The sequence below is a fragment of the Nostoc sp. DedSLP03 genome (assembly GCF_034530815.1).
GTDB lineage: Bacteria > Cyanobacteriota > Cyanobacteriia > Cyanobacteriales > Nostocaceae > Nostoc.
Genome location: NZ_JAVRCK010000072.1, coordinates 1 through 45,456 on the forward strand (window position 1 = coordinate 1; position 45,456 = coordinate 45,456).

50 protein-coding genes, 1 tRNA gene and 4 pseudogenes are annotated in these 45,456 nt (G+C 39.5%); 23 read left to right on the plus strand and 32 right to left on the minus strand.

Annotation, left to right across the window (positions count from 1 at the left end):
* Window positions 1–64: 64 nt before the first annotated feature.
* Both RM368_RS27435 and RM368_RS27440 read right to left on the minus strand, forming a co-directional pair.
* A pseudogene (locus RM368_RS27435) lies at window positions 65–250 on the minus strand (CRISPR-associated endoribonuclease Cas6); the annotation flags it as partial.
* Window positions 240–860, minus strand: coding sequence for a 2OG-Fe(II) oxygenase (locus tag RM368_RS27440; RefSeq protein ID WP_322697024.1), 621 nt, complete (start codon window positions 858–860; stop codon window positions 240–242). The pseudogene RM368_RS27435 and the gene RM368_RS27440, both read right to left, overlap by 11 nt.
* Before the next feature lie 105 nt (window positions 861–965).
* On the opposite strand from RM368_RS27440, the gene RM368_RS27445 reads away from it, so the two are divergent.
* On the plus strand, window positions 966–1,376 hold the full coding sequence (locus tag RM368_RS27445) for a hypothetical protein (protein ID WP_322696978.1): 411 nt from the start codon (window positions 966–968) through the stop codon (window positions 1,374–1,376).
* Here the strand turns inward: RM368_RS27445 and cas5d are convergent.
* The 4 genes and pseudogenes from cas5d to cas3 all read right to left on the minus strand — a co-directional run.
* Window positions 1,377–1,709 (minus strand): annotated as a pseudogene (gene cas5d / locus RM368_RS27450) (type I-D CRISPR-associated protein Cas5/Csc1); the annotation flags it as partial.
* Window positions 1,702–1,899: pseudogene (locus RM368_RS27455) on the minus strand (DUF5615 family PIN-like protein); the annotation flags it as partial. The pseudogenes RM368_RS27455 and cas5d, both read right to left, overlap by 8 nt.
* Window positions 1,896–2,156: a DUF433 domain-containing protein gene (locus RM368_RS27460; protein ID WP_181932505.1), complete on the minus strand. Its 261-nt coding sequence runs from the start codon at window positions 2,154–2,156 to the stop codon at window positions 1,896–1,898. The gene RM368_RS27460 and the pseudogene RM368_RS27455, both read right to left, overlap by 4 nt.
* A gap of 28 nt (window positions 2,157–2,184) precedes the next feature.
* On the minus strand, window positions 2,185–3,546 hold the full coding sequence (cas3, locus tag RM368_RS27465; RefSeq protein WP_322696979.1) for a type I-D CRISPR-associated helicase Cas3': 1,362 nt from the start codon (window positions 3,544–3,546) through the stop codon (window positions 2,185–2,187).
* 318 nt (window positions 3,547–3,864) lie between these two features.
* Between cas3 and RM368_RS27470 the strand changes: the two genes are divergently transcribed.
* Complete coding sequence (locus RM368_RS27470) at window positions 3,865–4,731, plus strand: WYL domain-containing protein (protein ID WP_322696980.1); 867 nt, start codon at window positions 3,865–3,867, stop codon at window positions 4,729–4,731.
* Window positions 4,732–4,944: 213 nt separating this feature from the next.
* Complete coding sequence (locus RM368_RS27475; protein WP_322696981.1) at window positions 4,945–6,228, plus strand: glycosyltransferase family 2 protein; 1,284 nt, start codon at window positions 4,945–4,947, stop codon at window positions 6,226–6,228.
* A 185-nt stretch (window positions 6,229–6,413) separates the two neighbouring features.
* Here the strand turns inward: RM368_RS27475 and glmM are convergent, their stop codons facing one another.
* Window positions 6,414–7,886 carry a phosphoglucosamine mutase gene (gene glmM / locus RM368_RS27480; RefSeq protein WP_322696982.1) on the minus strand — a complete coding sequence of 491 codons (1,473 nt, stop codon included), beginning with the start codon at window positions 7,884–7,886 and terminating at the stop codon, window positions 6,414–6,416.
* A gap of 569 nt (window positions 7,887–8,455) precedes the next feature.
* Here glmM and RM368_RS27485 point away from each other — a divergent pair.
* A complete protein-coding gene (locus tag RM368_RS27485; RefSeq protein WP_322667120.1) occupies window positions 8,456–9,172 on the plus strand; it encodes a heme oxygenase (biliverdin-producing) in 717 nt (238 codons plus the stop codon).
* On the opposite strand, the gene RM368_RS27490 is transcribed toward RM368_RS27485, so the two are convergent.
* A complete protein-coding gene (locus tag RM368_RS27490; RefSeq protein WP_322696983.1) occupies window positions 9,159–9,443 on the minus strand; it encodes a hypothetical protein in 285 nt (94 codons plus the stop codon). The genes RM368_RS27485 and RM368_RS27490 overlap by 14 nt on opposite strands.
* Before the next feature lie 505 nt (window positions 9,444–9,948).
* Here RM368_RS27490 and sfnG point away from each other — a divergent pair.
* The 4 genes from sfnG to RM368_RS27510 all read left to right on the plus strand — a co-directional run bounded on the left by sfnG (window position 9,949) and on the right by RM368_RS27510 (window position 14,737).
* Window positions 9,949–11,046 carry a dimethylsulfone monooxygenase SfnG gene (gene sfnG, locus RM368_RS27495; protein ID WP_322696984.1) on the plus strand — a complete coding sequence of 366 codons (1,098 nt, stop codon included), beginning with the start codon at window positions 9,949–9,951 and terminating at the stop codon, window positions 11,044–11,046.
* Window positions 11,047–11,193: 147 nt separating this feature from the next.
* The gene (locus tag RM368_RS27500) at window positions 11,194–12,402 is read left to right on the plus strand and encodes an SfnB family sulfur acquisition oxidoreductase (RefSeq protein ID WP_322696985.1); all 1,209 of its coding nucleotides are present in this window, start codon (window positions 11,194–11,196) and stop codon (window positions 12,400–12,402) included.
* A gap of 515 nt (window positions 12,403–12,917) precedes the next feature.
* Window positions 12,918–13,958, plus strand: coding sequence for a cobalamin biosynthesis protein CobW (gene cobW, locus RM368_RS27505; RefSeq protein ID WP_322696986.1), 1,041 nt, complete (start codon window positions 12,918–12,920; stop codon window positions 13,956–13,958).
* A gap of 296 nt (window positions 13,959–14,254) precedes the next feature.
* Entirely contained in the window at window positions 14,255–14,737 is a 483-nt protein-coding gene (locus RM368_RS27510; protein ID WP_322696987.1) for an ABA4-like family protein, read from the plus strand.
* Between the two features lie 85 nt (window positions 14,738–14,822).
* Here RM368_RS27510 and RM368_RS27515 read toward each other — a convergent pair whose 3' ends face one another.
* The 3 genes from RM368_RS27515 to RM368_RS27525 form a co-directional block, all read right to left on the minus strand.
* Window positions 14,823–15,038, minus strand: coding sequence for an acetyltransferase (locus tag RM368_RS27515; RefSeq protein WP_322696988.1), 216 nt, complete (start codon window positions 15,036–15,038; stop codon window positions 14,823–14,825).
* A 278-nt stretch (window positions 15,039–15,316) separates the two neighbouring features.
* Window positions 15,317–15,625 (minus strand): DUF3181 family protein, encoded by a 309-nt coding sequence (locus RM368_RS27520; RefSeq protein ID WP_322696989.1) that lies wholly within the window; start codon window positions 15,623–15,625, stop codon window positions 15,317–15,319.
* A gap of 118 nt (window positions 15,626–15,743) precedes the next feature.
* Window positions 15,744–16,001, minus strand: a complete 258-nt coding sequence (locus tag RM368_RS27525; RefSeq protein WP_322696990.1) for a hypothetical protein — start codon at window positions 15,999–16,001, stop codon at window positions 15,744–15,746.
* A 124-nt stretch (window positions 16,002–16,125) separates the two neighbouring features.
* On the opposite strand from RM368_RS27525, the gene RM368_RS27530 reads away from it, so the two are divergent.
* A complete protein-coding gene (locus RM368_RS27530; protein ID WP_322696991.1) occupies window positions 16,126–16,818 on the plus strand; it encodes a Uma2 family endonuclease in 693 nt (230 codons plus the stop codon).
* A 165-nt stretch (window positions 16,819–16,983) separates the two neighbouring features.
* Here RM368_RS27530 and moaC read toward each other — a convergent pair whose 3' ends face one another.
* Window positions 16,984–17,487 (minus strand): cyclic pyranopterin monophosphate synthase MoaC, encoded by a 504-nt coding sequence (moaC, locus tag RM368_RS27535; protein ID WP_322697025.1) that lies wholly within the window; start codon window positions 17,485–17,487, stop codon window positions 16,984–16,986.
* 37 nt (window positions 17,488–17,524) lie between these two features.
* Between moaC and RM368_RS27540 the strand changes: the two genes are divergently transcribed.
* Window positions 17,525–17,598: transfer RNA gene (locus RM368_RS27540), tRNA-Arg, on the plus strand.
* Window positions 17,599–17,637: 39 nt separating this feature from the next.
* Here RM368_RS27540 and RM368_RS27545 read toward each other — a convergent pair.
* Together RM368_RS27545 and RM368_RS27550 are read right to left on the minus strand one after the other, a co-directional pair.
* Entirely contained in the window at window positions 17,638–18,849 is a 1,212-nt protein-coding gene (locus RM368_RS27545) for an MFS transporter (RefSeq protein ID WP_322696992.1), read from the minus strand.
* 496 nt (window positions 18,850–19,345) lie between these two features.
* Window positions 19,346–19,786 (minus strand): hypothetical protein, encoded by a 441-nt coding sequence (locus RM368_RS27550; RefSeq protein ID WP_322696993.1) that lies wholly within the window; start codon window positions 19,784–19,786, stop codon window positions 19,346–19,348.
* 62 nt (window positions 19,787–19,848) lie between these two features.
* Between RM368_RS27550 and RM368_RS27555 the strand changes: the two genes are divergently transcribed.
* On the plus strand, window positions 19,849–20,043 hold the full coding sequence (locus tag RM368_RS27555; protein WP_322696994.1) for a hypothetical protein: 195 nt from the start codon (window positions 19,849–19,851) through the stop codon (window positions 20,041–20,043).
* Window positions 20,044–20,217: 174 nt separating this feature from the next.
* Here RM368_RS27555 and RM368_RS27560 read toward each other — a convergent pair whose 3' ends face one another.
* A complete protein-coding gene (locus RM368_RS27560) occupies window positions 20,218–21,117 on the minus strand; it encodes a hypothetical protein (protein WP_322696995.1) in 900 nt (299 codons plus the stop codon).
* Between the two features lie 290 nt (window positions 21,118–21,407).
* Here RM368_RS27560 and RM368_RS27565 point away from each other — a divergent pair, with 290 nt between their 5' ends.
* A complete protein-coding gene (locus RM368_RS27565) occupies window positions 21,408–22,304 on the plus strand; it encodes a GTPase family protein (RefSeq protein ID WP_322696996.1) in 897 nt (298 codons plus the stop codon).
* Between the two features lie 356 nt (window positions 22,305–22,660).
* Here RM368_RS27565 and RM368_RS27570 read toward each other — a convergent pair whose 3' ends face one another.
* The 11 genes from RM368_RS27570 to RM368_RS27620 form a co-directional block, all read right to left on the minus strand.
* Window positions 22,661–22,933 (minus strand): hypothetical protein, encoded by a 273-nt coding sequence (locus RM368_RS27570; RefSeq protein WP_322696997.1) that lies wholly within the window; start codon window positions 22,931–22,933, stop codon window positions 22,661–22,663.
* The gene (locus RM368_RS27575; RefSeq protein WP_322696998.1) at window positions 22,926–23,147 is read right to left on the minus strand and encodes a hypothetical protein; all 222 of its coding nucleotides are present in this window, start codon (window positions 23,145–23,147) and stop codon (window positions 22,926–22,928) included. The genes RM368_RS27570 and RM368_RS27575 overlap by 8 nt, the downstream gene beginning before the upstream one ends.
* The gene (locus tag RM368_RS27580; RefSeq protein WP_322696999.1) at window positions 23,129–24,355 is read right to left on the minus strand and encodes a hypothetical protein; all 1,227 of its coding nucleotides are present in this window, start codon (window positions 24,353–24,355) and stop codon (window positions 23,129–23,131) included. The genes RM368_RS27575 and RM368_RS27580 overlap by 19 nt, the downstream gene beginning before the upstream one ends.
* A gap of 59 nt (window positions 24,356–24,414) precedes the next feature.
* Window positions 24,415–25,149, minus strand: a complete 735-nt coding sequence (locus RM368_RS27585; RefSeq protein WP_322697000.1) for a hypothetical protein — start codon at window positions 25,147–25,149, stop codon at window positions 24,415–24,417.
* Window positions 25,146–25,583, minus strand: a complete 438-nt coding sequence (locus RM368_RS27590; RefSeq protein WP_322697001.1) for a DUF4326 domain-containing protein — start codon at window positions 25,581–25,583, stop codon at window positions 25,146–25,148. Before RM368_RS27590 ends, RM368_RS27585 begins: the two co-directional genes overlap by 4 nt.
* A complete protein-coding gene (locus RM368_RS27595) occupies window positions 25,552–26,097 on the minus strand; it encodes a hypothetical protein (RefSeq protein WP_322697002.1) in 546 nt (181 codons plus the stop codon). Before RM368_RS27595 ends, RM368_RS27590 begins: the two co-directional genes overlap by 32 nt.
* Window positions 26,027–26,320, minus strand: a complete 294-nt coding sequence (locus RM368_RS27600) for a hypothetical protein (protein WP_322697003.1) — start codon at window positions 26,318–26,320, stop codon at window positions 26,027–26,029. Before RM368_RS27600 ends, RM368_RS27595 begins: the two co-directional genes overlap by 71 nt.
* 60 nt (window positions 26,321–26,380) lie before the next feature.
* A complete protein-coding gene (locus RM368_RS27605) occupies window positions 26,381–26,653 on the minus strand; it encodes a hypothetical protein (RefSeq protein ID WP_322697004.1) in 273 nt (90 codons plus the stop codon).
* Between the two features lie 251 nt (window positions 26,654–26,904).
* Complete coding sequence (locus RM368_RS27610) at window positions 26,905–27,378, minus strand: hypothetical protein (RefSeq protein WP_322697005.1); 474 nt, start codon at window positions 27,376–27,378, stop codon at window positions 26,905–26,907.
* A 23-nt stretch (window positions 27,379–27,401) separates the two neighbouring features.
* On the minus strand, window positions 27,402–28,001 hold the full coding sequence (locus RM368_RS27615; RefSeq protein WP_322697006.1) for a hypothetical protein: 600 nt from the start codon (window positions 27,999–28,001) through the stop codon (window positions 27,402–27,404).
* Window positions 28,002–28,066: 65 nt separating this feature from the next.
* Entirely contained in the window at window positions 28,067–28,405 is a 339-nt protein-coding gene (locus RM368_RS27620; RefSeq protein WP_322697007.1) for a hypothetical protein, read from the minus strand.
* A gap of 110 nt (window positions 28,406–28,515) precedes the next feature.
* Between RM368_RS27620 and RM368_RS27625 the strand changes: the two genes are divergently transcribed.
* From RM368_RS27625 to RM368_RS27660, 8 genes are all read left to right on the plus strand, one after another.
* Entirely contained in the window at window positions 28,516–29,328 is an 813-nt protein-coding gene (locus RM368_RS27625; RefSeq protein ID WP_322697008.1) for a hypothetical protein, read from the plus strand.
* On the plus strand, window positions 29,328–31,211 hold the full coding sequence (locus tag RM368_RS27630; protein ID WP_322697009.1) for a hypothetical protein: 1,884 nt from the start codon (window positions 29,328–29,330) through the stop codon (window positions 31,209–31,211). The genes RM368_RS27625 and RM368_RS27630 overlap by 1 nt, the downstream gene beginning before the upstream one ends.
* 2 nt (window positions 31,212–31,213) lie before the next feature.
* Complete coding sequence (locus tag RM368_RS27635) at window positions 31,214–32,782, plus strand: hypothetical protein (RefSeq protein ID WP_322697010.1); 1,569 nt, start codon at window positions 31,214–31,216, stop codon at window positions 32,780–32,782.
* Window positions 32,760–32,972, plus strand: a complete 213-nt coding sequence (locus RM368_RS27640; RefSeq protein ID WP_322697011.1) for a hypothetical protein — start codon at window positions 32,760–32,762, stop codon at window positions 32,970–32,972. The genes RM368_RS27635 and RM368_RS27640 overlap by 23 nt, the downstream gene beginning before the upstream one ends.
* Window positions 32,973–33,167: 195 nt before the next feature.
* The gene (locus RM368_RS27645; protein ID WP_322697012.1) at window positions 33,168–33,932 is read left to right on the plus strand and encodes a hypothetical protein; all 765 of its coding nucleotides are present in this window, start codon (window positions 33,168–33,170) and stop codon (window positions 33,930–33,932) included.
* A 15-nt stretch (window positions 33,933–33,947) separates the two neighbouring features.
* Window positions 33,948–34,406, plus strand: a complete 459-nt coding sequence (locus RM368_RS27650; protein ID WP_322697013.1) for a hypothetical protein — start codon at window positions 33,948–33,950, stop codon at window positions 34,404–34,406.
* Between the two features lie 232 nt (window positions 34,407–34,638).
* Complete coding sequence (locus RM368_RS27655; protein WP_322697014.1) at window positions 34,639–35,217, plus strand: hypothetical protein; 579 nt, start codon at window positions 34,639–34,641, stop codon at window positions 35,215–35,217.
* A gap of 3 nt (window positions 35,218–35,220) precedes the next feature.
* Window positions 35,221–37,023, plus strand: a complete 1,803-nt coding sequence (locus RM368_RS27660) for a hypothetical protein (protein ID WP_322697015.1) — start codon at window positions 35,221–35,223, stop codon at window positions 37,021–37,023.
* Window positions 37,024–37,404: 381 nt separating this feature from the next.
* Here RM368_RS27660 and RM368_RS27665 read toward each other — a convergent pair whose 3' ends face one another.
* From RM368_RS27665 to RM368_RS27675, 3 genes are all read right to left on the minus strand, one after another.
* The gene (locus RM368_RS27665) at window positions 37,405–38,844 is read right to left on the minus strand and encodes a tyrosine-type recombinase/integrase (protein WP_322697016.1); all 1,440 of its coding nucleotides are present in this window, start codon (window positions 38,842–38,844) and stop codon (window positions 37,405–37,407) included.
* Window positions 38,845–39,262: 418 nt separating this feature from the next.
* Window positions 39,263–40,276: a glycosyltransferase family 2 protein gene (locus RM368_RS27670; protein ID WP_322697017.1), complete on the minus strand. Its 1,014-nt coding sequence runs from the start codon at window positions 40,274–40,276 to the stop codon at window positions 39,263–39,265.
* A gap of 14 nt (window positions 40,277–40,290) precedes the next feature.
* Window positions 40,291–41,019 (minus strand): C40 family peptidase, encoded by a 729-nt coding sequence (locus RM368_RS27675; RefSeq protein ID WP_322697018.1) that lies wholly within the window; start codon window positions 41,017–41,019, stop codon window positions 40,291–40,293.
* 9 nt (window positions 41,020–41,028) lie between these two features.
* Here RM368_RS27675 and RM368_RS27680 point away from each other — a divergent pair, with 9 nt between their 5' ends.
* Together RM368_RS27680 and RM368_RS38870 are read left to right on the plus strand one after the other, a co-directional pair.
* A complete protein-coding gene (locus RM368_RS27680; RefSeq protein WP_322697019.1) occupies window positions 41,029–41,961 on the plus strand; it encodes a serine hydrolase in 933 nt (310 codons plus the stop codon).
* A gap of 52 nt (window positions 41,962–42,013) precedes the next feature.
* Window positions 42,014–42,079 (plus strand): annotated as a pseudogene (locus RM368_RS38870) (transposase-like zinc-binding domain-containing protein); the annotation flags it as partial.
* A 29-nt stretch (window positions 42,080–42,108) separates the two neighbouring features.
* Here RM368_RS38870 and RM368_RS27685 read toward each other — a convergent pair.
* From RM368_RS27685 to RM368_RS27695, 3 genes are read right to left on the minus strand one after another with little or no spacing between them, the layout of a single operon-like run.
* On the minus strand, window positions 42,109–43,065 hold the full coding sequence (locus tag RM368_RS27685; protein ID WP_322697020.1) for a hypothetical protein: 957 nt from the start codon (window positions 43,063–43,065) through the stop codon (window positions 42,109–42,111).
* Entirely contained in the window at window positions 43,052–43,486 is a 435-nt protein-coding gene (locus RM368_RS27690; RefSeq protein WP_322697021.1) for a hypothetical protein, read from the minus strand. Before RM368_RS27690 ends, RM368_RS27685 begins: the two co-directional genes overlap by 14 nt.
* A gap of 11 nt (window positions 43,487–43,497) precedes the next feature.
* Window positions 43,498–44,331, minus strand: coding sequence for a hypothetical protein (locus RM368_RS27695; protein WP_322697022.1), 834 nt, complete (start codon window positions 44,329–44,331; stop codon window positions 43,498–43,500).
* A gap of 460 nt (window positions 44,332–44,791) precedes the next feature.
* Here RM368_RS27695 and RM368_RS27700 point away from each other — a divergent pair, with 460 nt between their 5' ends.
* Window positions 44,792–44,941, plus strand: a complete 150-nt coding sequence (locus RM368_RS27700) for a phage integrase N-terminal SAM-like domain-containing protein (RefSeq protein WP_322697023.1) — start codon at window positions 44,792–44,794, stop codon at window positions 44,939–44,941.
* Window positions 44,942–45,456: the final 515 nt, after the last annotated feature.

Sequence of the window (45,456 nt, forward strand, 5' to 3'; positions counted from 1 at the left end):
GGCTGCTGATTTTATCACCCAGTCAGTTTAAAAGATGTTGGTAATGACAAGCCTTCAAAAGGGGGGAGTTAGTTTGCAGGGGAGAAAGGGTAAAGGCTTTATCTGCGGTGGAATCGTGCAAGCGATCGCCTAATTCTTTATCTACAGAACTAACAAGGGTTAAAAATAGAGCGTGCAGATGTCTACCTGTGAGATACTGTGGTGGAATGGGCGATTGAGGTAGCAAATTCAACACTAAACTATGAGGCATACTTTCTTTTTTTAGTTGTAGACTGAGTGCTTCTTGACTCTACAGTAAACTCAGGGATTTCCTGGAGTTCAGCATCACTCAAACTATACTGCTCACAAACGAGACTTAAGCGATTTCCTGGGGTTTTGACAGCGTTAACCGAATGAGTTAAATCACCTTGAAAATAAACTAAAGTATTGAATTGGGGCTTAACTTGCCCAAGTTGGCGTTTGTGCGATCGCAATACCAGTTCTCCCCCTTCCATATCCGCAGGTACGCGCACATAGAGAACACTAACAACCGCAGGCGGTTCAATGGTTTTGGAGTAGGAACGCAGGGAGCGATCGATATGCGGATCGACGCGGGAGCCTTCTTTGAGTTGTAAAGGATTGAGGTAAAAAGCATTACAACTTGGTTGGAGAGCCAAATCGAGGTAAGGCTTGAAGTAGGGAAACTGCTGTTCTACTTTTGCTAATCCAGAACGCTGAAATACTACAGAAAATCCTTTCGTGGCGACAAAATCGCGGTTGAGGTTGTTGATAGCAAAGTAAGGACAAGCTTGGATTTCTCCCCACAAGTTGTTGAGGTAATCGCTGGGGAAGGCGTTGGTTTGTTGTTGATAGTGTTTCACGGGTGGGGAGCGATCGCTGAATGTGGTATCTAAAATTTTAAACACTATCGAGTAATGATAGTAGTATTCTTTTAAGTGAGAAAAACTACGTATGGATAAAGACCAATGAGAATTGATAATTACAATGCAGCAAAGGCACTAACTGAAAAACTGAAAGAGAACTTACCAATTAAAGCACGAGCAGGTAAGGAGTTTTTGAAGACATTAAAGCAAAAAGGAGTAAACGCCGATCCAGACAGAGAATTTGAAATTGATTTCGTTGGCTATTCAGGAGATGAAGGCGGGATTATGTGCGGACTAAAAGAGCCAAATAATCCCGATAGTACAGAAAAATATGTTTCTTCTATTACTCATCTAAAGATTGATCCTAATCATCCTCTAGCTGCTGAAGTGCAAGCTTACCAACGCCAGCGAATACGTAAGTTAATGTTGCAAGATTCCAGAGATTTTAAAGCAGAGTTAATGACAATAGAACCTCGAAAAACTAAAAAGCATAGTAAAGGTTTTGGGAAGTGATTAATTCCGAAAACGATATTCCATCCGAACTGGAATTTTTAAGCTTTGAATGCCATCAAATTGATAGTATTGACCTCGCATTTGGACATTCTGAATTAAGCTAACTGGAGGCATATTCACAACGTCATAGCTCATCACTTGATTAGTGAACATTACATCTAATGGATTTAATGGATGTGTACAAGTGAATATACCTTCAGCAATTTTAGGTTTTGGTAATTGTTCTACTATCACTTCAGCCTTGCTCATCCATTTACCCAAGCGAATCCACTTTGTTAGTTTGAGTTCTTTTTGCGAAATGACAAAAAACTCAAATCGGCTTTCTGGGATTATATTTCAGACGATTTCCAAAGCCGCGATCGCAAGTGACTAAACATCTACCCTCACGGCGACAAACCCCAATAACTTCGGGATCGGGTGCAGAACTTAAGCCTTGTCCTGGTACTGTTGCAACATCGTGTCCTGCTAATTGCAATAAAGTTACAACGCGCAAGTCGATATTTTCATCTAGCTTTAATTTCACGCACTTGCTTCCTTTTTTTTTGTCAAAGGAAGTTCCACAAAAACATCCCGCGCCATCTCTGCACCGTAGGCGATACAAGCCAGTATATCTTCTCTTTCTATGCTTGGATAAGCTTCAAGAACTTCTTCAATTGTTGTACCACCAGCTAAATAATCCAAAATTAGAGAAACCCAAATACGATGTCCGCGAATGCACGGTTTACCAAAACAAATATTCGGGTCGATAGAAATGCGAGAAAGCAAATCATTGTTAGTCATGTAGCTTCACCTCTAATAGCCTCTAGTTCTAACATATCCATCCTTCATCGTCTTTTGGCTTCCAATGCCAAGTTAAGGTTTCCAACAACAGCGCATCTTGTCCAAAAATAATGGTGTAGTGAGGCTTTCTATCCTCTGGTTCATCTGTGATAGGGTAAGCTTGAAAATGCATAGGTAATCCGAGAGTGGCGCGTAAAAAGTTGCGATCGCGATCTGAAATGAAGCACACTAGTTTACGTCTACTCACAGCATCACTAATTTGGTTGATACCGTAACCGTGTCGTTGCGAAATCTCTAAACCTTGTAGTTCGTGTTGTTTATCTGGTAGAACTTGCACCTTACCAGATTTAGCTAATTCTCTCAGATTCCCTGGATAATAGAAGTGCCAATCTTCTCGTACATCCCGATAGCCTTTGAACTTTAAATAACACAAAGCTTTATCAAAGCGAGTAGTAATTACTCCAGCTTTATCGGCTTTTTCCATAAAGCTATTTTTATCCCATAACTCGAAAATAAAGTTATTGAGAATGCCAGGAAGATTATACATTTTAAATCTTTCTGTTTCTGGCTCATCTGGATTTGTTAAGTCATAAATTGCACAATCTAACTGACTACTTCCCCGAAAACTTCTAGCCTCATCAATAATTTTTGTTTTTCCTTCACTCTGACAGCGATAAAACTGTGCATTCATCTGTTTAATGCTAATTCCTAAAGCATTTTGAACACTAATACCAAATTTCTTAGCTACCTCTGGATATTTCTCTTTCATGTGATGGTTTCCTTGCAGCTTTGAATAGATATAAGCTGACTGTATACCACCCCATCGCTGAGGATATCGCTCGAACTGATTTTTAAATGTCCAAAATTTATCAATGGTATTTTTAAAACTAATGCGGTCATAAGTTTCACCATCTTCTAAAGGATGGGATTTATCTGCAAATAGCCTTGCAACAAGAAAGTTAGGTACTAAAGCGTAAGCTTGATAAATTTCAAAACCTTTATGTCTGCCAAGTCTACCAAATCGTTGAATAAAGTTCCCCGCATCAAAAATAGCTGCTGTTAATCGTCTTATTTGCGGATCTTTCTGAGGTTTAAAAATATCTTTGTATCCTTGAACCTGTTTTTCTTGATCTCTTGCTAACTCGTTTGTTGGATACATTGCTAAAGTCGGCGTCCTACTTGTCATAGCCTGTAAATAAGCAGCCAAGCTTTTACCATCTCCAGTCATTGCAGTGTTGAAAATTACCTCAATACTTGGATTGCGTAATGCCTCCAGAGTTGCCACTTGATGCCAAGATAGTGACCAATTATTAGGTAATTTCACGTCATCAGGTGTAGGAACGGTTTTAGAATAAACAGGTTTGAGATTTATGCTGTAATTTTCAGACATATCCTTTAAGTTGCTACGTCAATGCTTGATTTATCGGAACTTTTATGCAAAAAGAATGACAGATTTAGTAAATCTAATCAATTTCTGCCACCAATGGTGGCAGTTTTATATATGTGCTAAATAGCACCCACAAATTTCTGCAACCATTGGTTGCAGTTTTTTAGATGGGTATAAAAACTCTCCAGGCTATTTCTCGCACCAATGGTGCGAGTTTTTCACTTTACTTAAAAACTGTCCGTAACTCGTTGTTATTCCCTATAATGCCATGCAAAATAGAAGTTGCCAAGATATATCCGTATAAAAGTGTCCGTATAAAATATGAGTCGAAAAGGTCAATCTATTACACTGTCGATATCAGAACGTGATAAAGCGGAGCTAGAAGCGATCGCCTTAGAATTCGGTATGATGTGGGGCGATCGCCCGAATATCTCTAAACTGATAGAAGCGATCGCTCAACGTAAGTTACTCATCGGTAACAATAACGATTGGAAAGAACCACGCATCAGGGCATTACATCGCTGTATCAATGCGTTGACAGACATCGGGCAAATTGAACAAGCCCAAATCATTGCAAACTTACTTCTCGAACGCAGCGAATTATCATTACCGTTGCGAGGCGAAATCGAACGTTTCTTAGAGAATTTACCCCCACCTTGGCGCTTAGAAATAGATCGCTACATCTTACGCGAACAACCATTTCAGCTTTCTTATCAAGATGCAGCAGAGCGTGTGTTTAATTTTACCGTTCGTTATGCCAAAGTTACACCCCATGAAAAGCGGCAATATCTTGATTGCTGGTGTGAAGAGACAGAAGGAAATTTTGATGTACCAGAACTGGTTCACAACTGGAGTTTGCGATTAGACAGGATTACTGAAGCTGCTGTCATGCCAATTTCTGGTGAATGGCGATTTAATTTGGCTGAGATAGAAGTGGAAATGCATCTATTTGCAGGTTTGGCTTTTGCTTATCAAGCTAAACCAGAAGACAATATTAATGAGTGGATACCAGATAAAGCACGAGTCCGGCGAGTTGTTAGGCGAGTATCTAGTACATTTTGGTTTATACGGGAAGTTATGCAGTATGCGCCAGATTGTGTAGTGATATTACCAGAGAATGTGCGCGATCGCCTTAAACAAAAACTCCTCACCCTCTGCCAGTTATACGATATCGAAACCAGGAGTTAAGTCTTGTGGGATAGGCATCTTGCCTGGCTGGTTGTCAAAGTGTCGAAACACTGCCTCCAGCCTTTCTTTGTAAAAATTCTTTCTGTTGAATAACCCATTGGGGCGGATTCTAGCAGTTGTAGCAGGAGTGAGCGGTTTCCTTTTGGGAGCAGTGACGATGCTATTATTACGTCGCAGGACTAAGCCGCGAACCGAAAGGACATAGTAAATAAAGTGGGAATAAGTACCTATCAACCCAGTAAAAATATTAGCTTTCATCGCCGTCTCAAAGCAACCCTAGTAGTTTTATTAGTCTGGGGTGGCGTGAGTTTGCTGCACTGGCTACCACCAACACAATGGTTGATGCTGGGATTAACGGCAATCCTGACTGTGCAAACGTTACGGATGCTGTTAGCCAAACCAGGGGCGGCGGTGATAGAGAGTGAAATTTATTTACCGCCAGTCTCGATTTTAGTTCCGGCTAAAAATGAAAGTCCAGTCTTGGCTAATCTAGTTTACTGCTTATGCCAATTAAATTATCCCAGCGACTCCCTAGATATCTGGGTTGTTGATGACGGTAGTACCGACGAAACCCCCCAGGTTTTGAAAGAATTACAAACTCAATTTCCAGCTTTACAAGTTCATCGACGGGAATCAAAAGGTGGTAAATCCGGCGCATTGAATGCGGTGTTTCCCTTTACCCAAGGAGAGATTATCTTAGTCTGTGATGCGGATGCTCAGTTAAAAGCCAATTTTCTCCAGCAAACAGTACCTCTGTTTCATCAGCAAGCGATCGGTGCAGTGCAAGTGCGAAAAGCGATTTCTAATGCTAATACCAATTTCTTAACTTGTTGTCAGCAGATGGAAATGAATTGTGATTGCTTTCTACAAACCCATCGCATTGCTATTGGTGGAATGTCTGAACTGCGCGGTAATGGAATGTTAGTTTGTCGGGAATTGTTAGAAAAGTGTCAAGGTTGGAATGAGAACACTGTCACCGATGATTTGGATCTTTGTTTCAAACTCTATTTAGCAGGTACGGAAATTGAGTTTGTTACAGTTCCATCAATTCAGGAAGAAGGTGTAACTACTTGGGAAAAACTTTGGAATCAACGCTGTCGTTGGGCTGAAGGTGGCTATCAGCGTTATCTAGATTATTTTCCGCAAATTCTGACTTTAGGTTGGGCAAAAGAAATTGATTTAATATTATTTTTTATATTGCAATTTCTTCTACCAATTGGACTAATACCCGACTTACTTTGGACAATTTTTTATAGCCATCATCCAGTTCTGTTTCCCCTCCAGACACTACTTAGCATCATTTTGACAATTGCCTTTATTGCTGGACTTTACCAATTTCAAAATTTACGAGGATGGTCTTTGATTTGGGCAACAATTCAAGGGTCATTATACATGCTGCATTGGATTCCTGTGATGATTGTGGCCACTTCAAAGATGTGTGTGCAGCACGAGCGATCGCTCTGGGTAAAAACTGAACATCGGGGAGGAGTTCATTGAAGGAAAATTATTTAGTAAAAAAAGGTTAAAGGGAAAGGATTTTGAGTTTATTTACCCTTTTCCCCGACAAATGCCAAGAAGTCTAATCAAAATGTCACAGCTTCTAGACATAATCAAGGGTGGTTAATTCGTAGAAGCTGCGATCAAACTTGGCGCTTTTTTGATGAGATGAGATATTAGCTAATTTAATCCATCAGATGCTGCTGTACTTGGGAAACTAGTTCATTTGTCCAGTAGTTGGCGAGTTCGGCATTGGCTGCTTCCACCATTACTCTGATCACTGGTTCTGTGCCAGAGGCGCGAACCAAAATTCTGCCGGAATCGCCCATTGCAGCTTCAGCAAGAGCGATCGCTTGTTGCACAGGTTGGCAATCTTGCCATCCCAAACGGCGATCGCGATCGACAACGCGCACGTTCCGTAACAATTGTGGATAGGTTTGGAAGCTTCGATCTACTAATTCGCTCAAGGGAACACCCGCCTCTCTCACCAAAGATGCTATGTGTAATGCGGTTAACAAGCCATCCCCAGTCACGGCATAGTGACGGCAAAGAATATGCCCTGATTGTTCGCCACCTAGCATTCCCCCAGTGCGCTGCATTTCTGCTTGCACGTATTGGTCGCCAACTGCGGTACGAATTAAGTTACCACCAATTTGCTGCCAAGCTTTTTCAAAGCCTAAGTTGGCCATGACTGTAGATACAATCAAGTTGTCTGGCAATTGTTGGTTTTGTTGTAAGTGTCGTCCCCACAGGTAGAGAATGTAATCGCCGTTAACTTGCCTGCCTGTATTGTCTACTGCTAAGACGCGATCGGCATCGCCATCGAAGCCAAAGCCGATATCGGCGTTGTGTTCTTGTACCGTTGCTGCCAGAATGTCTAGGTGCGTGGAACCACAGTTAACATTAATGCGATCGCCATCTGCCTCGTTATGCAAGCAGATTACCTCCGCTCCCATTTGGGTAAATACTGATGGTGCTAACCCAACTGCGGCTCCCCACGCCAAGTCTAAAACAATCTTCATTCCCTGAAGATTCAAGACACCGTTTAAGGGCTTTTTCAACGCCGAGCTATAATCTTCCACTAACTCGAAACGTGAGTAATGCCGTCCGCAATTACTGACTCTCGCGATCGGTGATATCTTGCCACGCAGTCCCGCTTCAATTTCTGTCTGCAAGATTTGCGGCAACTTCCCACCATTGCCAGCAAAAACCTTAATTCCATTGTCTTCTGGAGGATTATGGCTGGCAGAAATCATCACTCCGCCAATGGCATCACTGATGCTGGTGAGATAGGCAACGCAAGGAGTGGGACATAATCCCAAATACCAAACCTCTAACCCCGCTGCTGTTAACCCTGCACTCAAAGCCATTGCCAGCATATCGCTGGAGTTTCTAGAGTCCTGTCCGAGAATGACTGGCCCTACTTGAGTAGCATGGTTACGTAAAACAATCCCCGTCCAAAAACCCACTTGCAATGCTAGAGGCGCATTCAGTAATTCTCCGACTCGTCCGCGAATCCCATCTGTGCCAAATAAGGGATTTGCTGGTAATGGGATTAAATTCAGTCCAAAACTGCTCTCAATCCCTTTGCCCAATCCCTCAACTTCAGAAGTAGAACCTCCAGAAATGCCCGATGTCCGAGTTATAGATGAAACCATATTTTTAAACACTCCACACAATCACACTGAAAAATAAATAGCACTTAAGACTTTATTCAGCAATTTTGACATGCTTTTTCTCTTTATAAATTCATTTTAGATCGAGCCACCTTTACGTAATAATACTGAATTTTTCTTTCTAAGATTGTAAATCTTTGATAAAGTCAGTATTGGTTTTTACTTTATTAGTAAAGTCTCCACATCTTAGCTGATTATTCCTTTTCTGCCGACAACTTTCGTTTTGATTTTTATCTGTATTAGTTCACACTCGATCATGCTATCACCAAGTTAATATGTAATAAATATTACTTCTGGTAAATTGCAAAATTTTTTATCCAAGCTGAGAATGAAAAAGATTTAGCTAATACAACAAAAAATCAAAATCCTCAAATCTAAAATTCTGTTTTCTTAGCCTTATCGCTGTGTAAAAAACTACAAAATCACCGCAGCTTAAAAAATTTTAATATAAATTCTCATCAAATAGTTTTAAGGTAACGTTTTAATGGCTTTTTTAGCCGTTAGTGAATTAAAACTCCGGCAGTTAACTTTTTAAAGTTGAGAAATTTAGCATGAGCAGCAATTTAGCAACCAAATTACGTGTAGGCACTAAGAAAGCCCACACAATGGCAGAAAATGTTGGTTTTGTCAAGTGCTTTTTAAAAGGAGTAGTGGAAAAAAACTCTTACCGGAAACTTGTTGCTAACTTCTACTTCGTCTACTCAGCGATGGAAGAGGAAATAGAAAAGCACCGTCAGCACCCAATAGTTTCTAAAATTAACTTTCCTCAGCTAAACCGCAAGCATAGCTTAGAGCAAGACCTAAGTTATTATTTTGGTGCAAACTGGAGAGAGCAAATCAAACTATCTCCCGCAGGTGAAGCTTATGTACAGCGCATCCGAGAAATATCTGCTACAGAACCGGAATTGTTAATCGCCCATTCATACACTCGTTACATAGGTGACTTATCCGGGGGACAAATTCTCAAAAATATTGCTGTTACAGCGATGAATTTGTCTGATGGACAAGGAACAGCCTTTTATGAGTTTCCAGAAATTCCTGATGAGAAGGCATTCAAAACCAAATATCGGCAAACTTTGGATGAATTACCCCTTGACGAGGCGGCAACCGATCGCATCGTTGATGAAGCTAACGCCGCCTTTGGCACGAACATGAAGCTATTCCAGGAATTGGAAGGTAATTTGATCAAGTCGATCGGTGTGATGCTGTATAATAGCCTTACACGGCGTCGTACACGTGGTAGTACTGAACTCGTCACAGCTGAGTAATCGTGTTGAGATTGCGGAGTCTGGTGTGTGGAGTCATAAATTCAGATAGCCTGATGAAAGGTAATTCATAGGTGTTTCTGGCGAAAGAGCGATCGACGCTCAAAATATTTAGGGGCAATAGCCTTGTGACTGCTTTTGAGATGTGAAAGTAAGCATGGGGAGATTGCCCCTCAGTTTTGATTGGATTGGGAATTGGGAAGATATAGCAAGGGACTGGGGACTGGTGACTGGGGATTGGGTGAAAAGTCTTGTTGTGTCTAAGTTTTATCATCTGTTAATGTCCTAACCACGAAGGCTTGTGCTATAAGTATCTGGATTGAAAATTCCAAGCAAATTTTGAAATATTTTTTAGTTTAGTAGTTTACACTACCACATATTATCAGTATCGATGCTTTGTCGAGTTCTGACTGAATCAGGCTGATAACCAGCAAATATCAAATAATAAAATACTCAGTAAAAGTCGGCAGTATTCCATTTTGGAATACGGAAATGGAATTTAAGTATATCGAGTCACGACATCGAAAAAATTGTCGCGATCGAGTCCGATTAATTAAAAACTACGGTAATACGATAAAGTTGTAGTATATTACCACCATCAGAAAATTGTCTACTTGTAAACTCTAAATAGTTTCCAGCCGCTCTCAAGCTTTCGATTTTGACTAAAATTTTGCCCGATCGAGTTTTAGCTGATTTGTTAGCGATGACAAATTAGGCTTTGTTACATCACTTGCAAAGTGAGAAAAATAACCAAGCAGTTTCAATACAAACGCACAATTATGGTAGATATTAAGTTCGCATACTGGATTCCCAACGTTAGCGGGGGGTTAGTTGTGAGTAAAATTCCCCAACGCACAGATTGGACTTATGAATACAATGCTCAACTAGCTCAGACGGCTGAAGAAGTTGGATTTGAATATGCTCTAGCACAAGCCAGATTTATCGCTAGCTATGGCGCTGAGTACCAATTAGAGGCATTAACAGCTGTGTCGGCTCTAGCTCCTGTCACCAAGAAATTGAAATTGATTGCAGCAGTTCACCCTGGATTGTGGCATCCGGGAGTAGTTGCCAAAATGGGTGCAAGTATTGATTTTCTCTCTAACGGCCGATTTGCTTTGAATGTAGTTAGTGGTTGGTTCAAAGATGAATTCACTATATATGGTGAACATTGGTTAGACCATGACGAACGCTATCGTCGTTCAGAGGAATTTATCCGCGTTCTCAAGGGTTTGTGGACTGAGGATGAGTTTCACTTTAAAGGCGACTTTTACCGCATTAACGGCGGTTGGGTGAAGCCTAGACCAATTAATCAGAATCCTCACCCAGAGATATTCCAAGGTGGTAACTCCAAAGCAGCCAGACGGATGGCTGGCCGCGTCTCTGATTGGTATTTCATGAATGGCAATACCATAGAAGGCGTGAAAGAGCAGATTGCAGAGGTGTCTGAATTAGCGAGTCTTGAAGGACGCACAATTAAGTTTGGTTTGAATTCCTTTATCATCGTGCGAGATACGGAAGCAGAAGCGCATGAAGTATTGCACGATATTATTGCCCAAGCTGATGTGGAAGCGGTAAAAGGATTTGGCGAAGCGGTAAAACAGGCGGGAGCTTCAACTCGTGAACGTCAGGGAATGTGGGCAAATTCCAATTTTGAAGACTTGGTGCAGTATAACGATGGTTTCCGATCGGGGTTGATTGGCACAGCTGAACAAGTAGCTGAAAAGATTCGCCAGTTCCATGAAGCGGGAGTCGATCTAATTCTTGGTGGCTTCTTACACTACACAGACGATCTTCCAGCATTTGGTAAGACAGTAATACCAATTGTGCGCGAACTTAAATCTAATCCTCGGACAGCTGATGAGTTGGTTGGAGTGTAGATTAACAGCAACATTGTAGGAGCGGGTTTTGTGGATTGAAGCTGTTGTAGATAACAGCTATATCTGAACGGCACTAAGAAAAATCCAAAGGCTGTCTCATAGTAGTGGCGATTATGAGTCACTCAATCACAATCAAGGAGTTTTACTATGACATCAGTAATTGATGCTGACCAGAAGGCGCATATTATTCAAGATGACAAAGAAGCGATCGCGATCGCTCACGAATTAGCAGCTGAGTTTGCCAAGGGAGACTCAGAACGCGACCAAAATCGACGTTTACCTGCTGAGGAAGTAGAAAAGTTCTCCCAGAGCGGATTGTGGGGAATTACAGTCCCGAAAGAGTATGGCGGTGCTTTTGTATCGAATGCCACCCTCGCAGAAGTAGTTAAAATCATCTCCGAAGCTGACTCTAGCCTCGGTCAAATTCCCCAAAACCACCTCTACATGGTGGAAGCAGTCCGGTTAGATGGTACAGATGAGCAGAAGAAGTTCTTCTTTGATTTGGTTCTCCAAGGAAAACGCTTCGGTAACGCCTTCTCGGAAATTGGCACTAAGTCTGTGACTGATGTCCAAACAAAATTAACACCAGATAACTCTGACTTCGTACTCAACGGACGTAAATACTACTCTGCTGGGGCACTATTAGCACATTGGGTTCCCGTGATTGCCAGTAATCCAGATGGTAAGACAGTGGTGGCATTTGTCGAAAGAGATGCCGAAGGATTAACCCTACTCGATGATTGGACAAGCTTCGGACAGCGTACCACTGCTAGCGGCACTACGATTATTGAAAATGTGAAAGTTAAGGCAGAACACGTGATTCCGCACTACTTGGCTTTTGAAAGGGCAACACCAATGGGTGCGATCGCCCAAATCATCCAAGCCGCCGTAGACGTGGGAATTGCTAAAGCCGCAGTCCGTGACACCATCTACTTTGTCCGCAACCATACTCGTCCTTGGGTTGACAGCAATTTAGAAAAAGGCTACGAAGACCCCCTGACGCTCTATAACTTAGGCAATGTCCAAATTCAAGTTCACGCTGCGGAAGCATTGCTGCGACGTGCAGGCGAATTTATCGACATCGCCAACGAGTCAGGCTTAGAAGAACCCAAGGTAGTTGAAGCATCAATTGCAGTTGCCGAAGCCAAAGCCTTAGCCACCGAAGCATCACTACTAGCTACCAACAAACTGTTTGAACTAGCAGGTACTAAATCCACATTAGAAGAATTCAACTACAATCGCCACTGGCGAAATGCTCGCGCTCACACACTCCACGATCCCGTGCGTTGGAAATACTATGCTGTTGGTAACTACTTCCTCAACGGTGTCTATCCCCCGCGCCATCCTTGGTTGTAATTGCAGCATTTTCTACTGGGGTGAAGCTTTCAGAATTAACATTTACCAGAATGCTTTACCCCTGATAAGAGACTTCCAAATAAAAAAATATCCCATCGCTTTGACGGCAGGGGGCAGGGGAGGCAGGGGGGGCAGGGGGGGCAGGGGGGGCAGGGGAGGCAGGGGGAGAAAAAATCATTTTGACTCAGTGAAATTGGATAATTTATTTATTGGAGTCCCTAAATTTATTGATTTGTCATCCCCTTCAATCAAACTCCGCCAAATATTAGCGAGTTCTTCATAATTTTTCACTTATTCGGCAGATGTTGCTTTTTGTTCCAACTCCTCTACCGTTTGTGCCACACTGATTTCAGGAATTAAAGCCAAACCTAAACTCAACAATAACGGGAATATTTTCCGGCTTACCATAGACTTTCAGCTTAAAATAACTAAGTCAATCTTCAAACCAAGCTTAATCTCAGTATTTAAGTTTGTAACCCGTAAAACTTCTCATACTGAGTAAATCAGGCAAAAATATGGCTACGAAAATTCCTGTCACAGTAATCACAGGCTTCTTGGGTAGTGGAAAAACCAGCCTAATTCGCCACCTGCTACAAAATAACGAAGGACGGCGCATTGCCGTTTTAGTCAATGAATTTGGCGAACTTGGTATTGATGGCGAATTGTTAAAATCTTGTCAAATTTGCCCCGAAGATGGTAATGGTGACACTAATATCTTTGAATTAACCAACGGCTGCTTATGCTGCACCGTGCAGGAAGAGTTTTACCCGACGATGCAAGAGTTAATTAAGCGGCGGGATAGCATCGACTGCATTTTGATAGAAACCTCTGGTTTAGCCTTACCAAAACCCCTGGTGAAGGCTTTTCGTTGGCAAGAAATTCGTAACGCCGCCACTGTGGATGCTGTAATTACCGTGGTAGATTGTGCGGCGGTTGCAGCCGGGACATTTGCTAGCGATCCAGATGCGATCGCAGCCCAGCGACAAGCAGATGATAATCTAGAACACGAAACACCCTTGCAAGAATTGTTTGAAGACCAACTTGCTTGTGCAGACTTGGTGGTGTTAAATAAAATTGACTTGGTAGATGCCGAGACAAAAGCCAGAGTTGAGGAATTGATTAAGCAAGAATTGCCCAGAGTGGTGAAAATTGTCGAGAGCGATCGTTCTCAACTAGACGCATCTATATTATTAGGATTCCAAGCGGCAGTTGAAGACAATTTAGATTCTCGTCCTAGTCATCACGATACCGAAGAAGACCACAATCACGATGAAGAAATTACTTCAGCTAATTTAATTTTGGATCGTACCTTTGACCCCGAAAAGTTGCAACAGCAGTTGCAAACATTGGTACAACAACAAGAAATTTATCGGATTAAAGGCTTTGTCGCAGTGCCTAATAAATCCATGCGCTTAGTGATGCAAGGTGTGGGAACCCGATTTGATAAATTTTACGATCGCCCCTGGAAAGCAGAAGAAGCTAGGCAGACGCGCTTAGTTTTCATCGGGCGTGATTTGAATTCTTCAGAAATTGAATCACAGCTTGTAGCTTTATAAGTTAGGAGTTAAGAGTTAGGAGTTAGGAGTTAGGGACTTCCAATTAAAAAAGTGTTCCATCGCTTTGAGGGCAGGGGGCAGGGAGCAGGGGGCAGGAGGCAGAGGGAAAGAAAGTCGTTTTGATGGGCATGAAATGGGATAATTTATTTTCTGGAAGTCCCTTAAGTGGAACTAATACACGGTGGCGGAAATTTACCTACCTTTAACGAATGGCAACTCAAAGCTCGGAATTTTTTACTCTCAACTCCTAACTCCTAACTCCTAACTTAAACCCTCACCCTTCACTTTACAAATATATGACGATTTCTCAACTATTTAACGTTGCCAACCTTTTCGTATTACCATTTTGGGCGTTGATGATTTTATTGCCGAACTGGAAAGTTACACGGTGGATAATGTCATCATATCTACCCTTTGTGCTGTTAGCAGGAACATATTTATATTTGTTTATTAACAGCATTACTCCAGAAAATGCTCAAGCTTTATCAAATCCTCAATTAGCTGATATTGCACGGTTTTTTGCAGACGAAACAGCTGCGGCAACAAGTTGGATTCATTTTTTAGTGATGGATTTATTCGTCGGTCGCTGGATTTATTGGGAAGGACAGAAAACAGGTGTTTGGACAATTCACTCTCTGGCTTTATCTTTGTTTGCTGGGCCTTTGGGATTACTATCTCACATTTTAACTGACTGGATTACTAAGAGATTTTTCCCAAAGTTTCAGCAGAATGAAAAGGCGACATTAGTAGAACAAGAAGTACCATCAACTGGCACATAGCAGTAGGGGCACGCATCTGTGTGCCCCTACTAATGATAATTGCTAATAGTTTACTTCCATTACCAATTATCTCATTTTTAAATCATTAGCTGTTACCGTGTCTATAGTCAGCATCTATCCAGCAGCGTGGTAGAACTTCACCTGAAGGAAAAACAAGATTTTGTTTTTTAAAAGTTTCAGGTTGCTGTTCTTCTTGACCTTCTTGGTCTTTTGCCTGAACAACATCAGTATTCGGGTCAATTAATTCCTGAATTTCAACAATTTTTACCAATTCACCGCTATCTTTGACTTGTAAAAGCATAGAAATCGCCTCAATAAGTTTGCATGAAAGTTAAGAGCAAGTTTAAGATAAACTCATGCTCGTCTCAACCAATTTAGAAGGTCGAGATTCCTTAATTGCTAAAGGAAATTTTTACCAGATATGAACACATAAATTACACAAAATTAATTTATGTGTCTCTGTGGTTTTTATCTTTATAAAATTGGCGCAACAAATTAATCCTCATTCAGCATTTCAAATAAAATTAGAGAATACTGACCGAGAAAATTATCTAATTCAAATAATCTTGGTTGTAGATATTAGATTTCGCGTTGATATTTTTCTAAAATATCAACTAATGTTACTTGGCATTGCAGTGGCAGTAAATCACTCAAAGGAAGTTCGCTTCTACCGCCGCCAATTTTTATTGGAATCGATCCCAAGACTTGTAAAACTTGGTCTTCATTAACAGCGTCGGAAGTAATTAAAGGATACAGTTGCTCGGCAACAACTGTATGCAGTTTGGCATTAGATAAATAAAGATGCCATTTGGCAATGTCTATGTAGACATTTTCGCCAATTTCAGCTGCTAGGGCTTCCAGTAGTTCTGTGGTGTTAGTCTTTGCCATAAAAATAACCCTACGTTAAGAAAAAGTGCGAAATCTCAAGCTTTTTACATTATCGCTCAATTAATAGGCTGATTCTACTACCACAGGTTACAATCGCCCCAGCATCAGTAATCCGTCTTCAGGTGGATTTAGGTGGAGTTTCGCTGTAATTAGCGATCGCACTAATATAAATCAGATGCACTAATACTATTCCTGTCCAACTGGCAGTAAACAACGGCAGCCAGTCCCAGGTAGTGTTTTTCAAAATATGAAAAAACCATAAGCCAGAATTAATCATAGCTGCGATCGCCACATGGACGGCAAAATTCATCCGGTCATCAATCTTGCGGTAATCAGGGTCTTTGCGATCGGGTTTGCGAGGCCAACGAGGAGGCATAAATATTTGTTACAGATTTAAATACACCCTACTCATTCTAAGGTTTTTAGTGCAGTCGTTGCTATTAGACTTCTAGAAGCAGTCATAATTAAATTGCAAGTCAAGAGCCACTGGGTTAAATCCGATGACGATCTTTGAGCAAATAGACCCCGATCTCCTCTATCCGGATAGCGACGGCAAACCAATGGCAGACAATACAGAGCAATATCGTTGGATTGTCCTGATTAAGGAGAACCTAGAGATTCTATTTGCTAATAATGACAATGTTTTGATTGCAGGAGATTTGCTTTGGTATCCCGTCCGTTCTCGGCTGATTACACCGACTGCACCTGATGTGATGGTTGTCTTCGGTAGACCAAAGGGTAAACGTCGTTCTTATCGTCAGTGGCAAGAAGACAATATCCCGCCGCAAGTAGTCTTTGAGATTCTTTCTTATAGTAATGATACCAAGGAGATGGAGCGCAAGCTGGAGTTTTACGATACCTATGGTGTTGAAGAATACTATTTATACGACCCTGAAAGTTTTCAACTAGATGGCTGGTTGCGGCAAAACAACCATTTGAATAAGCTATGGCAAATGGATGGTTGGGTCAGTCCCCGTTTAGGAATTAGATTTCAAACTGGGGAAGGGGAGTTAGTAATTTACCGTCCAGATGGACAGAGATTTTTGAATTCCCTGGAACTCAATCAACGAGCTGAACAGGCTGAGTTATTGCTAGAACAAGAACGTCAACGCACTGAACAAGAACGCCAACGCGCTGAACAGTTAGCAGCATATTTGCGTAATCTCGGCATCGATCCTGATAATCTTCTGTAACTGGGGAACAGAGGGGCAGAGGAGCAGGGGAGCAGGGGAGCAGGGGAGCAGGGGGAGAAATCAATTCAAAATTCAAACATTTTAGAACTTCTGCCTCCAGCATAGCTGCCTTCTGCCTCCTCTTTCCCAATGCCCAATGCCCAATGCCCAATGCCCAATAGCTTATTACTCTGTCGGCGAATAATCTCCTGATTTTCCGCCACTCTTACTGATTAAACGAATTGATTCAATTTGAATCGACTTTTCTAAAGCTTTTGCCATATCGTATAAAGTCAAAGCAGCGACAGAAACGGCAGTTAAGGCTTCCATTTCTACACCTGTTTCAGCTTTAGTTTTGACTGTGGCTTGAATTTGATAACCCGGTAGTTGGGGATCGGGTGTAATTTCGACTGCGATTTTTTGCAAAGGCAACGGATGACACAGAGGAATTAAAGTGGCTGTTTGCTTGGCTGCCATAATCCCAGCCAATCTTGCAGTTGCCAATACATCCCCTTTTGGCACATTTCCGGCTTGAATGGCAGCGAAGGTGGCTGGCAGCATTCGCACATTAGCAGCTGCTACTGCTTGGCGAATGGTGGGTGCTTTATCAGACACATCAACCATCTGTGCTTGTCCTTGGGGATCTAGATGGGATAAGGAAGCAAAATTAGCTGGAAAATTATCTTGCACCATTTGGTTAAAACGTGTTAATATAGATTGTCGGTGAGGGCGTGTAGCTCAGTGGACTAGAGCACGTGGCTACGGACCACGGTGTCGGGGGTTCGAATCCCTCCTCGCCCGTTTTTAAAAAGTTAAGATTTGAAAGTTAGGAGTGATGAGTTAAATTTCATCGCTCCTAACTTTTAAGTTTTTCAAAGCGTAGGCATCTGGAGCTAGACCTAGTGCAAAGCACAGTGAGTTGGATAGGTTTTTGCTCGACTGGGTGAGGAAGAGGACAAGTGCTAGAGAAGTGATTGCAGCACCGTAGCCAAACATATCGCGGTAGCCTACAAGTTCTGCAATGATACCCAAAAGAGGAGCAGCGATCGCAATTCCTAAATCAAGTCCGGCTATACATATAGCAAAAATTTTCCCCCGTTCTTGCGGCAGTGAACGATCTGCCATCATCGTAATCATCATCGAGATCAGTGTACCACCACCAGCGCCTTCGGCGATCGCAGCCAGTAAGAAAACGATCGCGCTGTTAGCTTGCCACAGCAGTATTAACGCCAAAACGTAGCAAAAAATCCCAAAGGTAATAAACAAACCCCGCCCGAAGCGATCGCTTGCTTTACCAGCAAATATCCTGATACTAAAACTAGAAATTGCCGCAGCTGTAAAAAACAGTCCGCCATTGAAGTCTACTTCAGTGGATTTGAGGAACAACGACACAAAGGTATGTACAGCACCGACGGACAAACCAACCAGCAACATAACTATAGTTGGAACTCTCACCCGTGGGCTGAACAAAATTTGCCAAAATTTGCGATCTTCTCCCTCTGTCTGCTCCTGCGTTTGCACTGGCGGATTCGTAACTTGTAAAATCTCTAAGAGGGCGACAAAACCTAATTCGGCGGATAACAGAAATAATATCCCGTAACCACTTGTAGCTTCTAAATACCCACCCAAAGCAGGGCCAATAGCTAAACCAAGGGGAGTTGCTAGGGTCATGTAACCAATGATTTCACCACGAGTTTCGGCGGGCGCTAAATCTGCAACTAAGGCACTGTAGCCAGTGGTAAAAGCAGCAATACTAATGCCGTGAAAAATCCGCACCAGGATCAACAGCCCAATAGATCGGGTTGACAAGTAACCAAAGGGTGCGATCGCAGCTACGATCGTACCAATCAACAAGACAATTTTGCGACCGCGTTCATCGGCTAATCGTCCCAGCATCGGGCGAGATAACAATAACCCAATGGCAAAACTGCCCATAACAAGACCAATTTCTTGCTTGCTTGCGCCCACATCATCGATGTAAAGCGGTAGAGTTGGTAAGAGCGAAGACAGGCTCGACCAGAATAATAAACCTGCCGTAAATAAAATCAGCATATTAGCACGTAAAATCAATGCTTTTAGCCCATAAATTATAATAAATGCTCATTTAATGCTCAAATATAATATTTTAAGTAATAAATTAACTATTGAGAGTATAAATTATTACTAATTATCAATGCTCAATATATGCTCATACACTTCTAACCTCAAAAAAACTCCAAGTACGACTCTAACTCCATCTCACACCTTACCACACAAGGATTACAGCCATTTTCCTCACTAGGGGGTATATTCTTAATTCCTGGTACATTGCATCATTCCCTTACCAGTACTAGGTTATAGAGCATTTTAGGCATTAATCAGAGTATCGTGAGAGTCATTATCACTCGTTATTGAGAATGAGTAGGAAAGTAGTACAAAAATATTATTTTTATATCTATATGTCTGTTATCTCCTGAAAACTCCAAGTACTACTCCAAGTATTTTGAAAATATGTACAAAAAAAGGACTCTAGATAGAGTCCTTACTATTAACTAAGCTTTTGAGTTATCTATTCCCCCAACAGATACATCACCTCTTCTAGCTTTTGTTTAGCTATGTAGAGATTGAGAAGCTTTTGTTGTTCCCATGATTGAGGCGGATGAAGTGAACGTCTTTCCATCGTGATTTTAATAAGCGCTGCTTGTTCATCAGTTGGGGAATTCATTTGATCGAGTGCAGCACCGATATTTTGGAAAGCTTCAAAACTTAACCGTCTTAATCCCCTACCTTCTTGCATCTGGTTAAGTGCGATCGCAGGGAAGGCTATAAGTGAAGTAACGTAGCTAGTCTTATATCCAGCGTTCCCAGTAGGCTTAAGACCGTATCGACGGCACAAATCGCGTAACTCTTGGATAGTTTTGATTTCAAGTTCCGTTCGTGTAAACATAGAGTAGCCATTTTCTAAAAGTGGTATCGGTGGTGTACTGTTTTCCAAGACGTGTGTCACCACCGATTTAAAACTCTATTCGATAGCTTCCTATCGATTCAACTTATATTTACGTTTCTACATAAATGCCTAACCCCAAGGGAACACCTGAGAATTTGCAGCCAGGGAAGAGAAAAGGTGAAGAACCGCTAACCGAAAAAATGAATATACGCATGACAAAATCCATGAAGGAGGAAGTACAGCAACAAGATGACCCTCCTGAATTTTGTAGAGAAGCTATTCAAAAAGCACTGGATGAAAAGAAAGAAAGGCAACAGTAATTAGAGCTTTATTTCTAACATTCTGTCCAAACTACAGATAGTTGAAAAGCAATATATATAAAAAATTTGAGGCTAGGGTTAGAAAATTGACCCTAGCCTTTACCTACTCGCGTATTTCAAGCAAGAGTTTCCAGCGGCTAGGGCGATTGCATGATTTTATAACTCTATAAAATATTACTCATTTTCCATAGTAAAGATTTTCCTCACAGTTTCTTGTCCTATTAAAGTTTCAATTTCCTCATAGTCAGATAAAGTAAAGCCGCATTTAGAACAAACGAACGCGTTAAGCGATGGATATGCATTAGTAAGAACAGATACTCCAAAGTCATCGCGATCTACATCTATATCCCAATCAGTTTCAACCAAAGCTTTGCCATTACAAATAGGACAATTATATATATCATAAGTAGCTTGACAAGGAATCAAACTTTTTTGGTCTTTTAATAATTGTATTTTTTGGCAAGTAAGCTTTTCATCATGTAAATAAAGTCTTTTTAAAAAATCTAATCTTTCCTCCAACTTTAAAGCTTTAGATTGCTCGTATGCATCTCTAAAATTTTTCATGACTTCCCATGTATTTTCACCAAAAATTTCTACAGGACTTTTCTTGAGGCACACCGAACAAATTAATTCAGATATAGATGTCACGTTGGCTCTAATACGTTTTTCTGTTTTACCTAAAGAGAAATCACCAGAGCCATGAACCAAGAAATTCCTATCATTAACAATTTCCTTTATATTGTGCATTTCCATTTTTAGCTCAGGAAATATCTTCACCAACCTATCAAAGCCTTCTTGTAAAGTTACTGTATTTTTAGAGCCATCTGTATTTTTAGCTCCAATTCTTTTTCCTTTTCTAAAATTTAAAACATCTTGGAACTCTACTTTCTGTAAAACCATAAGTTGATTTTCTTTCTCTAATACATATTTAATAAATTTTTCAAAGCCAATAGCTATGAGTATGCATCCCGATATAATTGAAATGTCATCTTTTTCTGGACTTAATAAATCTAGCCCTTGCTTGTATAAGCCAATAGCAGAATCAAAATATTCTAAATATTTTTGAGTAGACATTGTATTACTTTTGTAAGTTAGACAGTAAGGAATCTAAATTTTAGTATTCCCTATACAATGCCAAAAACTATAAATCTCTAACAGGGAAATCAACTATTGAGAGTATGGACAAAGTGTATAAATGTCGCTAAAAAAACTAATCGGTGGCTGAATGCTTTACTGTAGATGCTTTTAGGTAAATGTCGTCTTAGTCCATTTCCCGACATTTTTATCAAATGTATGGGTTTCGATAGTGAACTAGGTTTTGGGAATACTACACCTAGTCCTTCCTTAAGATGGTGTACTTTATCATGAATATGCAAGTAAATATACTTGGTGCATTCAGTCAGCTTAACCAACTACTGCCAGAACAAGCAGAAAAAATCAAATCTTTCATTTCTGAAACGTTTAATTATGAGCCGAAAATTGGCATTTTGGGTAAGACAGGTGTAGGTAAGTCAAGTCTCTGTAATGCTCTTTTTGGAAAAGATGTTGCACCTGTCAGTCACGTTGAGAGTTGTACACGCGAAGCTCAGGAATATTCAGTACGCGTAGGTTCAGGAAATATTAAACTAGTTGATTTACCTGGTGTCGGTGAAAGTCGAGAGCGAGATATAGAATACAAGGCTTTATATTCTAAACAGTTACCAGAATTAGATGTGGTTTTGTGGGTTCTAAAAGCTGATGACAGGGCTTTTAGTTCTGATGAAGAGTTTTATCACAATGTCATCAAGCCTCACTTAGTACAAGGTAAGCCTTTTATCATTGTGCTTAACCAGGTTGATAAAGTTGACCCCTCCTGGGATTGGGACAGAAAAAACTGTATTCCTGGGCATCAACAGCAAGAAAATATTGATGCCAAGATAAAATTTGTTGCTCAAAAGTTTGGTATTGACAGCAAAACCGTTATTCCTGTATCGAGTGCTGGTAAATATAATTTGATAACGCTTGTAGAGACAATCACCTATGCAATCCCCAAAGAGAAAAAGGTAACGTTTGTGGATTCTGTAAAAGAGGAAAATCGTTCAGACAAAGCTAAGGAGGAAGCCAAAAGAGGTTTTTTTGAAGCATTGGGAGAAAATATCGGAGAATTTATGTTCGGAGAGGCAGGTAAAGATTTTGGAAAAATCGCAGGGGATTTAGTTGATAAAACTAAGATTGGTGTGATGGTTAACAATATTGCCAAAATATTTTTTAGCTGGTGGTGATGGTTAAAATATAACTATTAAGCTTTTGTGTGAGCATGGCTACGTTATTTGTAGCTTCCAAGTGTTTTGGTGGAGTTATTAAGCTTGTCTTCAAGCTCAATCGGATGCACGGCGACAGCATAGCCAAGCCTGCCGCCGCTCCCAATACCTGCTATTCGTTCTGCTAATCACTTCAACATCTCCTAATCGTATATTTCTACGGTTATTCAAGTATTACTTTAAAAACCTTCAATAAGAAAAGACCTCAAACTACTAGAGGTCTTTTCTGTGGGAGAAAGTTTGATTATTTATTTATCATCATCCCAGTAGCTATTGTTTGCTTGAGAACGTCCTCTCTATGGGCAAACACTAATTTGTTAGTTGTTTTCTGCATTGTTTCTTTCCTCTACAGTTGAAGATGAAAAAATTTCGTATTGTTGATCGGGTGTAGCGTGTTTAGTGACTATTGCATCAATTATTTCTTTCGGCATTCCGTCCAATACATCATTAGCGTGTGTTGCTATCTCTAGTGCCCATAATTCTTTCGGCATTTGAGAGCAACCAGACAATATCTCAATGGCATAACCTAACCCAATTACATTGAGTACATATTCTTCTTTTGTGACTTGTACAAAATTCTCGTTACTCATGTTTTTCGTTTCCTTTCATGAACAATTTACTCAACTTTTCCTTGTCTTCGTCTGTAAGCTTACGAGTTTGTTTTCTCGCTCTACCTGTTAAAACAAAAATCCAGTCTTCTTTTTTGATTCCAGATATATAAGATAAAACTTCAAAAGCTTCATTTAGTGAAAGCAGCAACCGACAATAAACCATCAAATCTATTGTTATTTTTTCTCCATCCATCCTTTACTTGTTAACCTCCATCCAAGTCTTGACATGATAATGATGATGTCTTGTTGTCGTGGGTTAATTTCTAACTCCCCTCTGGCGTGATGATACGCAATTCTGTTTTTTAACTTTTGTGGACTGATAACTAAACTTATCCCTGGTTTCCCCTTCTCAATTAATTGTTGGTTAAGTATTCGCTGAGTTCCTACTTCTTCCTCAATAAATTGTTTTAAATGTTCTGTTGTTGCTCCTAACTGCGAAAATATGTGTTTATCTGCATATTTCCAGTAACTATCCATGTGGCTTATAGCTTCGCTCGGAGATTTCCAAGTACCAAGAATTAAGCCAGTTACCATCAAATCCACCGTAATTACCCATTGATTGCTACTCATTTGATGAGTAAATTCTTTCTTGCCTTTCCTGGTAAGCATTGACCGATATTTTGCATAAAGTTTGCAGTTATCGGTATTGTTCCAGAAAGAGTAAAACTTCTCTTCTATTCCTTCCCAGTGAATCGAATCAATATCTAACTTATCAGTGAAGATATCAAAATCTTCATACAGCTTTCTCTCTTCACTATTAAATTCTTCAAAAGATTTATGAGGAATTACTAGCAATCTTCTATGTAATTCTTCAAAGTCAGGGCAAAGATGAATATCATCAACAGAGCTAATTATCTTGGGTGAAAAAACAAAAAATTCTTTGTTAGTTCCATCCGGTTGAGCGATTGAGATTTTATCACTTGCTCTTGAATAACCAAAAAGGAGTAGCTGATAAATTCTCTCATCTCTTTTGAGAGTAGAAATATGTAAGTTATCCCATGCTAATATTACTCCTTCCTTCTCCATCTCTTTTTCTGCGGGGTCAATCCACCTCATGCTATCCAATGCATTACGAATAGCTGAGAATGTATCAGTTGAAGAGAAAGTTTGATTTTTCCCGTGTAATTTATTGGCGAATATTGCTGTTGTACTCTTACCGCTACCTTTCCCACCCCAGCTAAAAAGTATAGGTAAAATTAACGCCCACTTACTAGGGATTAAGATGTAAGTTGCAAGGATTGGGAGCATTAAATCTCGCTGAGGAAGCAAAACAGACTGAGATAAAATGCTGCGTACATTTTGATAAAGCGTTAAATCATCATTCCATAACTCTTCCCAAGATTCCATCTCTTGCTTATAAAAATCATTTGGGTCGAGATAGATTGCTGTCTCTTGAGTCATTATGTGTATCCCTTGTGTTGATTCTACTTGGAGTAGTACTCCAAGTAGATTGGAGAAGACTAAGACATTAAGGAGGTACAAAGGTCAAATACTACTTGTACTTCTTCTTTGTTCTCAGCAATAGAGAGAACATCAGCTAGTTGTGCTAGGTTTTCAACCGGAATGCTGTCATCCATTTTATTGATTTGCTCACAAACAAAAGCTAATCTATCTCGCAACCTTTCAAGCTCTGTTTGTGCTGGTTTTCCACTGTAACCACCCTTGTTACTAAAACCTTTCGGTGGTTGTACATCTTCAGGTTTTATATATTGTGGTTCTGCTACTGGGTCAAATATGGCTGACATCTTTAACATTTGATTTAGCACGGTTTCATCAATCTGTTCCCCTGCTAAACCAATCCCAGTAAGAAACATCTCGCACATAGGGTCATCTTGCAGCTTGATAAACCCTGAATAAATTACACTTGGATCGCGTGCATCTAACATCCAACATATCCACTTTTCAAGTCTGGATTGTGCAACGTTGACCTTATTTTTGTCTTTGTCCTCTTTCTGGTAATCCTTTTTTGCAACCTTCATCTTTATAAGTTGCGGTTCAAATTCCCAATTTTTATCACCAAATTTATTTATGTTGGTGAACCTTGTAGCGTATGCAAACAAATGATAAAAATTATCATCTGAACAAAAGCCCAATTCTGCAAACTCAATAACGCTGTAAACTTGTGTCCAGTCGGAGCTACCAACGAGAGCAAATTTATCATCTTTCTTCGGTTCAATGTAGTAAAAATCTTTCATTGTTTTATTGCTCCTTCCTTTTTTTCAACTAACTGCAAGCAAGCTTTGTAGAGTATCTCTGCATGACACTTTTCATATCCATCAGGAACAGGTAAATAATTTTGGATGTCGATACACCAACAACCAAGAGAAGTATATTTACCTGACTCAATTTCCTGAGAAAGTAAAACAACTCTTGATAAGTACACTTTTTCCCAGTCTTCAAGCCCGATGAACTTTAACCCAGAATTGTAGTGTGGAACAAGCTTTTCGAGTAACCAATGCCTGTAATTGTCGAGTGCAGCTTGTGGGGTGCTTGTGTAATACCTTACTTGTCTACCATTTTTGTGACTCCAAGGATTACCAAGCCCTAAAGCTTTGCCTGAACGACCAACATATTTAACCGTTGAATCATCCCACAAATCATCTCGGTTGAACATTGAGATAATATTCATCTTTCAACTCTTTTATCTCTGCAAATGGGATTGTGTAAATGTTTGCGGTTCCAATCTTCCAGCGTTTATCGCTAATGATTCTTAGCTCTTGGAATCTTCCCGGTAATGTTCGCTGAAATATTCTAAGCAACTTACAAAAATTGCTTAACGCTTCCTTGTCTGCTAATATCCACCGTCCTTTAACTTCATAAAATACTGTCAGGTTGCTAGTTTCAACCATGAAATCAATATTCCAAGTTAAAGCAGGAAATAAAAAATTTGCTGGTAAAATCTCTATCGTGTGTTGTCGCTTGACGTTTTCCGCACCGTACTTTTTGCAAAGTTCCCCGTAAACTTTAAACTCAAGAATGCTGTCCCAAAATTGAAGCTTTTTTTTCTGTGCTGTAGTTAGAGGAGAGCCAGCAAGAAAAGTTTCTCCGGTAGCAGGATTAATCCAAAATGGTTTATTGTTGCACTTGCTTTTTTTTGTTGTCCCAGAAGCTGTACGCTTTGCTGACAATTTTTTGCCAATCATTGTATTTCTGTGGTTGCAGTTTTTCTAAAGTTCTCGCTATGTACTCGATCACATAGCTCTCATCAAATTTCACGACCACAGCAGTGTCAATGTATCTGCTTTCACCTTTAATCTTGGTTACTAATCTCATCTCGTAACCTTGCTCTGTCAGCATTGAAGGGTGAAGAGAGAATCTGTAAGGATTTCCGAAAATTTCTGTCCAGTGTATGCGCTTCTCTTCCATGTCTCCACCTCTTAAGTTAATTTTACTTGGAGTACTACTCCAAGTATTCCAGACCAAACATTAACTAACTTGCAATTCATCGAGTTGTTCTTGAGCAATACCAATATTTATTTGCTCAATAATTGACGAAGCTTTCTCAAATCGCTTCTGTTGAATCTCCCATGCAGCTTTTTGCAGGATATCAAGCAGACCCGGTAAATCCCGTATCCGTGATTCTACTTTAGGTAATTGTCCTAATTCTTCAATTTCCGTCGCCAGGGAGTTTAATTCTAGTCCTACGTGTCTTAACTGAGCTACAAGTGATTTTCTTGCGTCTGATTTAGCTACCTTCATTTTTGACCCTTGTTTTTACAGTGTTTCTTCAACAATTTCAGCATAGTACGGGTTTACTATTATGACAACCGATCATTTAAATAATTGTAATAAGCTGTTACAGATGCGTATATACACGCAATTAAACACCTGCAAAATATGTTTATATGTAGTTTTACTAAGATAAAGTGCGTATTTATGCAAAATATAGTATCGACAGCGCAAAAAACACTGATGTAGATTATCAGTGCCAATACTGCTATGAATAGAACTTATGGGGTCTGCTGTAATTTCATTAGGAGTGCTTTGATACTTGCGGTTTCAGATATAACTCTCTGATGTACAGCCTTAACGCTTGCCTCAAGTGAATCTAAGCTTGCTCCTTGATTCCCGACGTACTCCCAAACCTTTAAATCAATGTCTTTCAGGTAGAACTTAGGGATAAACGATATTAAGTATTTATTCTCATCAGATGGAAGCTTGTTAAATCGGTGAACTTGATAACGGTTTAAAGTTACCCTTAAAAATTCACCTTGAGCGTAACCGGCCGCACCAAATCCTACTTGATAAATTTGCAGAAAGTCTCCAGCAGAATACCAATTGCTTGGAGATGACGGTGAGGTTGCAAAAATTCCTATTATGTTTGAGGTGAAATTTATTTTCGGTTCAATTGCAGGAATGGAAGCCTTTTCATTAGAACGATATTCGTTAATAATTTGCTTCCATTCACCAGCAATTTTAAACATTTTGACAATTACACAATTACTTACTAAGGAAGATTGAATCCGGGATAAACTTCTACCCCAGCCCCAGCTAGTTGTTTTAACTGAGCAGCAGTCAATGGGACTTGTGCTTGAGTACTCGATTCAGCAGCAGCTTTCTGCATGATTGGATATTGTCTTCCCCCAACTACTTTAAAGTAAGGGGAAATATCGTTAGCAGTCGGAATTGCTTTAATTTTATTAGCAGGAATTAAAGTACCGAGAGCGTCAGCAATTACAATAATCGTTGCGAAAGATGGGAACCGAAAAGAAATAGTGTGATAAGTAGATGAATTCCCGTGTTTACCTGTTGTAAGAACAACGCGTCTTGTCCCTTTTGAGAGAGAGCCAGGTCTTTCATGTTCTACAGGAATACCATCAGCATTTTTTTCTCCACGCTTGACGCTAGAACCATCAGCCCTAACCAAAGTTCTCGCTTTCGTCGGCTTAACAGTTTTTGACTTCAAAAATGGTACTGCAAACTTCTCTATATCAAGAAATTTTGCAGTAACACTAAGACACGAGAAGTTGCCGAGAGGGTCGGGGTTCTCTCTTTGAGCATCATTGCTAGTACTTCTTTTGAGTGGAAAATATAAACGTTTTGTCATCTCATTTCATCCAAATAATTTTTAATAAGTAGGGGAATAATTTAACACCACCCTACTTATCAGAATTAAACTCGCGCTGGAATTGTGGTGTTTAAATCAACGGCAGCAATAATATTTACTCCATAACTGGCGTTATAAAATTGCAATCCACTAGTAGGCTCAGTTTGAACTGTTCCGGTTGTTGGAGCAGGATAAGCGTTTAACGCTTCACCTGTTGCAAGTGTTCCGGCTGCGGTGTTTTTTGCAACTTGTGCGGTGTATGCAGCTTGCAATAATTTTGCAAACATTTCAGCAGTGTCAACACCAGCAGGTAGAGGATCAAGTCCATCCCACCAAGTTTTTAATGCAGGGTCGGTAACTTTAGCGGAGATTTCAGCAAAACTTAAATCGCTAACAGTAGCCATATTTTTTACTTTTTATCAAAACGGGTATGGTTCATATCTAGCAATGCTTTTAAAGGCTTGTCAAGTCCCTCAAAAAGATTTTTTTAACAACCTTTTTCTAATAGGTTAAGATGTTAGAAAATTATTATCGCTATATGACGATACAAGAATTAACAATCAAGCAAAAAATTGCCATCACGCTTGACCCTAATTCTGGGGCTAGTGTTGTCCCGATTTTTAACTATGTACCGTACTCAAAAACTGGGTACAGATTGATTGATGAATATTTAGAAGTGGAAAACCTAAGAGCAACTAGCTGGATTTATTCACTGCCTCCGGTTCCGTTTCCTGTTTTTGAGTTGGAGGATAGCGAATCAAAGCAACTATTAACAGCGATTAACTTGGAATGGAAGTCTCCGAGAATCCAACTTGATATAGTTGTAGGCATTGACGGTACTTTGAATTGGCAACGAATAGCGGCTTATTCTTTACTAAATAGTGACCCTTACCCATACAGAGAATATTCGTTAGGAAGTCATTCGTTAGGGAATAATTCAATGTTGGGTTTACAAATAAGAGCCGTAGGACATGGACTATTACAAAATAGCGCTAAGGGTCAAGATAAAGTTACGGCTTGTGCTAATTTAGTTCGTCATGTGATTATAGAAAAGCTAACAGACACTAGCGTAAAAATTGTTAATAACATTACTGCAATTGCAAGCACGATTGTAAATAGCAATGCGAACAGAAAAGGAATTACATTTTTCAATTCAAGCAATAAAAATGTTTTTCTAGATACTGTTAAAGGTGTTTCAATTACTAGTCACTTAGTAAAATTAGAGCCAGGGGATTATTACGAAGCACCAAGTCCGCTGTATACAGGTGCTTACTATGGAATTGTAGAGAGTGGAAATACAGCAATAGATATTAGGGAGTTTACTTAATGCTTTCTGATAAACCAATTGCATATAAACCGCCTAAAAAAAAGAGAAATATTCCTTTTTACACGTATGAACCTGAAGACCCACAAGAAAGTTTAGTACCTATATTTGGTGGTATTTACGCAACACCTAACACACCTGCTGATCCGATGGATTGCGATAGATATCCTGATAGTCCTTGGTGTAGTAAAAATCCTTTTGACATAAGTAATCCTATTTCACTTGATGTTGATATCGTTCAAGATGAATGTAATTTTGGAATTCAATTTAGCGGAACGCTTGGATTTCTCAAATTGCCTCCGTTTCAAGTTGTTTATCGCAATCCTAAATGTCAGCCACTTATTAAAGCCATAGACCTTCCGCGATGGACGGGTGAAGATATTGTTCCTAGCCCTCCAGCATTATGTAATTCAGGTGTTTGGCTACAAATAAATGGAGCAGAGGAGCAATGGTATGACATTACTAGATACGGCTTTGAAACTCCGTCTGAATCACAAGGTACACGACGACTAGAAGTGACTGACTGGAAATATCCAATATTAGAAAACAATGTGTATGTAAGAGGTAATTTAGCTGATTTAATGGTTGAGGCAATATTTACAGTAACGGAAGTTAGTAATACACGTCATTTAAAAGAGTTTGCTAATTACGACCGCGAGGAAGCTTACACTTTTTGGCAAGGGAGAGGCGGTATTGCTGGTGATTGGGACGATGATGAATCAGAATGGACTCTTAATAGTGTTTCTACTTATCGCTTTTTTTGGGCAACTTATGCATCAGGAACTCCTACGGTTCAAGTGTTATCTCAAGGTGTTTTTCCTGGCTATCCTATTAATCCTCGTGCAACACCTCTTGACAAAGAAGCTTATAACACTAAAATTAATCGGGCTTCTTTTGATAATTATTCCACTCCTATAAGAACAAGAAACGCATACAGCATAAATAGATGGCATTTTATTTGTAGTGATTATATTAAACCTGATAACCCACCACCACCCAAAATAGAATTGGAGAAATGTGATTGTATGGCTTGCAATGATAATTTATTGAAACTCATTTTAAAAAGACTTGGTGATTTACCTGCTAAAGTTCCTGATAATTTTACAAAGCAGAATCCCAAGATGATAGATATTGAATCGTTAGCAGAATTAATGCTCTGGCAAACAAAACAACTTGATGCCCTTATGGGTGCTTACCCCATTGAAATAGAGATAGAAGACTCTGACTTAGTAAAAGAAGGGAATCAAAACGAAAAAATATCACTCCCAAATCAAGCAGAAGCAATGGCAGAACTTTTGGGATTAATAACTACAATAAAGCGCGATACTCATGCAACACTTATCACAGCACTCAAGGCTATGGGTGAATCTGGAATGACAAAAAATATTGCTATTCAGACACTTGATGTAGCTCTCGCAAATGCTGAATTTTTAGGGTACAAATTAGAGCAAAAGAAAAAACAAGTACCTTCATTATTTACCCCAGGTGGTGAAAATCTTACTAAGACATTACAAGAGAAAAATGTAGAGATTATTAGCTACGAAAATACTGATAAAACCGATTTACAAGATGATTTAAAAACCCTTAAGACAATGGCTGCTCGGTGGAATGCTCAGAACTGGAGGCAGATTACAGGCGACCCAGTAGAAGCCTTGAAACAAAAATTATTCGGTAATCCTGATGCTATCAAGGAAGTTCACAAAGACGGAGAGCAAGGTGATTTTAATGATTTCACAGAACAAGCTGAAAGAGGATTTATTGAAGTATCCGGCATTACAGATACTATTAACCCTTGGGGTAGACCTTATAAAGAACGTCCAAAAATAAGAGAAATAGGAAGTGAAAAAGGTAACTATGACAAGGATGGGAAGGAGAGGGCTAAATAATTATGGCTATAACTTTTGAATTATCAGAGTTAACATCAAGGGTCGTTAGAAGCAAAGTTGGTACTAGAATCATCAAAGGAATGGAGGAGGGAATCAAGAAGAAAGAAGACAACGGTGTTATCAGTTTTGTGGGATGGGTATTTAATGCATCGTGGTCACTTACTGGGTTTTTGGTAGGTAAGCTTACTGGTTTTTTTAAATTTTCTTGGTCTACTTTTTGGGGGTGGTTTGTCGCCACAAAGCAATTCATCTGGAATTTTAATTGGAATGCAACAGATGAACAACTGGAAGCATCTATCAATTCTCAATGGACAGCACTGGCCGGACAACTTGGAGGAACGCTTGGTAATGCATTTGGTTATATAGCTTGCGGTATTCTTCCCGGCGCGGCGATCGCAGTATTTAATGAACCATTGGGAGCGGTGGTTTTAGCAAAAGTGGGTGAGGAATTTTTAGAGGAATTCCTCGAAAATTTAGGAGCATTGCTTAACAGTGCGCTGAGGCTTGGTACTCAAATATTATTTACAGAAACATATAAGAATGTCCGAAAGCTTATTAAAAGTAACAGTAATTTAGTAAAGAAGTTGTTTGGTGCAAAAGCTGAAAAAGCTGTCAAGGCATGGGGAAGCAAGGATAGTAAGCCGTGGTCTTTTGCAAGCGCTACGGAAGACTTTCTCGATAATACCTTTGGTACAGATGGGGCAATGCGTGAGTTTGCAGAAGAGTTTTTAGAGGAAGCTGACGAAGCTTGCACCGAAGCGGGGTATGTTGTCGCCAATGCAGTTGATACATATTTATCAGCGCAAATGATTGCAAAGCAAAGCGTACCTCCACTAGGGCATACGCGATATGTAGAGATAACACCGAATCGGGATAATCCTGATGAAAAGATTGTACTTGGTGGAAGTGAAGAACTTCTAAAACCTGTAATCATCCAGACTCTTGCTACTTACAACCAACTAGGTGATAGAGATTTAGGAGTAGTTTATGGAGTTCCAGCCGATGATATGCCGGAGAGAAGATATAAACCAGAAGTAGTTTTAAAATTTTATAGAAAGCAAAATAAAGACCCATTAAAAGGAGAAATTACAGACAAATTATCGATGCAAATATCTTTCAGATTGATGAATAAAAGTAAAACTGATTTTGCAGATGATTTTTATTTAAAAACTCTTGCTGATGTAATTTATCATAAATTTGCTTCACCACCTTTTAAAGTGAACAAAGGAAAGCAGGTTTACACTTATTGTGATTTTGAAAAAGGATATCAACTTAAATTAGATGTGACAACTCAAGCAGAAGCTAGAAGAATAGTAGAACAAGTTTTAGACATCCAAGGGCATAAAGTTGATGATGATTTGTTGAGAATAGGTAGTAAACCGATTAATGGGATAAGTGCAACCCCTGAAAAAGTAACCATCAGAGGAAAGGTTGAGAAACTACCAGTTAGAGGTAAGGAAGGAATTGTAACCTTTCAACACGCTTATCTAAATGTTGGGGTAAATGTTCCACCGATTAATTTAGTTGATTTAACAGGAAAGAAAAGAAATGTCGTTTATACAGGAAAATGAGGAAAATATTACGGTTTTTTTGTCGATTGGAGAGACAATTGAATATTACTCTGAAACAGGGATGTATGGAGAAGGTGAAGTATTAGAAATTGATGAAAGTTCAAACAGTATTAAAGTATTGCCTTTGTCAGAAGATTCTTTTATTCTTGTTCCAACGTGGATAAGTGCTGATGACATAATACCTTTCTAGTAAGATGTTTCTCGGAATACTCCAAGTAGTACTCTAAGTAAAATAGATATTATCTCAATACATGGAAAACAAATAGCAATTAAGTTCTTGAAAAGAGAGTAATTTGTTAATATTAGGTGATGGTATTGAATTTGCAATAGAGTAAACTTTAATTGTCTGATTCTTTTAGTAACTTGTCTAACAAGCTTAAACAATATGCCGTTATATCCAGCGAGTGTAAATATTGATTTTAATGCTACAGAGTTAAATGCTGCTATTGCATCAATAACAAATGCACTGGCAACGCTTCAGACTACAGTAGAAGATAACGAAGGATCAATCACAAGTATTGCAACTGAATTGGCTAATCAGAATACAAGGCTAGGTAACATAGAAATAGCCGAAAGCAGCCTTTGGAGCAATTTTAACGGGCTTGTTTCAAATGTAAATTCATTGACACAAACAGTAGACTCCCAAGACTCAATAATTTCTTATGTTAACAACGAGAATGCTAATCAAAGAGTTCAGATCCAAGATTTGCAAACACAAATTGTTGCTTTACAGAAAGTGTTACCTCAAGGCTTCCAACACTTTCATGATACAAGTAAGGTGCTAGTCGGTAATGCACTATCCCCCGTGCAGGTTGCCGCAAGCTTTTATTCTACTATGTGGCAGCAAAATCCTGCTGCACTGAATGATAGCTTTTCATTTACGGCGTTATTATCTCCTGGTACTTACACATTAGTGATGTTAGTAACTCGCGCTAATAACAAAGGAAAATTGAAATTATCTATCAATGGGGTACAAGCTTTTGATGATTTAGATGGGTATAATTCCACTACGATATATGAACGCATTACTCGCACGATTACAATTACTACCAGTGGATTACAAGAGTTTGTATTTACCGTATGGGGTAAGAACTCTTTGTCAAGTGGGTATGCGTTTTTGGTAAATAAAATTTCAGCTTATAAGATGTAATACCTTTGTGAAAAAATGATAACAATAGGAGTAACATCAAATTCACAACCTACTATTACGGTTGGATTAGAGTCAACTGGTGTTTTTCTGGGAATAGTGGTGAGTTTAACTGTTTTATTGGGTTCACTAGTAAAAATAGTTAGTACCTTTAATAAGGTAGCTTCTGATATCAGAGATTTAAAAGACTATATAAAAAATCATGCAAGCAGTGAAGGGCATGAAAGATTGTTACAGCAAGTGAGAATTTTGCAATCAGAGTTTAATGCTCACGATAAAATGCTTGGGATTCATTTGCAGAATTTTGAAAATAGGAAGGAAGCTGTACAATTTTTATTTGGACAACTAAATGAAAAAATTGATAATAAATCAGTGAGGATAGAAATGGAAGTTAAAGAAATAAGAAAGGAGTTGAAAGAAGTACAAGGTTTCCTACACAAGCATGAAGACTTTGTTATTAGGAATAGAGAAGACTAACATTGATAGTTCTCCAAGTACTACTCTAAGAACTCAGAGTTAAAAGAGGGGATGAAATGTAAGCTTGAAGTGATTAGCAGAACTGAACATGCTGGTAATTATACTGATGACTGTGTTAGAAATCATATATATTATGTGGCAATATGCTAAATAGCTCTGTTTTTAAGAATCAATCTTCAAACCAGAATTAATTATCTTTTCTCATAATTAAATTGAGAAGGTCAAAGTATTTATGAGTCAACTTTCAATAGTACAACTACTTTATTTGCTTTACGCTCAAGCTTATTCAAATGGGGATACAGTAACTAAAAGTGTTGTGAAGTCTTACCTTTCTAAAGAGCTACAAAAAGAAGCAGAACAGAGTTATGAAGCTTTAATTGAGCAGAAACTAATTGAATCACCTAGAAAAAATCGTCTTTCACTTACCAGTTTAGGTAAGAAAATATTAGTTTCAAACCTTCAAAATACTAAGTATCGATTTGACTCTGTAAAAGGGCCTAAAGTTATAAATATTCTTCTAGAGTATCTTCAACAAGTATCTCATGATTATCATAATTCCTCCTCCCAGAGCGAAGATATGGACTTTGATACTTATGTAGAAAAGTTTAAGGCGCTCTATTTTGAAGAAAGAAAACGGCAAGAATTGCTTGGTGTTGTAGCTATTTATAGTCGAGTTATTCGTCAAAAAGTTTATGAGAATAATCAAATTTCTCAGTCACTCTTAGATAAATATTTTGAGAAACTCAAATCAACAGGTAAAGTTTTTGCTGTTACCGAAAAGGATGAAGAATTAATTCAATGGGCTGAGTAATCAATGCCAGAAGATGCAGGAAAAAAGAGATATATAAAGAGCTTCCTCCAACAAGTTACGTCAGGCGCTGGATTTATTGAAGATATTAGAATTGAACGTGTTATTAGACAACCAGGAAGTGACGGAGAAGGTTCAACATCTCGAAGTTTATCTGGACGGCAAATAGCTAACATAACTCAGCTACTTGAAGACGATCTCAGGCATACTTTCGATGATGGTTTTTTCACTTTTAGATTTGTTGCTGCCTTAGTTGGTAGTGGCAAGACTTCGCTTTTAACTTATTTAAATGAATTAACTAAAACGAAATCGACTTTTTTAAATCATTCAATAGTTGTTCAATTTCAGCTTTCTGACATACCGTTTAGCCCTGATTTTCGTACCAATTTTTATTGTCATATTTTGGCTGATACCTTTTGTGAGTTGTTACACAATCAGAATTTATTAAATTCAGTTAGAGTTGTAGCGGAAAAAATTCTAGGTGATTACTTGGAAACTAATAAAGTTTCTCAATTAAAAACTACAAAGGCAGTAATGCCATTCCGTAGCAAATTTAAAAAGTATATTACTAAAAATCCGGGTGGACTGGAAGAATTCTTTTTTGATGTCATCTACCAAGTTTCCCAAGTAGACCCTAGATTCAGTTTTGTCTACCTTGGAGATGAGTTAGATGCTTTAGCAGATTTTCCCAAGGAAATTCAAGAAACTAGATTAGCAGTAAAGCAATTAATACGAAGAGCTTTTCAAGTATTTAGCTCAAAAATTCGTTTATTGATGTATTTAGTAGGTACTTCTGATAACGTAGGGAGTTTTATAGCAGAAGATTCTGCATTTCAAAGTCTTATTGGGGATTCTATTATCAATTTAAATAAGGGTTATAGCAATGAATTTGAAATAATTAGAGAAAAGATTGATAACCGCATAAAAGGAGCTTATAGCGGTTATAAAAACTTTGCTCAAGCGTGGCAAGAAATAAAAAATATATCGATAAGTTCTACCAACACATTAAGGGAATTTTGTCGAAACTATGGTAACGCCATACTAGAAATTCATGAAAAATACTTCCAAGAAGCACCTGAGCAGGTTTTTGAAGGAGATGCTCGTAATTTAGTTGAGGCAGAATGCAAACAACAGTGGGCTAGTTTTTTAAGTAGAACAGCGTACACTTTGTCAAATGTTTCAACTACTACTGTAATAGCAGGTCATGCCTTTGACTGCTATGTAGAATTACTACATAATGGTATTACTGTTGCTAGAGCCTTTGGCGAAGCTAAAAACTATGAGATGTTGAGCAGTCACTTTAATACATTTACTCAATGGTTAAATGATGTCAGATTTAATTCATCTAATTCTGATGGAACACCAACCGATCTAGCTTTTATGATTGCTCCTTCTTGTCCACCTCTTTTACAAAGAAAATTAGACCTTAGAAATATTCATTTTATCCAATCAAATAAAATTGTATCGCCAGTTGTTAGCACTACTAATAGTGACCTTACAATCGGCTCAAAGCCTATAATAGAAACAGTTGTAAATAACACTCCAACCCCCGATTGGATTTTTAATAATTCTAATAAAAATGCAACTGACACAAAAAAAACTACCAATATTAACACTGCAACTAAGCATGAATTGACGGCAGCTTTTAAAGGTACTGGTATTAAACAGACTACTATTGATAAACTTATCAAGCTCCGAGAGAAGGAACTATATAAAACTTTAGATACTATGGCATCTGACTTAAAATTTACACCGAGTGTAAAAACAAAATTGCAGGATAAACTAAACGCACAAGAAATTTGCTTTTAGAAAGCAACTAATGTACTCGCCACCAAAAATAAAATTACAGTTTTGCAGTATCTAAAATGCTTGCCACACACACCTTTCAAAAAAAAGACTCTCAAGGGGAAGTGTAATTTTGATTGTTAAACAGACGTGAATTCGACAAGTCTTATTTAACCTCTCCCCCAACCCCTCTCCGACACGGAGAGGGGAGCAAAAAGCTGAATTTTTCGTTGCTCCTCCCTTTCCGTTTCGGAGAGGGAGGCTGGGAGGGAGAGGTTCATCGAACTCACGTTAAACAGCTATTTAGTACAGATGGCATACACAAAAAAACCTCTAGAATGCTTATTCCTAGAGGTTTTTAATTTACTTGAAGTCTCTACTTAGAGTAATTTGGAAGATACTCCCCTATTTACCTCTAGTGAGTTCTTCAATCATTTTTTTCATCTCTTCCATCTGTTTTTGTTGCAACCTATTTTGTTGCTTAAGTAAATCAATTTCTGACTGTTGCTGTGCTTGTTGATTCGCTGGCAACTCAGGATTAATCTGTGTGGCTCTATCCACAATGTCTTGATAATGTTTTTGACTCACCATCTCACCATGACCACACCATGCGTTGACTATTTTTTCATCTCTGCCTAAATCAAATATCTGATGAGTTATGAAAGTATGACGTGTATTATATGGTGGCAAGTACTTAAATAATTTTCCTTGTTCTATCAGTGCAGGAATAATACCTCTGTTTTGTCCTTCTCTTCCCTTCCAGCTTCTAGATAAAGTTACGTCAGAGATTATTTTTCCTCCCTTAGATTTAAAAACTACTTCATTAGGCTCACCTTGTGGAATTGATTTTAAAAGACTCCATAACTCACCATCTTTAGGCATCGGAAAAATTCTGATTAGTTCTTGATCACCTCTAGCTGTTTTAGTTGGATAAAATCTTCTAAGGCGGGAGGAGTAAGTTCTTCTGATTAAAATTTGTTCCTTGCTCCATAAAACATCGCACCACATAAAAGCCGTTAATTCACCTGTCCTACATCCAGTAAGAAATTTAAATTTAATCGGTTCGTACCAATGAGACTTGGCGGGATAATTCTTGATGTACTTAAGTATTGCCTCTACTTCATCCCAGGTGTAAGCCTTGCTTTTGTCTAACAAATCATCATCTGTTTCTATTTCAATTTCCTCTCTAGTTTTCCCTTGAGAGCCTCTAACCTTTATCTCATCGCCTAAACCATCAAAAGGATTATGAGTAACTGATTTATTTTTTATCGCTAGCTGGTAAGCTTTTGACAATTGACTCATGAGATTTTTGACATGGATCACACTTCGATTTTCAATCAACCAATTTCTGATTTTTATTGCGTCCTGAGATTTAGTGGCTTTAATGGCTGATTCAAGATAATTAACGTAATAAGTGCAGAAAGTCAACCGATAAGTTGTTTCTTTGAGGTCGTGCTTCCTGTAGTCGCAGTACATACCCCAAACCTCAAGAATAGATAACTCTGGTTTAGGTGGTAGCTGACTGTCTGAGGTCGTAACCTCCCTAGATATCCTTAACTTTGCTTGTAACCCGTACTCTCTCAAAATATCCTGATAGCGTCCTAAATCAAAATTCCCTTGACCGTCGTCCAGCTTGCCATCCTCTAGTTCTATCTGTAGCCGTCGTTGTAACTGACTGGCTTTTGACTCCCAACCATTAACTAGTGATATTCCCGTGGCTAGTTTGATTTGTCCTTTGTTGCAGTATGACCGGGGAAAACAAGCTTTAACACTCCCAGAATCCAACCTAATTGATACTTGACCCTTTTTTGCCTTATTACTGATGTTGCCAACCATAATGCTCATTCCATGCTCAAAACGTAGATATCAGTGTTTTGGTTACTGAGGCATAAGCATTATAAGTTGAAACCTGCCGTAAATAAAATCAGCAGGTTGCGCCGCAGTTGGGCGTCAAAGGTATTAAATGCTTTCAAGGTAGATGCAATTTAACTAGTTTTTTGTCATTTGTCATTTGTCATTTGTCATTTGTCTTTTGTCCTTTGTCATTTGTCATTTGTCTTTTGTCTTTTGTCCTTTGTCCTTTGTCTAGAGTCAACCAATATTTACTGTTAATTATTTGCTAATGACCAATGACTAATACTTCTCTACAAGAGGCTACGCTAACGACTTCGCGGTAATTGAGCGCAGTCGAAACTCAGTACAAGTGCCCAATACCCAATGCCCAATGACCAATGACCAATGACTAATGACTACTATTGTTACCTTACTTAACATTTTTTGCTACCACCTCTCGCACGCGATAGATAGGCCGTCCTTGGGATTCGTGGTATGTACGCATGAGCAATTCTGCTAAAAGTCCGAAGCAAAATAACTGCACTCCCGTTAGTAACAACAGAACTGCTAAAATCAACAAAGGGCGATTGCCAATCATCTCACCTAAAGCCAATTTGACGAAAGTCAAGTAAATTCCGATCGCAGTGCCCGAAAACATTGAAATCAAGCCCAACAGCCCAAAAACGTGCATCGGACGGGTGAGGAATTTTTTCATAAACAGAATGGTTAACAAATCCATCAATACCCGGAATGTCCGCCAAATTCCATATTTACTACGACCAAAGCGGCGGGCGTGATGACGTACAGGTATTTCGGTAATTCTAGCTCCTTCGATGTACGCTAAAGCGGGTAAAAATCGATGTAATTCTCCGTAGAGGTTCATATCTGCCAACAGTTCTGCACGATAGGCTTTCAGCGAACAACCATAGTCATGAATATTCACGCTAGTGGTGCGGCGAATTAGCCAATTGGCAATTTTGGAAGGAAGTAACCGATTTACAGCCCCATCTTGGCGTTTTTGTCGCCAACCACTCACCAAATCGTAACCTTCGTCCAGCTTTGCTAATAACATCGGGATATCAGCGGGATCGTTCTGGAAATCGGCATCTAAAGTAACGATCGCTTTACCGACTGCATAATCAAATCCAGCAGCCATCGCCGCAGTTTGTCCGTAATTGCGACGCAAAATCACCGCTTTTAAATCAGTGCGGATTTGCGCCTGTTCTTTGAGAAAATCCCCAGAACCGTCTGTAGAACCATCATCTACACAAATGATTTCATAATTTACCTGACTAGAAGATAAAGTAGAGGCGATCGCTTCTAGTAAAAGCGGTAAACTCTCTACCTCATCATGTATTGGTACTACCACCGAAACATCTGGGACAATTGCTGAAATCGCCCCATTTTCCCCCATTACCCCTTGATCGATCAACCCACTCCTCATAAGCCTCAGCATCCTCAGCGTCTCTGTGGTTCGTAACTCTTAAAAACTCTACCAGCACCTCGCAGCTGCTGATAGTACGACTGACTAACTGCATCTCCCTGTTCCGAGAGAATATCAATTCCGATCCCATTCCGTCCCTGTTCTTTTCCAGAACTATGGATATAATAACCATCCGCCAAATAAAGCCCGACATGGGTGGCTTTTTGCTTAGTTCCAAAAAATACCAGATCCCCGGCTGCTAATTCTGTAATCGTAATTGGTTGAGTGAATCCTTCCTGTTGATAGGCATCTCTAGGTAGCCAAATACCCACCGAAGCAAACGCCGCCTGCATCAACCCAGAACAGTCATAATTTGGCCCAACCGTACCACCCCAAAGGTAATAATTTGATTGTTGCATCGCTTTTTGGGTAAAGGCGATAATCTCTGCTAGGAGTTTTTTAATCTCCGATTCAGAAAATATTGCAGCCTGATAAGGTACAGTAGCAGATTGTAATGAATCAAAATCTGAAAGAGATAGCCATCCCGGATAGTCATCTTCACATAAATACACCTCAACCGCCGAATTTTGATGATTTGATGTTAGCCACAAATGTCTCCCAGATGCAGCTTGAGTTGCTAAACGCGTACATTCAGGAGAATCATATAAATTCAGGTCAGCTAAACACTGATACTCGCCTGATTTTGGATTTTGGACTTCGGCTTCGCTCAGTCGAATCATTTTGGATTTTAGATTAAAGGACATTATCAGAGAATGATTTTTTTTAATAAAGACGAACAACTAGAGAATCTTGGTAATGGCATTTTAGATGCAACTTGGGCAGCATTTCCAACCTTAGCGCGTAACCAAATTGCCTTGACTTGGGTTGTTTACGATCCACCAGTGCGAGTAAATACTGGTGGGGCGCTGACTCCCAACGCTTTTTGGGATCACCCAGTTCGTGGTTTCACTTATCGCGGTGTTGAGCGGATTTATCCTGCCAGTGTAGTCAAGCTATTTTATCTGGTAGCGGTAAACGAATGGCTAGAAAAAGGCATGAGTCAAACCTCCAAGGAGTTGGAGCGAGCTTTGCAGGATATGATTGTCGATTCTAGTAACGATGCTACCAGCTTGGTTGTAGATATTTTGAGTGGCACCACATCAGGGCCAGAATTACCAATCGGCCCCTTTGAAACCTGGAAATATCAGCGTAATATTGTTAACCGCTATTACCAATCATTGGCTTGGGAAGAATTGGAGACAATAAACGTCTGTCAAAAAACTTGGGGTGATGGCCCTTATGGACGGGAACGGGCATTTGTGGGAGAGTTACTAGAAAATCGCAATATGTTAACCACAAATGCGATCGCTAGGTTACTGCATAGTATTGTAGGTGGAGTGGCAGTTTCAAGTACGCGATCGCAAGCTATGATGGGTTTACTGAAACGTCCTCTCAAAGATTTGCCCACTGACACCGAGGAAAATCAGGTGACAGGTTTCTTAGGCGGTGGATTGCCTGAAAATGCTCAAATTTGGTCAAAGGCAGGTTGGACAAGTCAAGTTCGCCATGATGCAGCGTATATTGAGTTACCAGAACAGCGCCCTTACCTCTTAGTGGTATTTACTGAAGGGAAAGCCCAAGCTAAGAGTCGGGATATTTTGCCTTTTGTTTCAGGGCGAGTTGCCGAAGCGATCGCAAGTCTATGATCCAATAAAGTTTGGCGTTGCATAATAGAGAGATGAGTTGAGGTCATCTACTGTGCAATGTCCATACTGCAAGGCTACGGGAATTCGCAAAAACGGAAAGCGAAGAGGTAAACAAAATCAGCCCTGATCTCAAACACATAAAACTTATTACCTTGGTGGCTCAGGCTTAGGTGGTTCTTCTGTAGCTCTCGGACAACCATCGACCATTAATTGATCGTCGATTTCACAATAGCTAAAGGGTTGCGGTGTGCCATCAAGCACACGTCCATGTAAACTCGTTGACTGTGCCCACCACAATACATTAGCTTTGTCGTCGTAGTCGCGTTGTTCCATGTTGCCATTAACGGTTACTAAATCTCCAATGCCAATAGAAGAGCCGCTAGAAGTAGTAGGCATATTATTATCCGAAACTGCTTTAGCAATCTGCCCACCAGCCAATGCACCAGCCAAAGCAGCACCAGCAGCAATAAGCGCAGCGAGTAATAGTGCAAATATGCAAAGAATCACTGTCGCGCAGCCAATAGCTGCTGCTACCACTGCACCAGCAATAATCCCAGCTATGCCTCCTGCCGTTGCACCTATCAATGAACCTGTAACAGCGTTACAGACACGTTCTGTATAGTAGTAACTGCGCATGATTTCAGAACGTTTGGGAAAGGAAGCTTCAGTACAAAATACATACGCATTGCTCTGTTCCAATACATTCCAAAAAAAAGATTTCACTGTGACATCTACTCGCGTGTGTTGTCCGCTGAAAGGAAAAATTTCTTGAAGGGCATCACCAAAGCTCTCTTCAATATTAGACACTACACCAGCAACACAGGTAGGTAGACCTCTACCCTGCTGGCAACGATTAAGGCCAAATAGCCCTATAACGATGATTACAGCAATCACTGCGAGTGCGCCAGATATTGCACCAGCACCAGTCGCACCGCCTAAAGCTGCAACCACCTCAGCAATTTCCTTAGCTCCAAAAATTGCTATCACAGCAGTAATGATGGCACCAATTACACCCAAAGCAGAACCTAGTTGTGATAGAGGCTCAGAAACAGTATCTTTAGAATCACCAATTCCACAATTTGGATTACGCTCAATGCAAGCCATGAGTTACTTCTCCTTGAAGCCTACAAGACAAAAGACAAAGCAAGCGTCCAATGATTAATCCAACCAACATTCCCACGATAATGCTCCATAGCCACAAGCTTAGACTGCTGACCAAAAACGTGGTGACTGAACAGGTCAGCAAGCAATTAATTATTGTAGGTAGAAGTACTGATGAGAATTTATAGCGACTCAAAGCCACCAAGAAGAATATCAATACAATTACATCAAACAGTGTGAGAATTAGTACAGTTTGTAAGGCTTGGTTAGAAGTCAGTATTAGAGCAGTACCACCTTGAGCCAGAAAAAGCAAAAGCAGAAAAAATCCCGCGATATTACCAGCGACAAAGCCAACCGTAGCACAAATGCCGAACTGTCTAAACCTATTACTAAATACCGTGAGAGAACGCAATAGTAAATTCATAAGTGTACCTCTCAATTATCAATTCGTAGCAGACGCGAAACACCACCGACAAGTTCGCCAGTATTGAGCTTGGCAATCACAGTAACGGCGCGGTTGATTTCATTATTAGGCGTACCTATAATTGCAGGAGGTACCTCGACATGCAGATTTATGTTGATCTTTTCTTTCTGGGCAAAGGAATGTGAAGTGGGCGTAACCGATGTACCTAAGTCGGTTGGAAACACACTGAAAACCATGCTTCGGGCAAAATTAGTGTTATTCAGTACTGGAATTGTTACATCAAAAATACGTCCACTTTCGGTAGTGTAAGCTCCAACATGTACCTGTTCACCTCGGTTATTAATGGATTTTCCATCCTGTGGATGCTCCAGCAGTATATAGACTCCAATGCGCTGATCTCCTGCTAGGGTGGTGGCATCAAGGGGAAAATCTAACTCTACCTCGGCAGAGGGTGGAATACTTACCATCTTGGTAGCCAACAAAGTGCGCGGCATACCAATACCAAAAGGAGAAATGAAAAAATGAACTAGAGCATTAACAGCACTCACTTTTGGAGATAGATTGCGAACAATAATTTTGGATGATGGGAAGAGAGTAAAAGGTCTCCATGAGTTGGTTGTAATGTCTGGATTATCCCAAGATGGTAAGCTACCAAGAGCTAGTTGTTCATCTTGACTGTATATCGCTAGATCGGGTTTTTCAATGGGATGATTGGGACTTAAATAAGTGCAGCAATGTCCTCGTCGTGTACGTTCTTCAGGATAACAGAAATCACGCGATAATTTCGCCCATACGGATCTTTGTAAATCTGTGCTGTTAGATATTTTAGCTGTCAGAATCGTCATTTTAGCTAACTCCTTTTTCAAGCAGTTACAGTTTAGATTTAAGGTTTGGATACAACCATTGTTTTGTGAGAAGAGATCCTAAAGAAATATTATCTAGCGGTAAGCTCACCAGCAAAGTCAAAGCTTGAAGATTTTTAATAATTACAAAACCCATTCAAGAACTTTGAACATATGTCCCAATCAGGATTTAAGCGGCATAACTATTTATTATACGGAAGCTTTCCGTATAATCTTTTTTAAATCCTAATATATCAAGCATTACAGCTACCTTCTTTCTGGATGTACGGAAAACTTCTTTTTTAAACCCCTGTTTTGGATATTATACAGAATTTTTCGGTATATCCACCCTTTAGGGGATGATTATATGGAATTTTTCTGTATATCCCTTGGTGTTATATAGAAATTTTCCGTATAACATCCCTATTTAGGATATTACACGGAATTTTCTGCACAACTTCCAATGAAACAACGTCCAAAGAAACTCCTCGAACAGGTGCAAGATGTTATCAGCCTTAAGCACTATTCTTATCAAACAGAGAAAACTTATATTTACTGGATTAGAGGCTATATTCTTTTTCATAATAAGCGCCATCCTAAAGATAGAGATTAGACCTCTTGCATAAGTCGAATAGACCCCCCTTAATCCCCCCTTATAAAGCTATCCATTACCCGGATCTTTCTCAACATTTGCGAGAGTATTCACTCACGTTTCTTACAACCCTTATTCGTCTGTTGTTAATTCTCAATAAAAACCTAATTTTAGCGAGAATATTAAGAGCCAATTTGTCAAGTATGCCTCACACCGAGCGTGTTTAAGATGCCTACAAAACAAACGTTTCAAGATTGTAAAGAAAGATGTGACTAATGGATAGCTTATAAAGGGGGGAAACTTGAAATCTTGCTCCCTCCCCGATGTGTTGGGGAGGGTTGGGGCTTTCAAGGGTAGGGATTTTGTATTTGGTCATTTTTTGGCTATTTCAGCCGATGCTTAAACGCTGAAATAACCAAACTACGTTAAACAGTTGAGAATTTTCTCAATTATTTTCGATATTTTAAAAACCCTACCCTTGAAAGGCTTGTCATTACCAACATCTTTTAAACTGACTGGGTGATAAAATCAGCAGC

What these genes read in the sequence shown, in the direction of transcription:
- RM368_RS27490 (WP_322696983.1), bottom strand. Translation starts at nt 9,443, where the DNA reads ATGATAAAACTTAGACACAACAAGACTTTTCACCCAATCCCCAGTCAC.
- RM368_RS27700 (WP_322697023.1), top strand. Translation starts at nt 44,792, where the DNA reads ATGAAACAACGTCCAAAGAAACTCCTCGAACAGGTGCAAGATGTTATC.
- RM368_RS27590 (WP_322697001.1), bottom strand. Translation starts at nt 25,583, where the DNA reads ATGAATATTATCTCAATGTTCAACCGAGATGATTTGTGGGATGATTCA.
- RM368_RS27650 (WP_322697013.1), top strand. Translation starts at nt 33,948, where the DNA reads ATGATAACAATAGGAGTAACATCAAATTCACAACCTACTATTACGGTT.
- RM368_RS27485 (WP_322667120.1), top strand. Translation starts at nt 8,456, where the DNA reads ATGAGCAGCAATTTAGCAACCAAATTACGTGTAGGCACTAAGAAAGCC.
- RM368_RS27605 (WP_322697004.1), bottom strand. Translation starts at nt 26,653, where the DNA reads ATGAAGGTAGCTAAATCAGACGCAAGAAAATCACTTGTAGCTCAGTTA.
- RM368_RS27555 (WP_322696994.1), top strand. Translation starts at nt 19,849, where the DNA reads ATGCCTAACCCCAAGGGAACACCTGAGAATTTGCAGCCAGGGAAGAGA.
- RM368_RS27500 (WP_322696985.1), top strand. Translation starts at nt 11,194, where the DNA reads ATGACATCAGTAATTGATGCTGACCAGAAGGCGCATATTATTCAAGAT.
- RM368_RS27660 (WP_322697015.1), top strand. Translation starts at nt 35,221, where the DNA reads ATGCCAGAAGATGCAGGAAAAAAGAGATATATAAAGAGCTTCCTCCAA.
- RM368_RS27575 (WP_322696998.1), bottom strand. Translation starts at nt 23,147, where the DNA reads ATGGATGGAGAAAAAATAACAATAGATTTGATGGTTTATTGTCGGTTG.
- RM368_RS27655 (WP_322697014.1), top strand. Translation starts at nt 34,639, where the DNA reads ATGAGTCAACTTTCAATAGTACAACTACTTTATTTGCTTTACGCTCAA.
- RM368_RS27585 (WP_322697000.1), bottom strand. Translation starts at nt 25,149, where the DNA reads ATGAAAGATTTTTACTACATTGAACCGAAGAAAGATGATAAATTTGCT.
- RM368_RS27680 (WP_322697019.1), top strand. Translation starts at nt 41,029, where the DNA reads ATGATTTTTTTTAATAAAGACGAACAACTAGAGAATCTTGGTAATGGC.
- RM368_RS27580 (WP_322696999.1), bottom strand. Translation starts at nt 24,355, where the DNA reads ATGACTCAAGAGACAGCAATCTATCTCGACCCAAATGATTTTTATAAG.
- RM368_RS27570 (WP_322696997.1), bottom strand. Translation starts at nt 22,933, where the DNA reads ATGAGTAACGAGAATTTTGTACAAGTCACAAAAGAAGAATATGTACTC.
- RM368_RS27460 (WP_181932505.1), bottom strand. Translation starts at nt 2,156, where the DNA reads ATGACTAACAATGATTTGCTTTCTCGCATTTCTATCGACCCGAATATT.
- RM368_RS27560 (WP_322696995.1), bottom strand. Translation starts at nt 21,117, where the DNA reads ATGTCTACTCAAAAATATTTAGAATATTTTGATTCTGCTATTGGCTTA.
- RM368_RS27630 (WP_322697009.1), top strand. Translation starts at nt 29,328, where the DNA reads ATGCTTTCTGATAAACCAATTGCATATAAACCGCCTAAAAAAAAGAGA.
- RM368_RS27525 (WP_322696990.1), bottom strand. Translation starts at nt 16,001, where the DNA reads ATGCCTCCTCGTTGGCCTCGCAAACCCGATCGCAAAGACCCTGATTAC.
- RM368_RS27565 (WP_322696996.1), top strand. Translation starts at nt 21,408, where the DNA reads ATGAATATGCAAGTAAATATACTTGGTGCATTCAGTCAGCTTAACCAA.
- RM368_RS27610 (WP_322697005.1), bottom strand. Translation starts at nt 27,378, where the DNA reads ATGTTTAAAATTGCTGGTGAATGGAAGCAAATTATTAACGAATATCGT.
- RM368_RS27625 (WP_322697008.1), top strand. Translation starts at nt 28,516, where the DNA reads ATGTTAGAAAATTATTATCGCTATATGACGATACAAGAATTAACAATC.
- RM368_RS27470 (WP_322696980.1), top strand. Translation starts at nt 3,865, where the DNA reads ATGAGTCGAAAAGGTCAATCTATTACACTGTCGATATCAGAACGTGAT.
- RM368_RS27690 (WP_322697021.1), bottom strand. Translation starts at nt 43,486, where the DNA reads ATGAATTTACTATTGCGTTCTCTCACGGTATTTAGTAATAGGTTTAGA.
- sfnG (WP_322696984.1), top strand. Translation starts at nt 9,949, where the DNA reads ATGGTAGATATTAAGTTCGCATACTGGATTCCCAACGTTAGCGGGGGG.
- RM368_RS27645 (WP_322697012.1), top strand. Translation starts at nt 33,168, where the DNA reads ATGCCGTTATATCCAGCGAGTGTAAATATTGATTTTAATGCTACAGAG.
- RM368_RS27515 (WP_322696988.1), bottom strand. Translation starts at nt 15,038, where the DNA reads ATGCTTTTACAAGTCAAAGATAGCGGTGAATTGGTAAAAATTGTTGAA.
- RM368_RS27615 (WP_322697006.1), bottom strand. Translation starts at nt 28,001, where the DNA reads ATGACAAAACGTTTATATTTTCCACTCAAAAGAAGTACTAGCAATGAT.
- cas3 (WP_322696979.1), bottom strand. Translation starts at nt 3,546, where the DNA reads ATGTCTGAAAATTACAGCATAAATCTCAAACCTGTTTATTCTAAAACC.
- RM368_RS27510 (WP_322696987.1), top strand. Translation starts at nt 14,255, where the DNA reads ATGACGATTTCTCAACTATTTAACGTTGCCAACCTTTTCGTATTACCA.
- RM368_RS27620 (WP_322697007.1), bottom strand. Translation starts at nt 28,405, where the DNA reads ATGGCTACTGTTAGCGATTTAAGTTTTGCTGAAATCTCCGCTAAAGTT.
- RM368_RS27445 (WP_322696978.1), top strand. Translation starts at nt 966, where the DNA reads ATGAGAATTGATAATTACAATGCAGCAAAGGCACTAACTGAAAAACTG.
- RM368_RS27665 (WP_322697016.1), bottom strand. Translation starts at nt 38,844, where the DNA reads ATGAGCATTATGGTTGGCAACATCAGTAATAAGGCAAAAAAGGGTCAA.
- RM368_RS27520 (WP_322696989.1), bottom strand. Translation starts at nt 15,625, where the DNA reads ATGGCAAAGACTAACACCACAGAACTACTGGAAGCCCTAGCAGCTGAA.
- RM368_RS27635 (WP_322697010.1), top strand. Translation starts at nt 31,214, where the DNA reads ATGGCTATAACTTTTGAATTATCAGAGTTAACATCAAGGGTCGTTAGA.
- RM368_RS27685 (WP_322697020.1), bottom strand. Translation starts at nt 43,065, where the DNA reads ATGGCTTGCATTGAGCGTAATCCAAATTGTGGAATTGGTGATTCTAAA.
- cobW (WP_322696986.1), top strand. Translation starts at nt 12,918, where the DNA reads ATGGCTACGAAAATTCCTGTCACAGTAATCACAGGCTTCTTGGGTAGT.
- glmM (WP_322696982.1), bottom strand. Translation starts at nt 7,886, where the DNA reads ATGGTTTCATCTATAACTCGGACATCGGGCATTTCTGGAGGTTCTACT.
- RM368_RS27695 (WP_322697022.1), bottom strand. Translation starts at nt 44,331, where the DNA reads ATGACGATTCTGACAGCTAAAATATCTAACAGCACAGATTTACAAAGA.
- RM368_RS27640 (WP_322697011.1), top strand. Translation starts at nt 32,760, where the DNA reads ATGTCGTTTATACAGGAAAATGAGGAAAATATTACGGTTTTTTTGTCG.
- RM368_RS27545 (WP_322696992.1), bottom strand. Translation starts at nt 18,849, where the DNA reads ATGCTGATTTTATTTACGGCAGGTTTATTATTCTGGTCGAGCCTGTCT.
- RM368_RS27530 (WP_322696991.1), top strand. Translation starts at nt 16,126, where the DNA reads ATGACGATCTTTGAGCAAATAGACCCCGATCTCCTCTATCCGGATAGC.
- RM368_RS27600 (WP_322697003.1), bottom strand. Translation starts at nt 26,320, where the DNA reads ATGGAAGAGAAGCGCATACACTGGACAGAAATTTTCGGAAATCCTTAC.
- RM368_RS27595 (WP_322697002.1), bottom strand. Translation starts at nt 26,097, where the DNA reads ATGATTGGCAAAAAATTGTCAGCAAAGCGTACAGCTTCTGGGACAACA.
- RM368_RS27670 (WP_322697017.1), bottom strand. Translation starts at nt 40,276, where the DNA reads ATGAGGAGTGGGTTGATCGATCAAGGGGTAATGGGGGAAAATGGGGCG.
- RM368_RS27675 (WP_322697018.1), bottom strand. Translation starts at nt 41,019, where the DNA reads ATGTCCTTTAATCTAAAATCCAAAATGATTCGACTGAGCGAAGCCGAA.